The sequence below is a fragment of the Methylobacterium sp. BTF04 genome (assembly GCF_010692745.1).
In the GTDB taxonomy this organism is placed as follows: Bacteria; Pseudomonadota; Alphaproteobacteria; order Rhizobiales; family Beijerinckiaceae; genus Methylobacterium.
In genome coordinates this window covers 1-52089 of record NZ_JAAHTB010000031.1, presented here as the reverse complement: position 1 = coordinate 52089, position 52089 = coordinate 1, and the positions used below count along the sequence as shown (strand labels likewise).

The window sequence follows — 52089 nt, the reverse complement described above, 5'->3', positions numbered from 1 at the left end:
AGTGCCGGCCTGTCACGCCGGAGGTCGCGGGTTCGAGTCCCGTCGCCCGCGCCACGTCCAGAATACCTGACTACCCAAAAATGCGGGCGTAGCTCAGTTGGTTAGAGTGCCGGCCTGTCACGCCGGAGGTCGCGGGTTCGAGTCCCGTCGCCCGCGCCACTTTTTCGCAGTTTCATAATCTGTAGCCGTCGCAAGGACTTCGCGGCGTCGTTGGCTTGTGTGACCTTGCTCTGATCGACCAGCACCTCGATTTCCGCGGACGGGTCGCTACTCTCCGTCGCGTGCCCGGTTTCGATGACGATGGTGTTCCATCCCCGGTCGCCGGAGGGGCTTGGATGGCGGGGTTCTTCTTCCTCTATTTCACGGCTTGTATGACGAACGCGCCGGATACGTGCGAATCGCGGCGGCTTCCGCTCGATGTCGCCGATTCCCGCGCCTGCCTTCACGTCGCCCAGCCGCAATTGGCGCAATGGGTCGGGACTCATCCGGATTTCCGCATCACCGGCTGGCGCTGTGGCGCGCCTTTGCGTGATCCCGGTACCCGCATCTAGAATCTCCACTGCCAGCGACGGCGATCTGCAAACGTTGTCTCAAGGCAGTCCGGAGACACGAGGTCCGACCGCAACGTGGCAGCGTGATCTTTCCGACACGCTCAGCGGCCGGCTCACCCCACTGAAGGAAACGCCGCGTTTTCGCCGCATCGGCCCCGGACAGCGAGGCAGTTCCCTACCTCGCCACGAGAAGCCAGTTTCGCCGATGTCGACGCTTTCCCCTACCGCGCCCGCACTGGCCGTGCGCCTCGGCGCCATCGTGCTTCTCCTCGCGATCGCCGGCTGCGGCGGAACATCGAGCCTCCTCAGTGGTCCCGACCAACCCACCAGCGTGGTGATCCTCGACGAGCAGGCGGCCGCCTCAGCGATCTCGCGGTACCGGGCGCAGCATGGTCTCGGCCCGGTGGTGATCGATTCCACCCTGATCCGCGCCGCGTCCTACCAGGCCGGCGCCAACGCCAAGGCCGGACGCCTCAGCCACGAAATCGGGGGCAGCTTCGATTCCCGCATGGCGGAGGCAGGTTTCGGGCGGTCCTATGCCGCGGAGAACCTGAGCGCCGGCTCGGCCACGTTCGACGAGGTGCTCGCGCGCTGGAAAGCCTCGCCGGAGCACAACAAGAACATGCTGCTCCCGCAACTCAAGCGCGTCGGCATCGCCCGCGTCGATGCTCCAACCACGCGGTACAAGCGCTTCTGGGCGTTGGTCATGGCCGGCGGCTGAGGCGACGACCAGATGTCGGATAGAAATACGCCCGGATATTCGCACCAGACCTGACTGCAGCGACCGCGCCGAAGACCAAGCATAGCCGTTCGCCAGACTGCGCGCCCACGGGGCGATCGTGTTCGGCGGCGAAGCCGAGATCGCATCCGAAAAGTGCTACGGGCCGAACAGCATAGGTGGTCTGCCAGGAGGGCATCCATGGCCGTATCTCCCAAGCCCCACCCGAAGCATTGCCTAGAGACGCAATACCGCCGTGTATAAACCCTCAGTTTTTTGACTTACGGTCCTGCTCTTTCGAACTCTCTAAGTCGTCCTTGGTCTGCGCCGAACTCAACGTCGTCGGCTTCGGACAGTCGAGTTGTTCGCGCTCCAGCTGACTGGATGCCTGCTTGCAAGCCAGGCCGGGAAAGTCAGCTAGATCGTCGGCGCGCAGCTGACTATTTGCAATGATCAGAAGAGCGGATACCAGAACGAGGCGCATCAGACGGCTCCATTTGATGAGCCTCTGACTTAAGGAGGGTCAGCGCAAGACGCGTCCTCTAAATGGGTGACGCCCAAGCAATATTTTCAACACGCCCCGTTCTAAATACGACGGCGAGGCCGAGCGAGCCTCGCCCGATCCACGACGGGACAGAAGGTCTTTGGAGAGTAATCGGGGCTCAGCGAAGGAAAGCCGGCTGCCAAGGTGCAAAGCCCCTCGGTAAAACTGGTGGGCGGTGACGGGCTCGAACCGCCGACCCTCTCCGTGTAAAGGAGACGCTCTACCAACTGAGCTAACCGCCCGGACGCGCCGTCTCGTAGCGGAAGGCGGCACGGGCACGCAACCCCTTCCCGCGTCTCCAGCCTCCACCACGACACGAAAAAGGCCCCGGGTTTTACCCCGAGGCCTCCTTTCGTATCAGTCCTATGTGCGTCAGTGAGCGATGACGGTGGCCGTCTCATCCTCGCCGATGACTGGACGGGCGGGGGGAGCGGGCTCCTCCCACTCGATCGGCACGGGCACACGCACCAGGGCGTGCTTGAGCACCTGATCCATCCGCGAGACCGGAATGATCTCCATTCCGTTCTTCACGCTGTCCGGCACCTCTGCGATGTCCTTGGCATTGTCCTCCGGGATGAGGACCGTCTTGATGCCACCGCGCAGGGCGGCGAGCAGCTTCTCCTTGAGGCCGCCGATCGGAAGAACGCGACCACGCAGGGTCACCTCACCCGTCATCGCCACGTCTTTCTTCACCGGAATGCCGGTGAGCGTCGAGACGATCGCCGTCGCCATGCCAATACCGGCCGACGGACCGTCCTTGGGGGTCGCACCCTCGGGAACGTGGACGTGGATGTCCCGGCGCTCGAACAGAGGCGGCTCGATGCCGAAATCCACCGCTCGCGAACGAACGTAGGACGCGGCAGCCGAGATCGACTCCTTCATCACGTCGCGCAGGTTGCCGGTGACCGTCATCTTGCCCTTGCCGGGCATCATGACGCCTTCGATCGTCAGCAGTTCGCCGCCGACCTCGGTCCAGGCCAGACCGGTGACGACACCGACCTGATCCTCTTCGTCGATCTCGCCATACCGGAACTTCGGCGGCCCGAGGAACACCGGCATGTTCTCCTCGGTGACGGCCACCGACTTCACCTTGGTGATGAGGATTTCCTTCACCGCCTTGCGGATCAGGTTGGAGAGTTCACGCTCCAGGTTTCGAACGCCAGCCTCGCGCGTGTAGCGCCGGATGAGCATCAGAATCCCGCCGTCGTCGATCTGCCATTCCTTGGCATCGAGGCCGTGCTTCTTGACCGCGCCCGGGATCAGGTGCTTGCGCGCGATCTCGAGCTTCTCCTCCTCGGTGTAGCCGGCGATACGGATCACCTCCATACGGTCCATCAGAGGCGCAGGGATATTCAGCGTATTCGCCGTGGTGACGAACATGACGTGCGACAGGTCGTAATCGACCTCCAGGTAATGGTCGTTGAAGGTGCTGTTCTGCTCCGGATCGAGCACCTCCAGCAGAGCGGCCGACGGATCGCCGCGGAAATCCATGCCCATCTTGTCGATCTCGTCGAGCAGGATGAGCGGATTGGAGGTCTTCGCCTTGCGCATCGACTGCACGATCTTGCCGGGCATCGAACCGATATAGGTCCGCCGGTGACCACGGATCTCGGCTTCGTCCCGCACGCCGCCGAGCGACATGCGCACGAACTCGCGCCCGGTCGCCTTGGCGATGGACTTGCCGAGCGAGGTCTTGCCGACACCCGGAGGTCCGACGAGGCACAGGATCGGACCGGTGAGCTTGTTCGCGCGCTGCTGCACGGCAAGATACTCGACGATCCGCTCCTTGACCTTGTCGAGGCCGAAATGATCCTCGTCGAGCATCACCTGGGCGCCGAGAAGATCCTTCTTCATCTTCGAGCGCTTGTTCCACGGGATGCCGAGCATCCAATCGAGGTAGTTGCGCACGACGGTGGCTTCCGCCGACATCGGCGACATCTGGCGCAGCTTCTTCAGCTCGGCCACGGCCTTGTCGCGGGCTTCCTTGGTGAACTTGGTCTTCTCGATCTTGTCTTCGAGCTCGGCAAGCTCGTCACGGCCATCCTCGGAGTCACCAAGCTCCTTCTGGATCGCCTTCATCTGCTCGTTGAGGTAGTACTCGCGCTGGGTCTTCTCCATCTGCCGCTTGACGCGGGTCCGGATGCGCTTCTCCACCTGAAGCACGGAAATCTCGCTCTCCATCAGCGACAGCACCCGCTCCAGGCGCGCCGCAACGGTGGGGATTTCGAGGATCGCCTGCTTGTCGGCGATCTTCACCGCGAGATGCGAGCCGACGGTATCGGCGAGCTTCGAGGGCTCGTCGATCTGCGTCACCGCGGAGACGACCTCGGGCGAGATCTTCTTGTTGAGCTTCACATAATTCTCGAACTCGGCGATGACCGAGCGCGCGAGGGCTTCCGCCTCGACGCTGTCACCGAGTTCGTCGGCGAGGGTCTCGGCTTCCGCCTCGTAGTAGGAATCCGACTTGTTGAACGACGTGATCCGGGCGCGGCCCGCGCCCTCGACCAGCACCTTCACGGTGCCGTCGGGCAGCTTCAGAAGCTGCAGCACACTGGCGAGCGTACCGATCTTGTAGATCGCATCGGTGGCCGGATCGTCGTCGCTGGCATTGATCTGTGTCGCGAGCAGGATGTGGCGATCGGTGCGCACGGCCTCTTCGAGGGCGCGGATCGACTTCTCACGGCCGACGAAGAGCGGCACGATCATGTGCGGGAACACGACGATGTCGCGCAACGGAAGGACGGCATAGGAGCCCGTCGAGCCCGGAACGACAGGCTGGCGCGATTTCGGTTGAGTCATATCGGACTTCCTCATGATGGACGCCGGGCAGTCGCTCCTCACACGGAGCAAGCATCCTGCCAGGGGCCGACCTGGCCGCGACTGGGTCGGAAGTATCGTGAAAGTGTGCGGATGGTGGCGGAACACCGCACCTCAGAAGGTGAGCATGCGGCCGTCGCGCTTAGACTTTCAAATGGAAGCAGGGACGGATGTTTTCAAGCATCCGTCCCCTGTGGGGCCGATGACGATCGAGCCCGAAACGCCGCAGTCAGTCGCAGCTCAGGCGCTGACGCTCGCCGGGGCTTCCTTGTTGCGGTCGCCGTGGATGTAGAGCGGCCGCGACTTGCCCTCCACGACCTCGGGGCCAATGACCACCTGCTCGACGGAATCCAGGCCGGGCAGATCGTACATCGTCTCGAGCAGGATCGTCTCGAGGATCGAGCGCAATCCACGGGCGCCGGTCTTCCGCTCGATCGCCTTGCGGGCGACCATGGAGAGGGCCTCGTCCTGGAAGGTCAGGTCGACGTTCTCCATCTCGAACAGGCGCTGGTACTGCTTCACGAGCGCGTTCTTGGGCTCCTGAAGGATGCGCTTGAGGGCGACTTCGTCGAGGTCCTCAAGCGTCGCCAGCACCGGCAAGCGGCCGACGAACTCCGGGATCAGACCGAACTTGAGCAGATCCTCCGGCTCGACATTGCGGAAGATCTCACCGGTGCGACGGTCGTCAGGAGCCTGGACGGTGGCGCCGAAGCCGATCGAGGTCCCCTTGCCGCGCGCCGAAATGATCCGCTCCAGACCGGCGAACGCACCGCCGCAGATGAACAGGATGTTCGTCGTATCGACCTGCAGGAATTCCTGCTGCGGGTGCTTGCGGCCGCCCTGCGGAGGCACGGAGGCGACGGTGCCCTCCATGATCTTCAGGAGCGCCTGCTGCACGCCCTCGCCCGACACGTCGCGGGTGATCGACGGATTGTCGGACTTGCGCGAAATCTTGTCGATCTCGTCGATGTAGACGATGCCGCGCTGAGCCCGCTCGACGTTGTAGTCGGACGCCTGGAGCAGCTTGAGGATGATGTTCTCGACATCCTCGCCGACATAACCGGCTTCGGTCAGGGTCGTGGCATCCGCCATGGTGAATGGCACATCGAGGATGCGGGCGAGCGTCTGCGCGAGCAGCGTCTTGCCCGAGCCCGTCGGCCCGATCAGCATGATGTTGGACTTGGCCAGCTCGACGTCGTTGTGCTTCGAGGCGTGGGCGAGGCGCTTGTAGTGGTTGTGGACCGCGACGGAGAGCACCTTCTTCGCGAAATCCTGACCGATGACGTAGTCATCGAGAACGCGACGGATTTCCTTCGGCGTGGGCACGCCGTCGCGCGATTTCACCAGGGAGGACTTCGATTCCTCGCGGATGATGTCCATGCACAGTTCGACACACTCGTCGCAGATGAACACCGTCGGGCCCGCGATCAGCTTGCGGACCTCGTGCTGGCTCTTGCCGCAAAACGAGCAGTACAGCGTGCTCTTCGAGTCGTTGCCGCCAGTCTTGCTCATATCGGTCTCCGTTCGCGGGCATGGCACCGGTCCGGGGCGCACATGCATCCTTCGAATTTAATGGCGTCAGCCTAAAGAAACAGTCACCTGCGCGCATCTGCCGGTTTCGATCAGACTGGCGATGCAAGCACGCTGCCGCGGCCGGATCAAGGCGGGGACTGCCCCCCGCCTCGAAACGCCGCGCCGGCTTCAGGCCGCGGCCGGCTCAGGACGCTTCTGGATCACCTCGTCGATCAGCCCGAACTCCCTGGCGGCATCGGCCGTCATGAAATTGTCGCGCTCGAGCGCCTGAACGATGGTGTCGTAGTCGCGGCCGGTGTGCTTCACGTAGATCTCGTTGAGACGCTTCTTCAGCGCCTCGATCTCGCGGGCATGGATCAGGATGTCGGTGGCCTGGCCCTGGAATCCGCCGGACGGCTGATGGACCATGATCCGGGCGTTCGGCAGGGCGAAGCGATGGCCGGGCTCTCCGGCGGTGAGGAGCAGCGATCCCATCGAGGCGGCCTGGCCGACGCAGAGCGTCGTCACCGGGCAGCGGATGAACTGCATCGTGTCGTAGATCGACAGGCCCGAGGTCACCACACCGCCGGGCGAGTTGATGTAGAAGGAAATTTCCTTCTTGGGGTTCTCGGCTTCCAGGAACAGAAGCTGCGCCACGATGAGCGACGCGCCGTAATCTTCCACCGGTCCGGTGAGGAAGATGATGCGCTCGCGCAACAGGCGCGAATAGATGTCGAAGGCACGCTCGCCGCGGCTCGACTGCTCGACCACCATCGGCACGAGCGCGCTGTTATAATAGTCGACCGGATCTCTCATCATCTCGTGCCCCAGGCTTCAAGGGGTCCGGCCACGCGATTTCCCGCGTGGGCCGGACGTTTCAGCGAACAACAGCAGCGGTAAACGCCGCCTTATCTCGAGGCCCGCCGCCCATAAGAAGGAGGCTACGGGCTCAATCGGCCTTGGCGACGGCCGGCAAGGCCTCATCGTTTCCGGTCGAAGCAGTCTCGTCCTGCGCGGGCGCGGACGTCTCGGCGGGAGCCGACGCATCCTCCTCGTCTGCGAACAACGCCTCCTTCGAGACGGGCTCCTCGACGAGTTTCACCTGAGCGAGAACATGGTCGACGACCTTCTCCTCGAACAGCGGCGCGCGAAGCTCTGCGAGCGCCTGCGCGTTCTTCCGGTAGAAGTCCCAGACCTGCTGCTCCTGGCCGGGGTATTGCCGGACACGGGCGATCAGGGCCTGGTTCACCTCGTCGTCGCTCACCTTGATATCGGCGGTCTCACCGACCTGCGCAAGCACCAAGCCGAGGCGCACGCGACGCTCTGCGATTTTCCGGTACTCGGCGGTGGCCTTCTCCTCGGTGGTGCCCTCGTCCTCGAAGGTCTTTTCGCGGGTCTTGAGGTCCTGCTCGACCTGGGCCCACACCGCGGCGAATTCCTGGTGGACGAGGCTGGGGGGCAGCTCGAAGGCGTACTTGCCGTCGAGCGCGTCGAGGAGTTCCTTCTTCAGCCTGCGGCGGGACTGGGCCTCGAAATCGCTGCCGATGGCCGACGAGACGGCCTCCTTCAGCTTCTCCAGAGAATCCATGCCGAAGCCCTTGGCGAGCTCGTCGTCGATCTTGGTCTCGCCCGGCGCCTGGATGGCGGTGACGGTGACGTCGAATTCGGCATCCTTACCGGCGAGGTTCTCGGCGCCGTAAGATTCCGGGAAGGTCGCCTTGACGACGCGCTGGTCACCGACCTTGGCGCCGACGAGCTGATCCTCGAAACCCGGAATGAACGAGCCGGAGCCGAGTTCGAGGTCGATGCCTTCGCCCGTGCCGCCATCGAAGGCGACGCCGTCGATGCGGCCGAGGAAGTCGATGGTGACGCGGTCGCCGGTCTCGGCCGCCGCACCCTCTTCGCGCGGCGCGAAGGCGCGATTGGACGACGCCATGCGGGTGATGGCCTCGTCGATCTCGGCGTCGGAGGGCTTGGCCACGAGCTTGGTCAGGCTGACGTCGGACAGATCGGCGAGTTCGAAGGTCGGCAGGACTTCGAGGGCGACGTTGAACGACAGGTCGGCCTTGGCGTCGAGCGCGCGCTCGACCACCGACTGCTCGCCGGGGAACTCCACCTTCGGCTCGAGGGCGAGCTTGAGGTTGTGCTCCTTGACGATCTGCTGGTTGGCCTCGTTGACGGCGTTCTGCAGCACGTCGGCCATCACCGAACGGCCGTAGAGCTTGCGCAGATGCGCCACCGGCACCTTGCCGGGGCGGAAGCCCTTGATCTGCGCCTTGTCCTTGAGGGTCGACAGTTCGCTGTTCAGGCGCTCCTCGAGCTCATGCGCGGCAAGGGATACCTGAAACTCGCGCTTCAGCCCCTGGGAGAGTGTCTCGGTCACCTGCATGGTCGTCTTTCCGCTGTCGTCCGTGTGATGGCGCAAAATTCGTAACGGTCCCGCCGCCCGAAACAGGGGCATGGCGAGGGCGACGCCAGGACATCGCGCCGAACCGGAGACCGACTCCCTACGGCAGGGCCGGCCGGCCATCGCTGTGAGCCAATCCGTTCCCGACGGCGAAGGACTGGTGCGGGCGGAGGGGCTCGAACCCCCACGACTCTCATCACTGGAACCTAAATCCAGCGCGTCTACCAGTTCCGCCACGCCCGCAAGCGCCAACCTCCGGCGCGCGTCCCGCCGCCAGAGCGCGGTCCTATAGCACGGGTGCAACGGGCCGCAGCAAAAAAAGTCGCGGGCGGTTCATCCATCCGTCACAGGGCACCGACACACCCCTGTGCTGCCCGGTTGGCTCTCCGGAATCCCGCGTCTACAAGCGCTGGCCCGCTGTTATCTCCCCATCGGCCGGCGCTGCCGAGGTGTCATGCCGCAACCCCGAATGCCTCTGACCGACGCCGCACTGGCGGTCTCGCGCCGCCTCCTGCTCGGGGGTGTCGCGGCTTTGGTGCTGCGGCCCCGGAAGGCAGACGCGCAGACGGCGGGGAAACCCTCTCCGGTCCCCGACGCGATTCCGGCCGCGCCCGCCCTGAGGGCGGCGCCCGCGTCGCTCCGGCTCAAGCCGGAACCGGCCTTGGAAACCCCAGTCTGGTGCTTCGACGGCAAGACCGCGCCGCCGGTGGTGCGGGTGAAGCTCGGCGAGACGGTGCGGCTGAAGGTGGAGAACAGGACCGACAAGCCGCTCTCCCTGCATTGGCACGGGGTCCGCAATCAGAATCCGATGGACGGTGTCGGCGGGGTGACGCAGCCGCCGATCGCGCCCGGCGCCGACTTTACCTATGCGTTCATGCCGCCCGATGCCGGCACCTTCCTGATTCGCCCCCTCGTCGTCGGGGGCGCGAGCGAGCCCTCGGGCCGGGGTTTGGCCGGCGCCTTGGTGGTCGAGGAGAAGACGCCCCCGGCGGTCGACCAGGACCTGACGCTGCTGCTGCAGGATTGGCGCCTCGCCGACGATGCGACCCTGCTCCCTTTCGGTCAGACCGCGTTCGCGGCGAGTTCGGGCCGGCTCGGCAACCTCGTCACCATCAACGGAAAGCCGGTGCCGGACACCATCGAGGCGCGGCCGGGCAGCCGCCTGCGCCTGCGAATCGGCAATGTCTGCAACGCGCGCGGCACGCGCATCCGCTTCGACGGGCTCAAGGTCTACGTGGCGGCGGTGGACGGCCAACCCACTGAGACCTTCGAGCCGCTGCGTGCCACCCTGCCCTTCCCGCCCGGCACCCGCTACGACTTGATCGTCGACCTGCCCGTCGAGGCCGGTGCCACCGGCACCGTCAACGCGCTCATCGGCAATGGGCTGGCGCTCGCCACCATCGTCACGAAGGGCGAGCCGGTGACGCAGAAGCGTAGCCCGATCGCGCCGATCGGCGAGAACAAGTTGCTTCCCGCCGAAGTGAAGCTGCAGAACGCGATGCGTCGCGACGTCACGATCACCGGCGGTGCCCGGATCGATGCGACGAAACCGACCGCCGAGCCGATCTACACCGGCGACCCGGTCAAGGTCTGGGCGGTGAACGGCGCGTCCGGCAGCGCCGGGATGGCACCGCTGTTCACGGTGAAGCGCGGGCAGGTGGTGGTCCTGGCGCTCAAGAACGAGACCGCCTTCCCCCAGGCGCTGCACCTGCACGGCCACGTCTTTCGCCTGCTCCACCCCCTCGATGACGGCTGGGAGCCGTATTGGCTCGACACCTTCCAGCTTCTGGAGAGCCGCACCGCGCGCATCGCCTTCAAGGCCGACAATCCCGGCCGCTGGCTGATCAGCGCGACCGTGCTGGAGCGGTTCGACACGGGACTGTGGACCTCGTTCGAGGTGACTTAAATCGCGGCGATCGCACGCAGAACCGCCGGCATCATCTCCGCGATATCCTCGGCGATCAGGCCCGGCCCGTGGCGCAATCCGGCATCGCCGTGCAGCCAAACGGCGGCACATGCGGCTTCGAACGGCTCCATGCCCTGCGCCATCAGCCCGGCGACGAGGCCGCCGAGCACATCACCGGAGCCGGCGGTGCCGAGATAGGGCGTGCCGTGGTCGTTGATCGCGACGCGTCCATCGGGGGCCGCGATCACCGTGTCGGCGCCCTTCAGCACCATGACGGCCCCGGTGAGGGCAGCAGCCCGTCGCGCCCGATCGGGCTTCGAAAGGCCGTCCTCGACGGCGTCGCTGCCTTCGAACAGCCGGGCGAACTCGCCGTCATGCGGGGTCAACACCGCGCGCGATCCGCCATCGGCGATATGGGCGGCGAGCAGGCGGGCCTGTCCCTTGAAGCTGGTGAGCGCGTCGGCGTCGAGGACCAGGCCACGTCCCACGGCGGCCGCCACCGCCACGAGGTCGCGCGTGGCCGATCCCATTCCGAGACCCGGACCGGCGAGCACGACGTTGAGGCGCTCGTCGACGAGAAGATCGTCGAGGTCGTCGGCGGTCTCGCACGGGCGCAGCATGATGGCGGTCAGGTGCGCGGCATTCTCAGGCAGCGCCAAGGCCGGCGACGCCAGGGTTACCAGGCCGGCACCGACCCGCAGGGCGGCACGCGCGGCGAGCCGGGCGGCGCCGGTGCGATAGGCCGGTCCCGACAGCACCAGGGCGTGGCCGCGCGTATACTTGTGGCTCGTCGCATCGAGACGGGGAAATGCGCCGAGCCAGAGACCCGGGCCGTTGTGGAATACGGCCGGATCATCACCCAGCCCCTCGATGAGGGCTTCGGGACCGGTGCCGATATCGGCCACATGCACGGCTCCGCGCAGCGCGCGGCCGGGCTGGAGCAGGTGGCCGGGCTTGAGGGCGACGAAGGTCACCGTCTCGATCGCCTGCAGGGCAAGTCCGCGCACCAATCCGGTATCGCCATCGACCCCGCTGGGCACGTCGACGGCGAGCACCAGACGGTGCGACGCAGCGACCCGTTCGATCAGCGCCGCGGCCTCGCCTGTGATGGCGCGCGACAGGCCGGCCCCGAACACGGCATCGACCACGAGGTCGTATCCCTCCAGGGCGCCGAGATCGTTTGCCGCCATGACCGGTCCGGTCCAGCCGGAGGCGGCGCCCGCCGCATCCCCGGTGAGATCCGCCACTGGCACGAGGCAGGCGAGGTCGACGGACACTCCAGCTTCGGCGAGGAGCCGCGCGGCGACGAAGCCGTCGCCGCCATTGTTGCCGGGTCCGCACAGGACGACGACACGCCCTCGGTCGGACAGATGCTTCCGCGCGCGCTCCGCCACGGCGGCACCCGCGCGCTCCATCAGGACGCGGCCGGATGTGCCGGCGCGGATCGCCGCCGCATCGACCCGGCGCATCGCCTCGACGCTCAGCAGGCGGATGGGGGCCATGGTCATCACCTTATCTATGTGCTCGCCAGCCGCTCAGCTTTGCTCGCAAACTGGCCCGACCGGAGAGGATTGCCCGCAGGATTTGCAGGATTTGCACAATTGTCGTGCATATTCCGACGATCTCCGAGCAAAACGACGTGGCGGAGGCCGAACGGCGATGGTACCAACGGCAGATAGAGCAGCATCGAGGTCAGGCCCGCCCGGCATGAAGAAGATCGAAGCGATCATCAAGCCTTTCAAACTGGATGAGGTGAAGGAAGCCCTCCAGGAGGTCGGCCTGCAGGGTATCACTGTGATCGAAGCCAAGGGCTTCGGGCGCCAGAAAGGGCATACCGAGCTCTATCGCGGCGCCGAGTACGTGGTCGACTTCCTGCCCAAGGTGAAGCTCGAGATCGTGCTGTCCGACGCGCTGGTGGAAGGCGCCGTCGAGGCGATCCGCAAGTCGGCCCAGACCGGCCGCATCGGCGACGGCAAGATCTTCGTCTCGACCATCGAGGAAGCGATCCGCATCCGCACCGGCGAGACCGGCACCGACGCGATCTGATCGGCGCGCGATAAATTTCGCGATCCGACGCACGCGATCCGACACGACAGCGTCATCGCCGTCGCATTCCCTGTTCCAGCGCGCTAAACGTGACCCACCCGCGGGCCGCCCCTTCCTGGAGCGACCTGCGGAAAAACCACGGCTAAATGCCGCGATTCGAAGGAGACATCCGAGGATGGCCAAGACTGCAGCCGAAGTCCTGAAAGAGATCAAGGACAACGACGTCAAGTACGTGGACTTCCGGTTCACGGATCCGCGCGGCAAGTGGCAGCACGTGACGTTCGACGTCTCCCTCGTCGACGACGAGATTTTCGCCGAAGGCACCATGTTCGACGGATCGTCGATCGCCGGATGGAAGGCGATCAACGAGTCCGACATGCTGCTGATGCCCGATCCGGCCACCGCCTGCATGGATCCGTTCTTCTCCGCCTCCACCATGTCGATCGTGTGCGACGTGCTCGAGCCCTCGACCGGCGCCCCCTATAGCCGCGACCCGCGCAGCACCGCCAAGCTGGCCGAAGCTTTCCTGAAATCCACCGGGATCGGCGACACGATCTTCGTCGGCCCGGAAGCCGAGTTCTTCGTGTTCGACGACGTGAAGTTCGCCTCCGACCCCTACCAGACCGGCTTCAAGCTCGATTCGGCCGAACTGCCGAGCAACGGCTTCACCGATTACGAGGGCGGCAATCTCGGCCACCGCATCGCCACCAAGGGCGGCTACTTCCCGGTGCCGCCGCAGGATTCGGCGCAGGACATGCGCGGCGAAATGCTGGCCGCCATGCAGTCGATGGGCGTCAAGGTCGAGAAGCACCACCATGAGGTGGCGAGCGCCCAGCACGAACTCGGCATGAAGTTCGATACGCTGACCCTGCTCGCCGACCACATGCAGATCTACAAGTACTGCATCCATCAGGTGGCGCAGAGCTACGGCAAGACCGCGACGTTCATGCCCAAGCCCGTCTTCGGCGACAACGGCTCGGGCATGCACGTGCACCAGTCGATCTGGAAGAACGGCAAGCCGATCTTCGCCGGCGACAAGTATGCCGACCTGTCCCAGGAATGCCTGTGGTACATCGGCGGCATCATCAAGCACGCCAAGGCGCTCAACGCCTTCACCAACCCGTCCACCAACTCCTACAAGCGTCTCGTGCCCGGCTACGAGGCCCCGGTGCTGCTCGCCTATTCGGCGCGCAACCGCTCGGCCTCCTGCCGTATCCCGTGGACGACGAACCCGAAGGCCAAGCGCGTCGAGGTCCGCTTCCCCGATCCGATGGCGAACCCCTACCTCGCGTTCTCGGCCCTGCTGATGGCCGGACTCGACGGCATCATCAACAAGATCGATCCGGGCGCGGCCATGGACAAGGATCTCTACGACCTGCCCCCGCGCGAGTTGAAGAAGATCCCCACCGTCTGCGGCAGCTTGCGTGAAGCCCTGCAGAACCTCGACCGCGACCGCGCCTTCCTCAAGGCCGGCAACGTCTTCACCGACGATCAGATCGACTCGTTCATCGAACTGAAGATGACGGAAGTGATGCGCTACGAGATGACGCCGCACCCGGTCGAGTTCACGATGTACTACTCGCTCTGACTGGAGCCGGCCGGGCGCATCTGCAGCTCGCCGTTTAAGATCTTTGCGATGCCGGGGCCTCGAAGGAGGCTCCGGCATTTTGCGTTTCGGGGCGAAAAGCTAGGCGTAGATATTCGCCATGACCCAACCTCGTTGCGTGGATACGGGGTTCACACCTCATATCCACGCAACGCTGGAGAATGAGATGCATGCTTCGAAAGAATTCAAGAAGTTCGGACTTCAGTTCATACACGATATCCATCTGATGGGTGAAACGATGGATAATCTCATCAACAACGTCTCTATCCCATCCAATGAAAGCGAACGGACTCGCCTAAAGCATTTCCTCAACGAGATTATCGATGGGCGCGTAACGGATGCGGATGTGAGGCACTTCTGAGCTTCGACGCCCGCCGATGTCTACTTCCACGAAGTGGCTGATCTGCGTGTCCTGCTGAGCCAGGATCGGGATAGACTCTAAGATATAGGTATCGGTGGGCTCACGGCGGCGCGCGATTGCGAAGGCCTGACGGACGCCTAAACCGTCAGCAGTGAGTCGACGGGAACATGGAGCCCCAGATGCCTCCGGCATCGACGAGAGGGCCCTTGTCGTCGGTCAGGTCATGCACCCCGGCCCGGAAAGCCCGGACGACTTCGTCCGATCCTTCGACCAAGAGATCGCGCAGCGATCTGCCTTCCGCAAGATAATTTCATACCTTTTCTATACTCGTTCTAATATATGGATTTTAACTACTCCAAATTAGGAATATTTACCTTCACTATCGCGCGCGATCGATTGACAAGATCTGTCGTAATTGGATAATCGGAAGGCAACAGCAGCCGTGAAAGCGTGTGTACGCACGACCACGCTGGGTTCGCCTCAGAGAACAATCCCCGATGTCCAAGATTGCGGCGGCTGCCGGACTTCCGGCGCTGGTCGGCATCGTGATCATGCCCGACGCCTCGCAGGTGCCGGATCATGTGCTCGGCACACCCCTCGCCACCGCCCGGATGTCTCGGTAGGACGCTTCGACGATGATGCGCATGATCCTCTTCCGCCTGCACTGGCTCCTCGGCCTCACTGCCGGCCTCGTCCTCGCCCTGGTCGGGGTGACCGGGGCGCTGATGAGCTACGAGGAGGCGATCATCGAATGGACCGATACCGACCGCGCCTTCGTCGCCGTGCACGATACGGTACGCCTCGGACCCGAGGCCCTGTTGGCACGCCTCAATACCCAGCGGCCTGGATTGAAGGTGAATGCCCTGACCGTCTCGGGCGATCCGGAGCGGAGTCCGCGCGCGCGGTTCGCCGCAGACCCGAGATCCGGCACACGCCCGCCCTCGGTCTATCTCGACCCCTATGACGGCCGCGACCTCGGCGAGGCGCGGCTGGAGCCCGCCTTCGCCACGATCCGCGACCTGCATCGCTGGCTTCTGGTACCGGGCGAAGGCAAGGGCTGGGGCCGCAGCATCACGGGGGCCTGCGCCATCGCGCTCCTGGTCTTCCTCGCCACCGGCCTCTACCTGCGTTGGCCCAAAATCCACTCCTGGCGGATCTGGCTGAAACCCGCCCTGAAGCGTCCGGGACGCCCGCGCTGGTGGTCGCTGCACAGTATCGCCGGAACGTGGCTTCTTCCGGTCTACGCGGTCATCGCGTTGTCGGGGCTGTGGTGGTCCTACGACTGGTACAAGACGGCGGCGACCTATGTGCTGACGGGTGAAGCCCCGCGCGCCAGACCGCCCCGCGACCGTGACCGCGCGGCGTCGAAGGCGCCCCTGGCGCTTGACAAGGCCTGGGCCGCCTTCAACGCGAGCGAGGGCGCCGGCGCCCATCTCGCTATCGTCTCGCTTCCCGGTCCGGACGCCACCGTGATCCGCATCCGCTACCTCGCCAGCGCCTCCGACCAGCCGAAGGCGCGCGACGAGATGACGTTCGACGCCGCCACCGGCGAACGGCTCTCGATGTCCCGCTATGCCGACAAGCCGCTCGGCCGGCTCATGGCCGACAACATGCTGGAGGTCCATCGCGGGCGCTTCTTCGGCGGATTCTTCGCATTCCTGTTCTTCGCCGCATCGCTGTCGATGCCGCTCCTGGCGGTGACCGGGCTCGTGCTCTACGTCCTGCGTCGCCGGGCGCTGCGGAGGCGAGCGATCGCCCCGGCGCCCCGTCTCGCCGATGTCGTGCAGGGGCTCGAAGCCTAGAAACGCCCGACGAACCGGACTTGCGGCTCGGCGTCTCCCGCCCAGTTGAGGGGTTGCAAGACCGCGAGACATCGTCCTCCCAAGAGCTCTGCTTCAAGGAACCGTGCTCCATGCCCCTCGTGATGCCCGTCATTCTCGGCTCCGTCCGCTCGGAGCGGCAGGGCCTGCGCGCCGCGCGATTCCTGGTGGCGCAGCTCGAAGCGCGCGGCATCGAGGCGCCGCTGGTCGACCCGGCGGAGCTGAAGCTCCCGCTCCTCGACAAGATGTACAAGGAACATCCGAAGGGCACGGCGCCGGCGGTTCTGGAGGATCTGGCGACGCTTTACCGTCGCTCGGATGCCTTCGTGGTGGTGTCGGCGGAATACAACCACTCGATCCCGCCGGCCCTGTCGAACACCCTCGATTATTTCCTCGAAGAGTATTCCTGGCGGCCCTCCGCGATCTGCTGTTACTCGGCCGGGCAATATGGCGGCGTGCGCGCCGCGATGCAGTTGCGGGCGATGATGAGCGAACTCGGCGCATCGAGCATCCCTTCGCTGCTGCCGATTCCGCGCATCGGCAAGGCTCTGGATGCGGAGGGCAAAGCGCAGGAGGAGTGGCTGACCAAGGCGGCCGGCCGCTTCCTCGATGAGCTGGTCTGGTATGCCGAAGCGCTGAAAGCGCAGCGGGCGGGCGGCACGCCGTATTGAGGTCTGGCGCGAGCCTTGCGCTCGCTCCGGAACGTTGGCGTTGCAGCGAGCAGACCCCATTCATGAACGACCTCAGACACCTCCTCTCCAGCCTCGTGAAGGCGGCTCTGATGGGCGATGACCACGCCAGTGTCCGGTGGCGCGAGGAGGCGCGGCGGGATCATGCCCGGATCATGGCCGACCCCGCCGCGGTTCAGTCCCTGAAGATCGACGGAATGTGGACCCTCGCGGTCGCCGATGCCGAAGCGCCGGAGTTCCGCGAGGCTGAGGGACAGGTTGGGTTCGGGTTCCCCGCGCTCTGCCCGTTCACGCTGCCCGAGATCACCGACCCGGATTTCGACATCGATGCGGGCGTGGAGCGGATCCGCAAATCGGCCTCCACCGGCTGAACGGTGTTGAGAGCCCTGGCCGCACCGTTGCCCCTGGAGAGCGCCGAGCCCATGTTGAGGCGACAGGCCGGACTGCTCTCGACGAATTCGGCCCCTCACCTTTCGCGCGGGTCGTCTCGGCCAGCGCCAGCGAGCCCGATCATTTGGCCAAGCGCATCAATCCGACTCCCGGTCCTGCCGCCCTCCCCACCCGCGAGCAGATTCTCGCCTTCATCGCCGCCTCCACCGAAAAGGTCGGAAAACGCGAGATCGCCGCGGCCTTTTCGATCAAGGGGGCGGACCGCATCGGCCTCAAGCGCATCCTGAAGGAGATCGAGATCGACGGCGAGATCGAGCGCGGGCGCGGCGGCCTGTCGGAAGCCGGGCGCCTGCCGGCGGTGGTGCTCGCCGACATCAAGTCGCGCGACCGCGACGGCGATTTCTTCGCGACCCCCGTCGACTGGGATCAGGAGAAGGGGCCGCCGCCCAAGATCAGCGTCCTGGCTCCACGCCCCGGCCGCAAGCCGGGAATCGCCGCTCCGGGGATCAACGATCGCGTGTTGCTGCGCGTCGAGCCGACACCGGGCGAGACCGGGCGCTACACCGGCCGCGTCATCAAGGTGGTGGGCCGGAACAAGGCCGAGATCATCGGCGTCTATCGCGCCGGCAAGGATGGCGGACGCATCATCCCGGTAGAAAAGCGCGCCCAGGGGCGCGAGATCGCGATTCCGGCGGGCGAGGAAGGCGAGGCCCGCGACGGCGATCTCGTTAGCGTCACCCTGCAGCGCGAGACCCAATTCGGCCTGCCGCAGGGTCGGGTCAAGGAGCGCCTCGGGTCGCTCGGCTCCGAGAAAACGGTGAGCCTGATCGCGCTCCATCTCCACCATATCCCCCACGTCTTCGCGCCCGCGACCCTGGCCGAGGCCGATGCCGTCGAACCGGCCGGTCTGGCGGGGCGTGAGGATTGGCGGAACGAGACGCTCCTCACCATCGATCCGCCCGACGCCAAGGACCACGACGACGCCGTGATGGCGATCGCCGATCCCGATCCGGCCAATGCCGGCGGCTTCGTCGTCACCGTCGCCATCGCCGACGTCGCGGCCTATGTCCGGCCCGGCTCGGCCCTCGACCGCGAGGCGCTGATGCGCGGCAACTCGGTCTACTTCCCCGACCGGGTCGTGCCGATGCTGCCCGAGCGCATCTCCAACGACCTCTGTTCCTTGCGCGAGAAGGAGGATCGCCCGGCACTCGCCGTCAGGATGACCATCGGCGCCGATGGGGTGAAGCGGCGCCACAGCTTCCACCGGGTGATGATGCGCTCGCGCGCGAAGCTGTCCTACGCCCAGGCGCAGGCCGCCATCGATGGGTTTGCCGACGAGACCACGGCACCGCTGCTGGAGCCGATCCTGCGCCCGCTCTGGGCCGCCTACGCGGCGCTCAAGACGGCTCGCGACGAGCGCGGCCCGCTCGCCCTCGATCTGCCGGAGCGCAAGGTCCTGCTCACCGCGGACGGCGCCGTCGATCGCGTGGTGGTGCCGGCGCGGCTCGATGCCCACCGGCTCATCGAAGAGTTCATGATCCAGGCCAACGTCGCGGCGGCCGAGACCCTGGAACAGGCCAAGCAGCCGCTGATCTATCGGGTCCACGACGAGCCCGCCCTGGAGAAGATGCGCGCGCTCGGCGAGGTGCTGGCCTCCATCGGCATCAAGATCCCGAAGGAAGGGCTCCTGCGCCCGGCCCTGTTCAACCGCATCCTCGGGTCAGTGGCCGAGACGGAACACGCGGTCTTCATCAACGAGGTGGTCCTGCGCTCGCAGGCGCAGGCGGTCTACGCCGCGCAGAATCTCGGCCACTTTGGCCTCAACCTGCGCCGTTACGCACATTTCACCTCGCCGATCCGGCGCTACGCCGATCTCATCGTCCATCGGGCGCTGATCGCGGCCTGCCGCATGGGCAAGGACGGTTTGTCGTCCGACGTGACCATCGGCGCGCTCGATCAGATCGGCGAGCAGATCTCGGCAGCCGAGCGGCGGGCGATGGCGGCCGAACGCGAGACCATCGACCGGCTCATCGCGCACCACCTTGCCGACCGGGTCGGCGCCAACTTCACCGGGCAGATCTCTGGGGTGACGCGCTCCGGGCTGTTCATCAAGCTCGACGAGACCGGCGCGGACGGCTTCGTGCCGATCTCCACCATCGGCGCGGATTACTATCGCCACGACGAGGCCAAGCATGCCCTCGTCGGCGAACGGTCGGGCGAGACCCATCGCCTCGGCGACCGGGTCGAGGTGCGGCTGGTGGAGGCGGCGGCGGTGGCCGGTGCCCTGCGCTTCGAGTTGCTGTCCGATGGGCAATCCCGCCCCGAGGGGCCGAACACCGGCGCCAGCCCGCGTGTCACGCGAAAAGCCGGGGCGCCGGGGCGCCCCCCCGGTATCCGCAACTCCGGGTCGCGCCACCGCGGGTCGCGCCGCTAGGCGCCGTGAGGTAGACCAGGGTGTCACGGGAACGGAGCGGACACGCGATGACGACCAGCGTCGAGATCTCGCCTGCGGAGCGCACCGGTTTGGTCAACTCCCTGGCGCGCGGGTTCCTCGGCCGCTGCCCGCATTGTGGCACGGGAAAGATCTTCGGGCGCTTCCTCAAGGTCCGGCCGGATTGCGAGGCCTGCGGGCTCGCATTGCACAACCACCGGGCCGACGACCTGCCGCCCTACGTGGTCATCTTCATCGTCGGCCACCTCGTCGGCTACGTCATCCTCGAGATGGAGATGAATTACGACGTGCCGTTGTGGTTCCAGCTCAGCTTCTGGCCGCTCTTTACCCTCGGTTTCGCCCTGATCCTGCTGCAGCCGGTGAAGGGTGCCGTGGTCGGACTGCAATACGCCCTTGGCATGGGGGGCTTTGCCACGCTACCGCTGGGGCCGAGCCCGGCCTCGGCGCGGCCGGAGGACGTTCAGATTGGATCAACCGATACCCGCACCCACGGACTCGGACCGGCCTGAGCCCGTCCTGCGCAAGGCCACGCTGCGGCCGCGCAACGCCGCCACCCTGATCATTCTCGACCGCTCGAAGAAGACGCCCAAGCTCCTGATGGGGCGGCGCCATTCCGGCCTCGCCTTCATGCCGAGCAAGTTCGTATTTCCGGGCGGCCGCATCGAGCCCGGCGACCGGCACATGCCGGTGGCCGGCGCCCTCTCGGCCCGCGCCACCGACGCGCTCGCCGCGCAGGTCCCGCGCGCCTCGCACCATCTCGGCCGGGGATTGGCGCTCGCCGCCATCCGGGAGACCTTCGAGGAGACCGGGCTGATGCTCGGCACCCGCGATTATGGACCGCCCGAATCCGCACCCGAAGGCAGTTGGAGCGCGTTTCGCGCAGCCGGAGTGATGCCGGATCTCGAAGCCTTGCACCTCGTCGCCCGCGCGATCACGCCGCCGGGCCGGCCGCGCCGCTTCGACACGCGCTTCTTCGCCGTCGACCGCAGCGCGGTGGCGGCCGAGACACCCGGAATCGTCACAGCGGATTCCGAACTGGTGGAGCTCGCCTGGGTCACTTTTGCGGAGGCGCGTGCGCTCGATCTGCCGCGGATCACCGGTGTGATCCTCGGCGATCTCGAAGTGCAGGTCGCCGGCCGCCTCGCCCCCTATCTGCCGATTCCGTTCTATTACGAACGCAACGGCAAGGGGCAGCGCATCGACCTTTAATCCCTGAACCAGGAACTGTACCCGGTCGATCCGGTGGAACCCGACCGTATTGATGCAGTGGCCTGTCGACAGGTCCCCCGACCGAAAAAAGGCCCTGTCTCACCGACAGGGCCTTTTTCTATTCGGCAGCGTCGAGGCGCGGGCGCTCGATCGCGGTGCGCTCCCGCTTGACCAGTTCCGCGGTCAGGAACGCCACTTCCAGCGCCTGCTCGGCGTTGAGGCGCGGGTCGCAATAGGTGTGGTAGCGGTCCTGCAGGTCGTCGGCCGTGAGGGCACGGGCGCCGCCAGTGCACTCGGTGACATCCTTGCCGGTCATCTCCAGATGGATGCCGCCGGCGATCGTGCCTTCCGCGCGGTGGACGCCGAAGAAGCCCTCGATCTCCTGCATCACCCGCTCGAACGGACGCGTCTTGTAGCGACCGGCCGAAATGGTGTTGCCGTGCATCGGATCGCACACCCACACCACCTTGCGGCCCTCGCGCTCCACAGCGCGGATCAGCCCAGGCAGGTGATCGCCGACCTTTTCGGCACCGAAGCGGCAGATCAGCGTCAGGCGCCCGGCCTCGTTGTCGGGGCTGAGCTGGTCGATGAGCCGGATCAGGCCGTCCGACGTCATCGACGGACCGCATTTCAGGCCGATCGGGTTCTTGATGCCGCGCGCGTACTCGATATGCGCGTGGTCGGGTTGCCGGGTGCGGTCTCCGATCCAGAGCATGTGACCTGAGGTGGCGTACCAATCGCCGCTGGTGGAATCGACGCGGGTCAGCGCCTCCTCGTAGCCGAGCAGGAGCGCCTCGTGGCTGGTGTAGAAATCCGTGGTGCGGACCTCCTGATGCGTCTCGGGATTGATGCCGATGGCGCGCATGAAGTCGAGCGCTTCGGTCATCCGCTCGGCGCAATCGGCATAGCGCGAGGATTGCGGCGAATCCTTCACGAAGCCGAGCATCCAGCGATGCGAGTTCTCGAGGTTGGCGTAGCCACCCGTCGCGAAGGCGCGCAGCAGGTTGAGCGTCGCGGCCGACTGGCGGTAGGCCTCCACCTGCCGACGCGGGTCGGGCACGCGGGCCTCCTCGGTGAAGGTCAGGCCGTTGACGATGTCGCCGCGGTAGCTCGGCAGGGTCACCCCATCCATCGTCTCGGTGGGCGAGGAGCGCGGCTTGGCGAACTGCCCGGCGATGCGCCCGACCTTCACCACCGGCGAACCGCCGGCAAAGGTGAGCACAAGCGCCATCTGCAGGAACACGCGGAAGAAATCGCGGATGTTGTCGGCCGAATGCTCGTCGAAGCTCTCAGCGCAATCGCCACCCTGAAGCAGGAACGCGTCCCCGTTGGAGACCCGGGCGAGCGCCGACTTCAGCTTGCGCGCCTCACCGGCAAACACCAGGGGTGGAAAGCTCGCGAGCTGCGTCTCGACCGCCTGAAGAGCGGCGGCATCCGGATAGGCCGGCACCTGCTGGATCGGCAGGTTCCGCCAAGTCTTCGGTGTCCAACCAGTCTTCGCCGTCCAACGCTCGCCCATGATCAACTCCCGTCCACCTTTCGGACAGCCCCGCGCAGCCAAATGCCTCGCGGAGAGCGCGGCTTATAGAGCGGTTTGCCCGCCGATGCGAGTGATCGAATCCGCCGGGCAGGGCTGCGGGTGGCGGTGGCGCGTACCGTCCCGGTGACGTCGCGCCAGATCGGCGTGCGCAGGCGCACTCGTCTTGTCGCGCGGCCGTAACGCTCGGGCGATCCTCTTCGAAATAAAGATCAGATCCGACGAACATTGTGTGCGTCGGTAGTTATCAACGGGAGAATGACCATGATCAAGTCGATGCTCGTCGCCCTGACCCTCGCTGCCGCCGGCACCGGCAGCGCTTTCGCGGAAACCCGGACGATCAACGTCTGGGGTGCCCGTCTCGAGGTTCCGGCGGCTCAGGCCGAACCGACGCCGCTCGCGGCGATGGCGGCGCGGCCCGATGCCCGCTTCATGGCGATGCCGGCCGGACACACCCGCACGCCGCGACACGCGCGCTGAGCGTCGCGGATGCCGATCTCACGCGGCGTCGCCGTCCTCGATGGCGATGCCGTGCTCCGACAAGATCCAGAAGATCGCCTCAAGATCTTCGGAGGTGACATCACGCGGCGGCAACGCCTCTTCCAGGTCCTCGTAGGTCAGGCGCCGCATCCGCTGCGCCTCGGCCTTGGCGAGAAGCTGGTCCACCGCCTTGCGCATGTCCTCGGGAAGCGCGTCGTGGCTCGGCAGACGATAATCGTCCACCGGATGCAGCGCCTCCGCGAGCATCCGGTCGATGATCACCTGCCGTCGATCATACGCGTCGTCGTGCTGTTCCATGAGGCAGTTATGGGTCGCCGGGGCTACACGTCGAGGGTTCGGGGATCAGGTTAGCGCCGGTCCGGCCAAGGCTCAATCGGCGATCGTCGCGGCGCGAACGATCCGGACCGGGATCGCCTTGGCCGCCGGGGTCTTGGCCTGCTCGTCGTGATGCCAGAGCGGGATCAGCGGATTCAGCTCGGGGTAGTAGCCGCCGCAATTTCCCGCCGGGATGCCATACTTGACCACGCGCAACCCCTTCACGGCGCGAACGAATCCGTCATCCGCATCGGTGACGAGGTCGACGGTCTCGCCATCGGCGACGGAGAGCCGAGCCATGTCGGTCTCGTTCATGAACAGCACCATGCGGGTGCCCTTCACGCCGCGGAAGCGGTCGTCGTAGCCATAGACCGTGGTGTTGAACTGGTCGTTGGACCGCAAGGTGATGAGGTCTAGGACATCCGCGCCGCGGCCGGGCATGTCGGGGTCTTCGTCGAGCCCTTCCGGCACCGTGAAGTTCGCCTTGCCGCTTGTCGTGTCCCAGTGCCTGTCGCGGGCGGGAATCGGTTTATGCAAACCGCCCGGATCGAACATCCGGCCATTGAGATCGTGGAACACGCTCGGATACGTCGCCTCGATGGCATCGCGCACCGTGGCGTAATCTCCGACCCATGCGTTCCAGTCCACCTTGGGGTTCGCGGCGAGGGTCGCCTTGGCAATCTCGGCGACGATCCAGGGTTCGGAACGCACATGCGCGCTCACCGGCTTGGTCACGCCGCGCGAGCCGTGGAAGCACGATGTCGAATCCTCCATCGATACCGCCTGTGGCCCAGTCGCCTGGACGTCGATCTCGATGCGGCCGAGACAGGGCAGGATATAGGCGACGGCCCCATTGACGAGGTGCGACCGGTTGAGCTTCGTCGAGATCTGGACCGTGAGGCGCATGCGGCGCCACGCCTCCTCCATCCGCACCGTGTCGGGGATGGCACGCACGAAGTTACCGCCGAGGCTGACGAACCCCTTCACCGACCCGTCGATGATGCCCTCGCAGGCCTCCACGGTGTTCAGGCCTTTTCCACGCGGCGGCTCGAAGCCGTATTGCGCAGCGAGGACGTCGAGGGGCGCGAGCTCGGGCTTTTCGGTGATGCCGACGGTGCGCTGGCCCTGCACGTTGGAGTGTCCGCGGACCGGACAGAGACCGGCGCCTTTGCGGCCGACATTGCCTCGCAGGAGCATGAGGTTGACCAGCATCTGCACCGCCTCGGTGCCCTTGCGGTGCTGAGTCAATCCCATGCCGTAGACGCCGATCACCGCGCGAGCTCGGGCGTAGACGGTAGCGGCGGCTTCCAGGGCCGCGCGGGTCAGGCCGGATTTCGCTTCGAGGGCCGGCCAATCCTGAGCATCGCAATAGGCGATGAAGGCGTCCAGTCCGTGCGTATGCTCCTCGATGAATGCCACATCGAGGATGCGCGGACGGCCGACCGCCTGGGCCTCCCGGTCGGCGGCGATGAGCATCTTGCAGATTCCGGTGATCGCCGCGATATCGCCGCCCGCCTTGACTTGGTGGTACTGCGTCGAAATCTCGGTGGAGGAGCGCGTCGCCATCTCGATCGGCGATTGCGGGTTGGTGAACCGCTCCAATCCGCGCTCCCGCAGCGGGTTGAAGGTGATGATCGGAACCCGGCGCTTGCGCGCCTCCTGCAGCGGATGGAGCATCCGCGGCGCATTCGAGCCGACATTCTGGCCGAAGAACAAAATCAGGTCGGAGGCTTCGAAATCCTCCAATATCGTGGTGCCCACCGCCGAACCGATGGAGGCCTTCAGGCCCACCGATGTCGGCTCGTGGCACATGTTGGAGGAATCGGGCAGGTTGTTGTTGCCGTACATCCGCGCGAACAGCGCATACATGTACGAGGTCTCGAGCGACGCTCGGCCGGAGGCGTAGCAGACCACCGATGTCGGGGTGAGGCTGCGCAATTCACGCCCGATCTCGGCGAATGCCTCCTCCCAGGCGACGGGGACGTAGCGGTCGCTGCTGGGATCGTAGCGCATCGGATGCGTGAGGCGGCCCTGCTCCTCCAGGGAATAGTCGCTCCAGCCGAGCAGCTCCGTCACGGTGTGACTGGCGAAGAAATCCGGGCCGCAGCGCTTGGCGGTCTGCTCCCAGGCGGTGGCCTTGGCGCCGTTCTCGCAATACTCGAAGGTCAGCGCCTTGGCCGGCTTCGCCCAGGCGCAGGACGTACACATGAATCCGTCGTGCTTGTTCTGCTTCATCAGCAGTGCCGCACCCGAGACCGGGATTTCCTCGCGCAGCAGGATTTCCGCGAGCGAGGCCGCCGAACCCCAGCCGCCGGCCGGACCGTCATAGGGTTCGATCTTCGGCACGGCCATTTTGTCGGTCATCTGCGGCACTTCCGGGCGATTGCGAGCTCTCACCGCAACCGCCCCTGAACCCGCATGTTCCAGCCTGCGACGGTGCGGGCTAGCCGGCGCCCACCGGCGACCGCATGGTGACGAGCTCTTCGCCTACGGTGGGATGGACCGCGATGGTGCGGTCGAAATCGGCCTTGGTGGCGCCCATGGTGACGGCGATGCCCACCGCCTGGATGATCTCGCCTGCATCGTGCCCGAGCACGTGGACGCCCACCACCCGGTCGCTGGCGCCATCGACGATGAGCTTCATCAGGACCTTCTCGTCGCGACCCGACAGTGTCGCCTTCATCGGGCGGAAGCTCGACCGATAGACGTCGATGGCGCCGTAACGCGCCCGCGCCGTGTCCTCGTTGTGGCCGACGACACCGATCTCCGGTGTCGAGAACACGGCGGTGGGGATCAGGCCATGGTCCACCGCCCAAGGCTTGTTGCCGAACACCGTGTCGGCGAAGGCATGGCCCTCGCGGATCGCGATGGGGGTGAGCGCCGCCCGGTTGGTGACGTCGCCCACCGCGTAGATCGACGGGACGCGGGTCTGCGAAAACGCATCGACCGGGATGGCGCCGGCCGCGTCGATCTCGATCCCGACGGCGTCGAGCCCGAGCCCCTCGACGTTGGGGCGGCGGCCGGTGGCGGTGAGCAGTTGATCCACCTCCATATGGCTGCCGTCGCCGAGCGTCACCTTGAGGCCGCCGGCGACCCGCTCCAGGCATTCCACGGTCTGGTTGAGGCGCAGATCCATGCGCTTGGCGTAGGCCTCACCGAGCGCCTCGCGAATCTCCTCGTCGAAGCCACGCAGCAGCTTGTCGCCCCGATGCAGCAGCGTGGTCCGCGAACCGAGGCTGGCGAAGACCCCGGCGAACTCCACCGCGATATAGCCGCCGCCGACCACGAGGATGCGCTCGGGCAGCGTCTCGAGGTCGAACACCTCGTTCGACGTGATGGCGAATTCCGCGCCGGGAATCAGCGGTTCCTTCACCGGGCGGGCGCCCACCGCGATCAGGATGATGCGGGCGGTCACCCGCTCGCCCGAATCGACCAGCCGCACCGTGTGGGCATCCTCGATCACCGCGCGCTGCGGCACGATCTCGACGCCGGCCTTGCCGAGGTTGGTACCGTAGATACCCTCCAGCCGCGTCACCTCGGCGTCGCGGCGGGCCTTCATCACGCTCCAGTCGAAGCGCGGCGCGGGGACGCTCCAGCCGAAGCCGGCCGCATCCTCGAACTCGTCCTGAAACCGCCCGGCATAGACCATGAGCTTCTTCGGCACGCAGCCGCGGATCACGCAGGTGCCGCCGACGCGGTATTCCTCCGCGAGCTTCACCCGGGCGCCGTATCCGGCGGCGATGCGCGCGGCCCGCACGCCGCCCGAGCCGCCACCGATCACGAACAGGTCGACGTCGTAGGTGTGGCTGTCCGAATCCTGAATCATGCGCGGGTGGTCCTGAGCGGTGGCTGGCGGCGAGCCCTCTCCATCGCGCGAAGCCCGCGCCGCATCAACCGGCGCGCGGCGTACGGCGATCAACAAAAAGGCCGCTCCCTCAGAGAGGAAGCGGCCCGGTCACCGACGATATGCCGCTGGTCCAGCGGCGAATCGGATCACTTGATCTTGGTTTCCTTGAAGTCGACGTGCTTGCGCACGACGGGGTCGTACTTCTTCATCGAGAGCTTCTCGGTCTGGGTCCGGGAATTCTTCTTGGTGACGTAGAAGTAGCCGGTGTCGGCGGTCGAGATCAGCTTGACTTTAACGGTTACGGCCTTGGCCATGGCGCGGCGCTCCTGTGATGGCGGCATTCCGCATCAGCGAAACGCAAAAGGGCCGGCACGGGCCGGCTGAATACCGGCGGGTCATTGCCCCATCGACCGGGTTTCGTCAAGGCCGCGGATGCCCGGCGAGGCGCCAGACCACGATTCCCGCATAGGCGAGGAACAGGCCGCACATCGCGTAGGCGAAGCCCTGCGGCGGCACGAGATCCATGCCACCGCCGATGATCGGCGGGCCGACCATGAGGCCGATATTGTAGAGCACCACGAAGGCCGCGTTCGCTCCGGCGAGTTCCGGCCCGCGCACGCTGGCGCCGAGTTGGGCAAGGCCGACGGTGTAGAGCGTCCCGGCCAATCCCCCCCAGACGAAGAGCAGCACGATCAGGGCGGGAAACCAGCTCGAGGCGAGGGGAATCAGGCTAGACCCGAGCGCGCCGCACAGCGCCGAGATCAGCAGGACGATGCGCCGGTCCATCCGGTCGGCAAGCCAGCCGAACGGGATCTGAAACATCACGTTGCCGAGCGCCAACACGCTCACCAAGCCGGCGGCGGTCTCCGCATCGTAGCCGAGGCGCAGGCCGTAGAGCGGCAGGATGGCGAATCCCCCGGTCTCCACAGCGCCGTAGACGAGGGCGGCACCGGTGGCCGCCGGCGCGAGCAGGACGTAGCCGAGGAGCGAGCGGCTGCCGCCATGGGCGATTTCCGGCGACAGGCCCCGCGCCAGCACCAGCGGCACCATGGCGACCACGAACAGCACCGCCCCTGCGAGATAAGGCGCGTAGCCCTGCGTCCCGAGCAGAGCGAGCAGCGTCGGGCCGACGGCGAAGCCCAGAGCCAGCACCGTGGCGTAGACGCCCATTACCAGCCCGCGTCGCTCCGGCGGGGCCGCCTCGTTGATCCAGAACTCGGACAGGACGAACAGCACGCCGAGCGTGGCGGAGAAGACGAAGCGCAGGGGAAACCACCAGGCGATGCCCTGGAACACCTTGAAGCCGACCAGGGTGACCGCGCCGAGGGCCAGCGCTGAAACGAGCAGGCGCACCACGCCGATCCGCGCGGCGAGCCGCGGCACGAACGGCACGGTGAAGATGCTGGCGGCGCCGGCTACCGCCGTGTTGACGCCGATCAGGGTGCTCGACGCACCCATCCGCGCCATCTCGATGGAGAGCAGCGGGATCGTCAGGCTGAGGCCGATACCGACGACGGCGACGCAGACGATGGCGGCGGTGATCGAGGCAAAGCGAGCCCGGTCGGCAAGCTCCGACGAGGAATGTGCGGGCATGAACTGAAAACGCGGTCCGAACGAGCCACGCGGTGGCTCCGGACCGGCTTTCTCGCTCCCGACGCCCGCGAACGCAACCTGCGGCGGGTTTTACCGCGCCGCCGACTTCAGCGGCTTGTCCTCAGCCTTGGGTGTCTGCCGATCGATCTTCTGCCCATCGCGCAGGTCGGCGGGCGGGCTCAACACGAGCTGCTCCCGGCCGTCGAGGCCGTGGTTCACCTCGATGGTGGTGCCGAGATCGCGCTGGATGTGGACGTTGCGCCACTGCACGGTGCCGTCATCGTTGGCGACCGCGACCTGGGTTCCGCGCTGGTTGAACACCAGGGATTCGGCCGGGATCACGATGTTCGGCTCGGTCCGCGGCACTTTCAGCGTGACATAGACGTAGAGGCCTGCACGAAGGGTGCCATCCTTGTTCTCGACGTCGACCTCTGTGGTCAGCGTGCGGGACGACCGGAGCAGGGCCACGGAGCTGCGCGCGACCTTGCCGGAGAAGGTGCGACTCGGCAGCTGCGGCACCTTGATGGTCGCCTCCAACCCATCCCGCACGCCCACCGCCGCATTCTGAGGCACGTTCACCGAGACGCGGAGGATATCGTCCCGGTCCATCGACAGGAGGGCCGTGCCGGTCCCGTCGGCATGGACGAGATCGCCGACATCGACACCGCGCGCGGTGATCACCCCGTCGAAGGGGGCGATGATGTCCTTGAAGCCGGTGAGCGCCTTGAGGCGGTCGACGGTGGCGGTCTGCGCCTTGATGTTGGCCTCGGCCACTTTCACGCCGGCCTGGGCCGAGGCGAGGGTGGCGCCCTGGCTGAGCACGCTCGCCTGGGAATTGTCGGCGTTCTGCTTCGAGGCCCAGCCCTGACCGGCCAGGGTCGAGGTCCGGCTGTTGGTGACGTTCGCGAGGTTCACGTTGGCCTTGGCCTGATCGACCATGGATCTGGCCTGGAGCAGTTGCGCCTCCAATTGCCCGACCTGGGCCTCGGCCTGGGCCAGTTGCTGGTCGAGGTCGGGGGCGGCGATACGCAGGAGGATGTCGCCCTGGCGTACGCGGCTGCCGATATCGACCCGGCGCTCGGCGATGTAGCCGGTGGCGCGGGCATAGAGCGCCGCTCTGGCGAACGCGTCGGTCTGGCCCGGCAGGGTGATCTCCACCGGCTTGTCCGCCCGCTCGACGGCGACGGTGCGCAGCTTCGGCACGAGGGTCTTCACCTTGCGCTGCGTCTCGTCGGCGGCCGCACGCTGCTGCCAATGGCCGTAGCCGCCCCAGGCCAGCAGGCCGACGGCGACCAGTCCGACCACGACGAACGGCCCGGAGCGGGGCGGGCGTGGGATATCGTTGGGGTCACGGGGTGAAGCGTGCATTACCGGCGTCCCGCCATCCAGCCTGTGTCCAGCATAGCGCGTGTCCGCGGCCTCATGCGTAATCCTCCAACGGTCGTACCTCGCCCCGCCGCAGGAAGGCGTAGAGGAACGGCACGAACAGCAGCGTCGAGGGCGTACCCACGGCGATTCCCCCCATCACGGCGCGTGCCAGGGCCGCATTCTGCTCGCCGCCCTCCCCCGTGCCCAAGGCCATGGGGATCAGACCGAGGAACATCGCGCCCGCGGTCATCAGCACCGGCCGCAGGCGGGTGTCGCCAGCGAGCAGGGCCGCCTCGGCGGCACCGCAGCCGGTGGCTTCCCGGTGTTCCTTGGCGAAGGTGACGAGCAGGATCGAATTGGCACTGGCGATGCCCACCGACATGATCGCCCCGAACAGAGACGGAATCGAGAAGGTCGTCCCGGTGATGAACAGGCTCGCGACGATGCCGCAGAAGGCGAGCGGCAGGGCCGCCAGCACCACGAACGGGTCACCCCAGCTCTGGAAGTTCACGGCCATCAGCAGGTAGACCGCCACGAGTGCGATCGAGAGGCCGACTCCCATCCGGAAGAAGGCCGATTGCATGTTCTCGATCTGGCCGCGCACGACGATCTTGTCGGGAGCCGCCAAACCCTTCTGCTCTTCGTCGACGATGGTGCGGATTTCCTTGGCCACCGATCCGAGATCGCTGTCCTGCACTGCCGCATAGATGTTGAAGGTCGGCTGCGTGTTGACGTGGTTGATCACCGTCTGCGAGCCCTCGCGCCGCATGCTCGATACGCTGGAGAGCAGCGTCAGCACACCGGGTGCATCCGAGCCGCCATTGACGAGGAGCGGCGTATTCTGGAGCGCGGTGAGGGAATCGTTGCGGTATTCCGGCGTCTGCACCCAGAGCTGGTAGGGGATGCCGGTCTTCGGGTCGGTCCAGAAGTTCGGGGTCACCTGGAAGGATCCCGACAGGGAGACGTTGAGCCCCTGCGCGATCTGCTGCTGGGTCAGCCCGAGTTCGGAGGCGAGCTTGCGGTCGACGTCCACGAAGAATTGCGGGGTGCCGACGATCTGATGGAGGTGGACGTCCACCGCCCCGCGGGTCTCCTTGAGACGCCGCACGATGGTCTGGGCCACTTCGAGATCCTTGGCGGTGTTGCGCCCCGAGACCTGGATGTCGATCTGCGCCAGGGTGCCGAAATTCAGGATCTGGGTGATGATGTCGGAGGGCTGGAAGTAGGTGACGAGGTCGGGAAAGCGCTCGGCCAGCACCTCGCGCAGGCGCTTGGTGTAATCGGCCACCGAGCCGTGGCCCTCCTTCAGGTTGATGAGCATCTGGCCGTCGTTGTAGGCGACGAACGAGCCATCCGAGAAGGCGAAGTTGTAGTTGTTCGACGGCAGGCCGATATTGTCGAGGATCTGGTCGATCTCGCCCTCGGGGATGACTTCGCGCACCACGCTCTCGACATCGGCGAAGACCTGCTCGGCGGTCTCGATACGCATACCAGGCCGGGTGCGCAGATGCAGGGTCATCTGGCTCGAGGCCACTTGCGGGAAGTAATCCTGCCCGACGAACAGGAAGAGCACCGCCGTGCCGGCAAAGACCAGGCCGACGATGCCGAGGGTGGCGACGCGGCGCCGCAGGACCACGTGCAGCAGCCCGAGGTAGCCGCTGTGGAAACGCGCGAACCGGGCCTCGAAGCCGGTGCGGAACCAGCCGGCGAGCCGCATCACCGGACTGAACAACCAAGCCAGCGCCCGGCCGACGCGGCCCCGGCGCGGCACGCTGCCCCCGTCTCCATGCTTCTGCGCATATTCGCGCGCCACCAGCACGTCGATCAGCACCGGCACCAGGGTGCGCGACAGGACGTAGGAGGTCAGCATCGCGAACACGACCGCGAGCGCCTGCGGCGTGAACAGGTATTTGGGGGTATCGGTGAGGGCGAAGACCGAGACGAAGGCGGCGCAGATCGACAGCGTCGAGATCAGGGCCGGCTTGGCGATGCCGGCGGCACCCTCCACCACGGATTTGCGGAACGGCTCGCCCTCCTCGAACAGCCGGTAGGTGTTCTCGATCGCCACCGTCGCATCGTCGACGAGGATGCCCACCGCCAGCGCGAGGCCGCCCAGCGTCATCACATTGATGGTCTCGCCGAGCGCCGTCAGGATGGCGAGCGAGGTCAGGATCGAGAGCGGGATCGAGACCAGCACGACGATGGTGGAGCGCCACGATCCGAGGAACAGCAGGATCGTCAGGCCGGTCAGTCCGGCGGCGATGATCGCCTCGTGGATCACGCCCTCGATGGCTGCCGAGACGAACACCGACTGATCGAACAGCGGCTTCAGGGTCATGCCCTCCGGCGCCGCCGCGCGGATGTCGGGCAGCGCCTTCTTGACGTTGTTGACCACGTCGAGCGTCGAGGCGGTGCCGTTCTTGAAGATCCGCATCAGCACCGAATGCAGACCGTCGGCCCGCACGATGTTGACCTGCGGCGGCCCGCCGTCGCGGACATGGGCGACGTCGCGCACCAGGATCGGCTGCCCGCCCACCACCTTGATCGGGATCTGGTTCAACGCGTCGATGGCATCCGGCGAGGCGTTGAGCTGAACCGGGTATTGCTGCTCGCCGATCTTGGCGAGGCCCGAGGGCACCGTGAGGTTCTGGGCCGTCACGGCGTTGGTGACGTCCAGCGCCGTGAGCCCGAGCGCCTGGAGGGCGTGCAGATCGAGATCGACCATGATCTGGCGCGGGGTACCGCCGAAGGGCGAGGGCAGCGTCGAGCCCGGCACCTGCGTCAGGCGCTGGCGAATGCGGTACTGGGCGTAATCGTAGACCTTGGTCAGGCTCTCGCGGTCGGAGGTGAGCGAGAGCTGGATCACCGGCACGGAGGAGGCCGAGAAGCGCAGGACGATGGGCGGCTGCACGCCGGGCGGCATGGTCGAGCGGATCGAGTTCATCGCCGAGACGGTTTGGGCGATGGCCAGATCGATGCTCACCGAGCCGTCGAAATAGATCTTCTGGATCGCCGTGCCCTGCAGGGTGGTCGATTCCATCCGGGCGATGTTGTTGACGTTATTGGAGAGCGAGAACTCCGCATAGGTGGTGATGCGGCGCTCCATCTCGGAGGTCGAGAGGCCGGTATAGGTCCACACCACCACAACCACCGGAATATCCACGGTGGGCAGCACGTCTTTCGGCGCGACGACCACCGCCGCCGCACCACCGAGCATCATCAGCACGGCGAGGACGTAGATCGTGATGCGAAACTTGAGCGCGTACTGAACGAGACCCATTCCGTCTCCAAATCCATGCACGCGAGTGGTCGCACACTCGGCGCACCCGTACAGCCGTGGCGCCGCGCCGCACGGACGGGGGTATCGCAGGGCTTTGTTTCTGAATGACGTATACGATCGCCCGTGCGTCGATCTCGCCGCCGGGCCGAGAGCGCGCCGGACCGGCCCTGAAGCCGCGCCCCGCGCCCATCGGGCTCATCGACCCGAGACGGCGTCAGTCCTCGCAGATGTCCTTGAGCGCGGCCCATTCGCGCGCGTTCAGAAGACCGGTCGTGGTCTGTTTCGGACCCGCGAGCGACCGGCTGATCCGCGCCCGTTCACGCGTGAACGGGTGACTCCGAAGAACGGCCGGGCTCGATCGATCCTCGTCGTGATCGATGCGCTCGAGGATTGCGGCCAAGGCCGACGCATCGCCCCCGGCATTCCGGACCATGTTCACCGCGAAGGCATCGGCGGCGCTTTCGGCATCCCGGCTGTACCCGGCGGACAGGGCGGCTTGGCCCAGAGCGATCAGAACCGTCGATCCGGTCAGATCGCCGATGACCATGCTGAGGAGCAGCGATGTGCCGGTCGCGGCGATCAGCCCGCGCATGGGATCATGGGCCACCATGTGCCCGAATTCATGGGCGAGGACGGCGGCGAGTTCGTCCGGCGTGTCCGTCTGATCGATCAGGCCGGACAGGACGATCATGCGGCCGCCCGGAAGCGTGAACGCATTGGGGGTGCGATGCGCATGCACGGAGATCTGAATACCATCCGGCAAGCCGCTATCTCGCAGGAGGCGAGCCGACAGGCGATCGAGGCTCGCGACACCATCGCGCTGGTCGCAGCGTGCCGGGCTGTCGAGCATGGAGAGCACCTGACGGTCCACGGCTTCGCCCAGCCGCGCCTCGATGACGGCAGGCACCAAAGGAGCCAGACGCGATGCGAGGGCCGGCACTCCGTAGAGGGCCATCAGGATCGCCGCGCCCGACGCGGCGACCGACCAGAGCACGAGGCGCAGGCGCCCGCTCCGCTCGGCGACGACGCGCCGGTGGAGGTCCGGACACCGCGCCGCCAGTGCCGCGCCGAAGACCTGGTCCAGGAATTCGACCTGGCCGCGACCGGACTTCGGACCGAGGCGTGACAGGGGCGCGGCCGTTTCACCGGCGACGAGGTCGGGCAGATCCCAGCAGACCGCGACATCCGGTCCGGAGAGTTCCAGGCGGTCGGAGAGGCGCAGGATGACCGGATGCGCCTTGGCGCTATTGCCGTCGAAATAGGTGCCGCGTGCGGTCGGAAGCAGCATCATGGACAGGCCCTCGCACCGCCTGTCCCTACCATCACAGCCCGATCTCCAGGGCGCCGCCGACGCCGAGGGCATCGCCCAGGCCTTCGTTGAGGCCGCTCGCCGCCGTATGCCGGGAGGACAGGATCCGTTCGAGCGCATCGATGTTTCGGACGGTGGTGGACTCGGCCACCGCCCGCCAAAGCCGAACCTGGATGATCCGCACGTAGAGCAGGTTCAGCAGGAAGGCGCCGAGGAGGTAGGCGCCGAACAGAAACGCGACGGTGGAGAGATGGAACGGGTCGGCTCCCGCCACGGCTTTCATCATTCGCATCGCGGCGAACGTGAGCGCGAAGACCAGGATCGTGAACGCCATCAGGGCCGCCGCATAGATGAGATACGGCTTGTAGAAATCGCGCTTCCTCAAGGACGATTCGAGCCTCGCAGCGCCGAGCGTCGTCGAGGCGATGAAGGCGCGAGTCTCGTTGGCCCAATAGACTGGAAATAAACAGAGAAACAGGATTGAGCAGATCGCCGTCGTCAGTAGGAAGATCAGGCCGACCTTCACGAAGGTCGCATCCGCATAGACCGGGTTGAATTCGCGTTTGCCCCCGCGACCGGCCAGGAAGAGATCGTGCGGGATGGAAAAATCCGCGGCGACCGCGAACGCGATGCCGGCTACGATCACCGGGGCGACGGCAAAAACATAGACCAGCAGCCAGGGCGTGAGGACGGAGCGGCCGCTTGCGCTGGACGCCATGCGGCTCTCGCCGACCAGCGTGTGATCGATCCGATAGCGCTCGAGGCTCGCCCGCATGAACGGATAGGCGAGGCCCAAACTGGCGATCGACGCGATCGCCCATCCGACGGACCTGCCCGTGTAGGCGAGGCCCGATCCGTCCTGTCTCAAGCGTATGCCGCGCCACAGCGAGCGGGAGGCCCGATAGCGGCGGGCGCGGTAGCTTGCGTACTGCCCCAGCGGGAAGAGCACCACGAACAGCAGCAGACCGCTATAGGGCGCGATGGCCGGGACCGAGAGCGCGGCGATCGATACCGCGATGTAGATCGGGACGACGACGGCGAGTGCGACAAGAAATCCGAGAAAGAGTTCCTTGCCGCGACCAGTATACTCCGCCGGACTCCCGACGATTACCGTTCGCGACCAGAAGAACCGACGCAGCTCAGTGAGATACCAGAACCGGTATACGCCGAAGGTGACCATCGACAGAAGGGCACCGCGAAACACAATCCGGTTCAATCCCACAAGTCGGCGATCGAACTCTATGTTCGACCTGTCCTGGCGACGTGCGACTTCAGTCGGCCCAATTGATTCCATGCCGCTACCCTCCATAGGAGTCGCGGTATGCTTAAGCTTCACCGAGAGGTATGGCTATAGCCCGACGTGTATAGTGGTCGATAAACGCGTCTGGATTGAAAATCCGCGGTGGATGGATCCCACAGCTCAGCAGCAGCGAAACCCGCTGCGGTTGCCGACACCGAATCGGGCATTCTCGCGATTGCGGAAGAACTCCAGTTCGGTCATTGGCTCCTGATCCGCATGGGTCCGGCGGATATGGGCGGCATAGGCTTCGTAGTCGCCCTGCCCGACCATCAACCGGGCGCCGTCGCAGACGCATTTCGAGAAGGTCCTGAGACGGTCCCGCAGCTCGCTCGACGACAGCGCCATGATCCCTACTCCGCTGCGACCGGCGTCGCGCCGCCGGTCTCGAGGGCGGTCCAGCGATTCGCCCGGTAGGCCTTGACGCACGCCATAATGCCGAAGGCGGCGATCGCCACCACCAGTCCGACGAACAGCACCGCCAGCGCCGCATCGATCCGATCGTTGAAGACGATCTTGTGCATGTCGGCCATGCTCTTGGCAGGAGCCAGGACCTTGCCCTCGGCGATGGCCGCCGAGAACCGGTCAGCATGCGAGAGGAAGCCGATCTTGGCGTCGGCGGAGAAGATCTTCTGCCAGCCGGCGGTTAGGGTGCAGATGCACAGCCACACCGTGGGGATGATCGTGACGAAGGCGTAGCGCTCGCGCTTCATCTTGAAGATCACCACCGTGGCGAGCGTCAGGGCGACGGCGGCCAGCATCTGGTTCGAGATGCCGAACAGCGGCCACAGCGTGTAGATCCCGCCCAGCGGATCGGTGACGCCCTGGTAGAGGAAGTAGCCCCAGGCGCCGACGCAGAGCGCGGTCGCCAGGATGCTGGGCACCCAGGCCGAGGTGTTCTTGAACTGCGGAGCGACGAGCCCGAGCAGATCCTGCAGCATGAAGCGGCCGGCGCGCGTGCCCGCATCCACCGCGGTCAGGATGAAGAGCGCTTCGAACAGAATGGCGAAGTGATACCAGAAGGCCATCATCGTCTTGCCGCCGATGGCCGAGGAGATGATGTGCGCCATGCCGACCGCGAGGGTCGGTGCGCCACCGGCGCGAGAGATGATGGAATGCTCGCCGACATCGACGGCGGTCTGCGCGATCTTTTCGGGGGTGATCGCGAAGGCGGGGTCGAGCTTCGTCACCGCGGCGGCGGCACTCTCGGGCGTGGTGCCGACGAGGGCGGCCGGCGCGTTCATCGTGAAGTAGATGCCCGGCTCGATCACGCTCGCGGAGACCAGGGCCATGACGGCCACGAAGCTCTCCATGAGCATGCCGCCGTAGCCGATGAAGCGGGCGTCGCCTTCGTTATCGATGAGCTTGGGCGTGGTGCCGGAGGCGATCAGGGCGTGGAAGCCCGAGACCGCGCCGCAGGCGATGGTGATAAACAGGAACGGGAACAGCGATCCGGCCCAGACCGGGCCCGTGCCATCGACGAACTTGGTCACCGCCGGCATCTGCATGTGCGGAGCGACGTAGACGATGCCGAGCGCCAGACCGACGATCGTGCCGATCTTGAGGAAGGTCGAGAGGTAATCGCGCGGGGCGAGCAGGAGCCAGACCGGCAGGATCGACGCGACGAAGCCGTAGCCGATCAGCATCCAGCACAGCTGCGGGCCGGTGAAGGTGAAGAACGGACCCCAATACGGGTCGGCCGCGACGTTGCCGCCATAGACGATCGCCAGCATCAGGAGGACGAAGCCCAGGATGGAGACCTCGCCGACCTTTCCGGGGCGGATGTAGCGGGCATAGAGCCCCATCAGCATCGCGATCGGGATGGTCGCGGCGACGGTGAAGGTGCCCCACGGGCTCTCGGCCAGCGCCTTCACGACGATCATCGCCAGCACGGCGAGCAGGATCACCATGATCATGAAGGTGCCGAACAGGGCGATCACGCCCGGAATGGTCCCGAGCTCGGCGCGGATGAGTTCGCCGAGCGAGCGGCCGTCGCGGCGCATGGAGATGAACAGGACCATGAAGTCCTGTACGGCGCCGGCCAGCACCACACCGGCGAGAATCCACAGCAGGCCCGGCAGGTAGCCCATCTGGGCTGCCAGAACGGGGCCGACGAGGGGACCCGCACCGGCGATGGCCGCGAAGTGGTGGCCGAACAGCACGTTGCGGTTGGTCGGAACGTAATCGAGCCCGTCATTGTGACGGTGCGCCGGGGTCGGGCGGCTCGGGTCGAGGTGCATCACCTTTTCGGAGATGAACAGCGAATAGTAGCGATAGGCGATCAGATAGGTGCAGACGGCCGCGACCACGACCCAGAGGGCGTTGACGGTCTCGCCGCGGGTGGTGGCTACGATAGCGAGGGCGGCAGCGCCGAGTGCCCCCACGAGGGCCCAGGGCCCATGCTTACTGATCGCGCTCATCGACGTCTCGCTCCTGCGACCTGTCCTTACTGGCAGATCGTCAAGGGTCCTTTTCGCGCAAAAACGCAGCGAGGGCCAGACACCCCGCATGGGAGGGACGCGTGAATCGCATAACGAATGTCAATTTTGTCAGGCGCGGGGGCGGCGGCTACCTGTGAATGCGCCTCCGCATCGCCGCTCAGTCGAGGACGATCACGCGGTTGGGCAATTCGTCCGAATCGCCCGGCGCAGCCGGCAAGGCATCCGCCAGAATGGTGCCGACCTGCCCGATCGCCGCCACGAGGCCGGACTCCATCTCGCCGCGGCGCAAGGCCTCCAGCAGCACCGTGATCGCGCCGGACCACGCCGCGCTCGGCAGCCGGGAGGCCACCGCCGTGTCGGCGACGATCTCGGCATGCCCTTCGGCGCAGGCGAGGTAGATCAGGATTCCGGTGCGCCCGCGCGTCCGGCTCACGCCGCGGGCCGCGAATTCCCGCAACGCCGCCTCGTGCGCCCGGGACCGCCGGATGCTGCGGGGCACCAGTGCGAGGCGCAGGCGTGAATCCGCACCGGCCAGCAGGATCACCAGGGCCAGGGCGGCCTGGGCCAGGGCGATGGAGGCCGCGCTCCACGGGGTGAGCAGAATCAGCGGCCCTGGCAGGGCGAGCGCCATCACGAGCGCGAGAACCAGGGGCGCCGAGCGATAGAGACCGGCCTGTCTTGCCACCAATACGACGATCTCGCCGGAGGTCGTCGCTTCCGCAGCCCGCACCGCCTCGGAGACCCGGTCGCGGCCTGAGCGCCCGAGCATCGCATCAGTCCTACCACTCACCGGACGCCCCTCCGCCGCCGGACGATCCGCCACCGCCGGAAAATCCGCCGCCGCCGAACCCACCCGAGACACCACCACTCCAGCCGCCGGAGGACGGCCCCGGCAGGATGATGAAGCCGCCACCGCGACGGCCGCGATTCATCCGGTAGACCACGAACAGAATGATGAAGAACACGACGATGAACAGGATCACCTGGGTGGGATCGGCCTCGTCGCTGCGAACCTGCGCCTTGCGGTGCCATTCCTGCGCGTCGCCCGCCAGAATGGTCAGGATCGCATCGACGCCGGCACCGATGCCGCCGACATAATCCCCGGTCTTGAAGTGCGGGGTGATCGCCGTCGTGATGATGACCTTCGACAGGGCGTCGGTAAGCGCGCCCTCGAGTCCGTAGCCGACCTCGATCCGAACTTTGCGATCGATGGGCGCCACCAGCAACAGCACGCCGTTGTTGGTCTTCTTCTGGCCGAGATCCCAGGCGCGAAACAGCCGGTTGGCATAATCCTCCACCGTCAGACCCTGAAGGTTCGGCACGGTGGCGACGACGACCTGATCGGAGGTCTTGTCCTCGTAGGCTTTCAGCTTGGCCTCGATCGCGGCCTCGTCCTCGGGCTTGAGGATATGAGCCGCATCGACCACGTGACTGGTCAGCGCCGGAAAGGTCGGCTCGGCGGCGTGCCCTGGTCCAGCGGCAAGCACCGGAACCAGGGCGAACAGCGTCAGGCCGAGCAGAACCCGGCCGACGCGATGGGCAAGTGGGGTCCGGCCGCGCGCGGCTGGCACGGGACGCCTAGAACTTCACGCTGGGAGGACGCTCGGAATTCGGCGTCGCCGTGAAAGTCTCCATCGGCTTGGCCTCGGGGTAGAACCACGCGGCGATCCAGCGGCCCGGGATGGTGCGGACCTCGGTGTTGTAGGCCTGGACAGCCCCGATGTAATCGCGCCGCGCCACCGCGATCCGGTTCTCGGTGCCCTCCAGCTGCGATTGCAGGGCGAGGAAGTTCTGGTTCGACTTGATGTCCGGGTAGCGCTCTACCGTGACCAGCAGGCGGCCGAGCGCGCCCGAGAGTTGGTTCTGCGCGTCCTGGAATTCCTTGAATTTCTGCGGGTCGGTCACCGTTGAGGCGTCGACCTTCACGCTGGATGCCTTGGCGCGCGCCTCGGTGACGCCGATGAGCACATCCTTCTCCTGCTGGGCATAGCCCTTCACGGTCTCGACGAGGTTCGGGATCAGGTCGGCGCGCCGCTGATACTGGTTCTGCACCTCGCTCCAGGAGGATTTGGCGCTCTCCTCCAGGGTCGGCACCCGGTTGATCGCACCGCAGCCGGTGAGCGACGTCGCGAGCGCGACGGCGAGGGCGGCCGCACGAAGCGGCTGGATACGAAGCCGACCGAAGAGCGACGGGAAGCCGGCAATGGTGGCAGCGCCTGGACGCATGGGCGGAGATTCCTCGACGGCGGAGAGCATGGGTATGGGGACGCAACCGACATGCCGCTGCGTCCTTCTGTCAGATAGGCGTCGCCGGCCGCGGAAAAAGGACAGGAACCGGCGGGATCGGACGAATCCCGGCCCGATCGGGCCGGCCCGGTCGAGGTTGACAAGATCGGAGGGATCGGTCGCTGTGCCGCCCATGGACGAAACGCCTCCACCGCCCGTGGCGAAGCCGCGGGTCGCCATCACGTATTGTACACAATGCCAGTGGCTCCTGCGGGCGGCCTGGATGGCACAGGAACTCCTTTCGACCTTCCGCGACGACCTCGGCGAGGTCGCCCTGGTGCCGGGTACGGGCGGCGTGTTCGTCATCGCCTGCGGGCCGGACATCATCTGGGACCGCACCGTGGATGGCGGCTTTCCCGATGTGAAGGCCCTGAAGCAGCGGGTGCGCGACCGGCTCGTCCCGACGCGCGACCTCGGTCATATCGATCGGCCATGATGGACGGCATGCGGCCTGAGGCAGGCAGCCCCGAGAACGGGCGACGCGGCTGGTGGCCGCGCACGCGGCTCGGCCGGGCGCTGGGCCGGGTACGGCAGCAGCGATTCTCGACGCAGGTCTACCTGGTCGCCCTGGTGATCGCCCTGATCGGGCCGGGGCTGCTGTTCACCGCGATCCTGCTCGCGCGCTACGCCGGAACCGAGCGGGCGCGCTTCGAGCAGGATGCCCGTGAGAACGTCCGCGGCATCGCCCTCTCGCTCGACCGCGACACCGCGGGCCTCGTCTCGGTGCTGCAGACCCTGGCGACGTCGCCACGGCTCAAGGATGCCGAGTTCGCGAACTTCGACACCCAGGCCCGCCTGGTGCGCAATGCGGTCGGCCTGGAGCTGTTGCTGCGCCGTCCCGACGGGCAGGAGCTCGTCAACACGGCGGTGCCCCCCGGCGCGCCGCTGCCGCGCATCACCATGCCGTTCGACAAGGAGATCGCCACCGGCAGCCAGCGGGCGATGGTCTCGGGGATCATCCGGGGCACCACCCCCGAGGCGGCGGTCTACGCCGTGGCCGTGCCGGTTCAGGGCGACGGCGAGGTCAGCTACATCTTGAGCTTCAGCGGGCCGGTCAGCCGGTTGGAGAACATCCTCGCCCGCGAATACGTCAAGGGCTGGTCCACCGGCATCTCCGATCGCGACGGTATCGTGCTCGCCCGACTTCCGGATACGGACGCCATCATCGGGCGCCCACGGCTCGCGACGCTGCGGCAGTACCAGACCGATACCCCCGGGGTCTGGGAAGGCAAGGACCGGACGATGCGGCCGGTCACCGTCGTGGAGGCGCGCTCGCGCCTGACCGGCTGGACCGTCGGCGCGGTGATTCCGCAGGCTTTGGTCGAGGCCCGCCTGCGCAACTGGATCTGGGCGTTCTGCGGCTTCGGCCTGCTGGTACTGGCGACCTCCTCGATCCTGGCCGTCTCATTGTGGTCGCGGGTCTCGCGCCCGTTGCGGCGGCTCGCGGCCACCGGCCCGGCCCTGGCGCGCGGCGAGGCGATCCCGCGCATCACCTCGCCGATCCATGAGATCAGCCGTCTCGGCGACGTCCTGGCGGATGCATCCTTGCGATTGCGCACCCGTGAGGCCGAGCGCGACCGGGCGCTGGCCGAGACCGAGCGGGGCCTGTCCGCCTTGCGCGAAAGCGAGGCACGCTTCCGTCACATGGCCGATTCGGCGCCCGCCCTGATCTGGATGACCGACGAGAACGCGCAGATCAGCTTCGCCAACATGCATTTCGAGCACATGTTCGGGGCATCGGCGGCCACGCTCACCGGCGATGGCTGGCACAAGATCATCTACCCGGAGGATCTGGCCGGGTTCTCGACCCTGTTCGCGCAGGCATTCATCGATCGGCTGTCGTTCCGCGCCGAGGTTCGGGTGGTCGACCGCGACGGCGTCGTGCGCTGGCTGCGGTGCGAAGGCGTCCCCCGCTCCGACGATACCGGGACATTCCTCGGCTATACCGGCTGCAACGTCGACGTCACCGATGCCAAGCGGGCCGAGGAGCATTTGCTGCTCCTGATCCACGAACTGAACCATCGGGTGAAGAACACCCTGGCCACGGTGCAATCCATCGCCGGCCAATCCCTGCGCCGCCTCGAGGGCGGCGAAGCCGCCGCCGCCCGGGCTGCCTTCGAGGCGAGGCTCCTGGCGCTCGCGCGCGTCCACGACGTGCTCACCCGCGAAAGCTGGGACGGGGCCGAACTCGGCACAGTCGTGGCCGATGCCATCGCGCCCCTCAATTCCACCGACGGCCATCCTTCGCGGTTCGTCGTATCCGGGCCGGCCCTGCGCCTGCCGCCGCGCCTCGCCCTCTCGATCGCGATGGCGTTGCACGAGCTCGGCACCAATGCGGTGAAGTACGGGGCGTTGTCGCAGGAGGGTGGCACCGTGACCATCGCCTGGGGCGTGGAGCGCGAGCCGGACATCACGCTGTCCCTGATCTGGACCGAGAGCGGCGGTCCTCGCGTCGAGCCGCCGACCCGCACGGGGTTCGGCTCGCGCTTGATCGAACGCAGCCTGGCGCGTGAACTCGATGGCGAGGTGCAACTCCTGTACGCGCCCACCGGCGTCGTCTGCACCATCGCGGCCCCGGTACCGCCGCCGACCCTGCTCGAACGCAAGGCCGGGCTGATTCCGCCGCGCGACATCGCCCGATACGACACGGCTTGATACGAGCACCGCTGGTCCGGTGCGGGCACGCCCTTCAGGCGGAGCCCTCGGGATGGTGGGGCCGCTGCGACCGACCGGGGACACGGACGCTGAGCCGCACCGTCCCTGCAATCACCGCGTGTGCCAGGAACCGTTACAACGTAATCGAAAGCACAAGCGCTCCATTGGTACAAGTCGAGCGTTTTGTTTCCGAACGCTGCGGCATCTATAAGGGTATTCTATCGTAGATCGGAAGAATATCGTTCTTTTCCATGACTTACGAGCAAATACCGCAATGCAACATGGAGGCGGTCATGCTTTCGAGGATTTAGTCGTCCTCCCGCAATGCTGGCGAAGCGCTAAGACGCTGTTAAGCGCCACGTTGTAATCCCTTTGGAATACCTCCATCGGGATACGTCACATATGTTCGGGCTCCCATCCTTACGGCCGCAGAAAAACAGCCCGGCCGTCATTTCGACTTCGACCGAGGCCAGCACCTCCGATGAGGCGCAACTCTTGAAGGCGGTCGAGGCCCTGTTGGCGTCCCAGGACATCCGCACCGCCGACCTGCCCGACGGCCCGCTCAAGGCCGCTCTCGTCAAGCTGCAGGCCAGCGGCGAGCGCGACAGCGTCCGCAATCTCGGCAACATCGCGTTCATCGCCCGCGACGCGTCGGAAGCCGCGATCAACATCGGCTGGATGACCTACGATATCGGTGAGGTCGCCCGCGCGACCCAGACCATCGCCGGCGCCACCGAGGAGATGGCGGCCTCGATCGCGGAGGTCGCCCAGACCTCGGACACCGTGGTGCAGGTGGCGCAGGGCGCCCTCGACGCCATGCAGGGCTGCATCGGCGACGGTCAGCAGGCGCGCACCGCCATGGAAGAGATCGACAGTCGCACGTCGCAGATCTCGGACCGGGTTCTGGTGCTCGAGCGTGCCGTCGCGCAGATCGAGGTGATGGCCAATGCGATCGCGGCGATCTCGAGCCAGACCAATCTCCTCGCCCTCAACGCCACCATCGAGGCCGCCCGTGCCGGAGAGGCCGGTCGCGGCTTCTCCGTGGTGGCGGCGGAGGTGAAATCGCTTTCCGCGCAGACGGCGAAGTCCACCGGAGAGATCCGCGCGCTGCTCGGCACCCTCACCCATGAAATGGGCTCCATCGCGCAGGCGGTCGGCGAGAGCCGCACCGCCGTCAGCACCGGACGCGCCATCGTCGAACAGCTCGAAAAGCGCGTCGGCGACACCAACGACCGCATCGCCCAGGCGAGCGACCTCAACCAGGCGATCTCCCAGATGCTCGGCCAGCAGCGCTCGGCCACCGGAGAGATTTCCACCAGTGTCCAGAGCATCGCGGCCAAGGCGGCCAAGACGCACGAGGAGATCGAGCAGATCACCACCCGTCTGGTGCGGGCGGAGACCTTCGGACAGACGTCATTGGAGCCCGGCGCCCATCCGCTTCCCGCCTACGCCCTGGTGCGCCTGCCGGCCGATATCGGCGTCTGGAAGCGCAAGCTCGCCCGGGTTCTCGTCGGCCAGGGAACCGCCGATCGCAGCCTGTCGACGATGACGGGCGTCAAGCACAGCATCGCCGCCGATCTGCGCACCGGTCCGCTGCGCGATCACCCCGCCCTCACCCGTTTCGCCGAGGCCGAGATCACCGCACAGGCGGAGGCCGAGCGCATGGTGACGGCGGTGGCCGCCAACGACTGGGACACCGGCACCCCGGCCTACCGCACCGCGACGCAGGCCATGAAGACGATGATCGAAGCCGCCAAGGAGATGACCGGCCGCACCTGATCCGGCCGGCAACCTCTTGGAATCGGCGCGAATGCGCGGCCGGCCCTCGTGCCGGTCGCGCATTCGCGTATCGAGGGGGCCAATCGACGAGAGGCCGTCGCGGCGTCCGATCGGATCCGACATCCGCTCCGGCGATGGCGCGGCATGAACCTCAGGTCGGTTTTCGACTCGGTGTCGAGTAAGATTTGGCGTCGAGTAAGATTTGGCATCGGACAGGACCACAGAGGAGCCCGAGCCCGTGTCCGCCACAATCCCCGCCGCTCTCAGCGACGAAACCGTGCCGGCGCGCTTCAACGCCGCCCGGTACTGCCTTGCCGACAATGCCCGGCTGCACCCCGACAAGCTCGCCCTCGTCATGGCCGGCGCGGGCGGTCGCACCAGCCGGATGACCTTCGGCGCGGTCGACCGCGCCGTGCGTGGCATCGCCGCCGGCCTGCTCGCCCTCGCACCGGCGCCGGGTGCGCGGGTGATGATCCGCATGGGTAACGACGTGGATTACGTCCTCGTCTACTTCGCAGCGCTGGCGGCCGGCCTCGTCGCGCTGCCATCCTCGCCGCAGCTGACGCCCGGCGAAGCCGCGTTTCTCCTGGAGAATTCCGGGGCGGCCATCGTCGTGGCGGGTGCCGACTGCGCCGTCGACCGCGACAGCCTCGGCGACCGCATCCTGCTCGGCGCCGACGCGATCGCGCAGATGAAGGCGGGCGTTCCCGTGGCCGACTACGCCGACACGGCGGCCGACGATGCCGCGACCCTGGTCTACACCTCCGGTACCACCAGCCGCCCCAAGGGGGTGCTCCACGCCCACCGTGCCGTCTACGGCCGCCGCCCGATGCATGCGCACTGGCTCGGCCTGACGCGCTCCGACGTGATGCTGCATGCCGGCACGATGAACTGGACCTACACCCTCGGCGTCGGCATCACCGATCCGTGGGCCTGCGGCGCCACCGCTGTGCTCTATGATGGACCGCGCGACCCGGCGATCTGGCCCGCCCTCATCGCGCAGCATCGCGCGACCCTCTTCGCCGCGGTGCCGAGCCTCTATCGTCAGATCCTGAAATACGCCGACCTCGCGGCCTACGACCTGTCCAGCCTCCGCCACGGCGTCACCGCCGGCGAAGCGCTGCCGCGCGAACTCCTCGAGGCGTGGCAACACGCAACAGGCAAGCCGCTCTACGAGGCGCTCGGCATGAGCGAGATCTCCACCTACGTGTCGAGCGGCCCGACGGTGCCGGTACGACCCGGCTCCCCGGGAAAGCCGCAGCCCGGCCGGCGGGTGGCGATCCTGCCACGCGACGGTGCGCCCGAACCTCTCGCCGTTGGCGAGACCGGCCTGCTCGCGGTCCATCGCTCCGAGCCCGGCCTGATGCTGGGCTACTGGAACCGGCCCGAGGAGGAAGCGGCTGTCCTGCGCGGCGACTGGTTCGCGGGCGGCGACTTGGCGAGCCTCGATTCCGACGGCTACCTCTGGTTCCACGGCCGCAACGACGACCTGATGAACGCGCTCGGCTACCGGGTCTCGCCCAATGAAGTGGAGGGCGTGGTGGGCGAGCATTCGGATGTGGCCGAGGTGGGCGTGACCGAACTCGCCGTGCGCGTCGACCTCACGGTGATCGCCGCCTTCGTCGTCCTGAAGCCCGGCGCGACCCAGGATGCCGGCGGCCTGATCGCCTGGTGCGGCGAACGGCTCGCCGCCTACAAGTGTCCGCGCGAGATCCGCTTCCTCGACGCCCTCCCCCGCACCGCCAACGGCAAGGTCCAGCGCAAGCGCCTCGGCAGAGCTGACGACAAGGCGTGATGGCACCGGGCAGGTTGTGGGGGGGCGTCCCGGCCGATAGAGCGGGGGCATCGCCCATCGGCCCCGGCTCCATGACCCCGCTCCCGCTCTCCGTCTTCATCATCGCCCACAACGAAGCCGACCGGATCGGCGCGACGATCCGGGCCGTGCGCGATCTGACGGACGATCTCGTCGTGGTCGATTCCGGCTCCACCGACGGCACGCCGGCTCTCGCCGCCTCGCTCGGCGCGCGGGTGATCCACAACGACTGGCCCGGCTACGGCCCGCAGAAGCGCTTCGCCGAAGACCTGTGCCGTCACGCCTGGCTGCTCAACGTCGATGCCGACGAGGTGGTGCCGGGCGACCTCGCGGCGGGGATCAGGGCGCTGTTCGCGGCAGGCGAGCCGGCCCACCCGGCCTACCGCATCGGCATCGCCGAGATTTTCCCGGGAGAGAACCGGCCACATCCCTGGGCCTATACGCTGACCCCGGTGCGCCTCTACCGCAAGGATCGCGGGCGCTATTCGCCGTCACCCGTCCACGACCGGGTCGACTTGAGCGAGGGTGCCAGCGTCGGCCGGCTCAAGGGCGTGATCCACCATTTCTCGGTGCGTTCGCTCGGCGACCAGCTCGACAAGCTCAACCGCTACTCCGACCAGCAGGCGGACGATCTGGCTGCGCGCGGTGTCGCGATCCCGACCTGGCGCCTGTTCGTGGAGCTGCCCGGCAACTTCCTCAAGGCCTATCTCGGCCGCCGCCACTTCGTGCGCGGGGTCTACGGCTTCCTCACGGCGATGAACTACGCGATCTCGCGCCACTTGCGGGTGGCCAAGCATTATGAGCGCCGCCATATCGATTCGCGGCTTGACCCGCGGAACGCGAAATCCTAGATCGACGGCCTGCGGAGACGTGGCCGAGCGGCTGAAGGCACTCGTTTGCTAAATGAGCATACCCCGAAAGGGGTATCGAGGGTTCGAATCCCTCCGTCTCCGCCATTCCTTCCTTTTGTCGTTGTTTTTCAAGAACGTCAGGTCTTTCAACGACCTGCGGGCCGCCGAGTGGTACACATGGGTGGTCCACCGATGATTCTCCCCATTGCCAGGCCGTGGCGACACCCCAAAACGGGTATGTACTGGTTTCGAAGGCGCGTGCCGAAGGACCTGCAACTCCTTCTAGGACGGTCGGAGGAGAAGGCCTCGCTCCACACCAAGGACCCGGCATCGGCGCGCCTGCGGCACCTTGAGAAGTGCCGCGAGGTGGAGGAGCGATGGGCTTGTCTGAGAGCCGGCGCGGCGGCGCTCGTCGAAAAAAAACTAGCGGTCGGGTTGCCGGGGTTGCCGAAGGAACGGGAATTTTCCGATCGTTCCTTCGAACCCGACGCTCCGACGCCTGGCAGGCGGCCCCTGGGAGACAAAGCGGAGCCCGCGCGTCGGGTCCGAGAAGGCCTTCACGCGCATCATCCTGTTCGGGTTGGACCGGTTGTCGCGACGCGTCTCAAATACGCTGGTCCTGTTCGACGAATTCACCGCGCTCGGCGTGGAGATTTGGGTCGCTTCGGGAAGTGCCATCGGCCGGATCGACAACATCAAGGCCGTCTTCCTCAGCCTCTGCGCCATGGAGGAGCGTGCCCGACTTCTTCGTACGACCGGCTACGCATCATGGAGGGCCGCAGCGAGCGGTGCCAACATGGGGGGCATTCCGTATGGTTTCCGCAGGGGGCCCAAGGCCGGAACGCTCGCGCCGGAGGCTACCGAGCAGGAAGTCGTCGTGCGGATCTTCACGCTTTTCGTGTCCGGCGTCCATCCGCGGAACATCGCCTTCATCCTCAACAAGGACGGCATCGAGTCGCCCGATGGCGGGCTGTGGACCTACCACGCGATCATCGGGCGACCTTCGCGCGGCGACGGCATCCTCCGCAATACGAAGTATATCGGTTGGTACATCCACGGCCGCAGCATGACCTTGCGCACGCCCGGCCGCGCCAAGACCAAGCGCACGCTACGGTCGCCGAGCCTCTGGGTGAAGCTGGAGAAGCCGGATTGGGGCTTCGTCGACCCCGTACTGTGGGGTCGGGCCGACGAGCTGCTTTGCCGCTGGGACGCGGCGAAGGAAGGGGACGGCGAGCAGACCGAACGGAGAAGCGGAAGCGTTCTACTTCTTCACGGACGCTACGAGTGCACCTGCGGCTCCAAGATGCGGGCTCCCATTCGCGACGGCGTACGCAGCCTGCATTGCGCGGCCGCACGCGAGTTCGGTACGTGCGACAGGCCCGGCTTCACCAGTTCGTTGTTCGTAGAAACGGAGATTCTTCGCGAGATCCGAGACAACATCCTTTCGGACGAGGCCGTCGCGTTGTTCGCGCGGACCTACGTCGAAGCGATGAAGCAGGCACGTACGACTACGCTCGCCGCCCGCGCTAGGCTTCTGCTCCAAATCGAACGGATCGACGAACAGATACTCGGCAGTGCCGTCCAATCAGCTCGAGCTGGCTTCAGCGACGAGACCATGATCCGCGTCCGCGAGGTGTGGGAGCAAGAACGCGCTCGGTTGATCTCACGGGTCGCGGAACTGAGGATGCCGGACCGGGTGGCCGACTTCGACCCGGAGGCTGCCAGATCATTGCGATTCGCCATCGACGACCTGATCATGCGCATGCCGATCAAGGCTGCGACCGAGGAGGAGATCCTTCTCGTCGCTGCCCTCCGTAGACTGATCGTGCGCGTCCTACACGACAGGCCCCCGGGTCAGGCGGGGTATCGCCTCGTGATCGAAGCCTCGTTGGTCGATCTGGTGTCCGGTACGCAGGGAGCGGACGTGCATCAACCAGTCGTCCGCTATGAACGGACCTGCCCGCCGCCTCATACCGGGACGGTCCGCATGCCGGAATTGATGGCGTTCTACGGACGTAAGGCCGAAGCGAACGAGTGGGGTACGACGGACGAAGACTGGGCCGTCGTTTCGGAAGTCTGGAGGGACTACAAAAGCAGGCACAAGAGAGAGATCCTCGATGCCACCTTGTTCTACCTGCGCTGCGGTATCCTCGGCTTTAGGCACCTTCCTCCGCCCTTCGATGTCCATGGTCGTTCCGGAGGCATGGGCTTCATGATCTCAAGCGGCCGTTGGCAGCTCGCATACAACGCCTTGGTCGCCATCGGCTCTCCGACTGTCGCCGACCTGAATACGGACTGCCTCGTCAACAGGATCGAAGGCAGAAATGCAGAACCCCCGTCGAATGCCGGCTGCAGAAATCCATGGGCGACGCGCAGGCTCCGTGCAAACGCAGCGGCACCGAGAAGGACCGGAAAACCGACCCGCTGATGCGTTGCCTGATTCCAGGGATAGTGCGGAAGGCGAACTCGCTATCGAACCTAAGCATTCCGTGCGAGTTCGAGGACAGCTCGACGGTGTGAAGCACCTGCCGGACGATCGGGTATCCCGGGCCAGCGTGCCGGCAAACGCTTCAGACGCGGATGGACGCGGGCGAGCCAACGCTCGACCATCTGCCGGGTATTGAGCAGGAGATGCCGTCGATCTGCGACCCTAACGACGTCGGGCCCACCCATGGTGGTCCCACACGGGCATATTCGGTCGAGCGATCCCGTACCACGACCTGGATCACCAGACGCAGATCCAGCGGGCGGCCGGACTTCGGTCTCCTTCCGGTAGCATGCCAGCCGTGCCCGTCCCCGCACCGCCTCTCTCGCAACCGAGCGAGAACCGCCGTACCTCATGCCTCGTCGCCCCCAGCCCCGCTCATGCTTATGGGATGGCCCGCCCCTTACCGAACCGTTGGTGGCATTCTGCTGCCTTGGAGGAATGGAGGGATCGGGAATGGCAAAGAGTTCAGTCGCCGTGCTGGGTATCGATCTCGGCAAAAACAGCTGTAGCCTCGTCGGCCTCGACCCCGCCGGAGCGGTGGTTCTGCGTCGTCGCGCACGGCGCGAGACGATTGTCGGCCTGACGGCCAAGCTTCCGGCTTGTGTCGTCGCGATGGAGGCCTGCTGCGGCGCCCCGCCGACGCTCCAGTGGATGGTTTTGTCACCGCCCTACACACCTGGGCGGGATTCGTCTTTGCGGCCTTCGTGATCGATGTCTTCGCTCGCCGGATCGTAGGCTGGCGCGTGTCGCGATCGGCCCGGGCGGACTTCGTGCTCGATGCCCTGGAGCAAGCTCTGTACGAGCGCCGCCCCTTCGCCGGCAGCGGCCTTGTCTGTCACTCTGACCGCGGGTCGCAATACGTGAGCATCCGCTACACCAAGCGCCTTGCTGAGGCAGGCATCGAACCCTCAGTTGGCAGCGTCGGTGACTCGTACGATAATGCTCTCGCCGATACGGTGATCGACTTGTTCAAGGCCGAGGTGATCCACCGGCGTGGGCCATGGCGATCGTTCGAGGCCGTCCAGTTCGTCACGCTCGAATGGGTCGACTGGTTCGACCACCGTCGGCTACTCGAACCGATCGGGAATATCTCTCCCGCCGAGGCCGAAGCGCGCTACCATTCACAGACCGAGGCGCAAGCCTGGGCCGCGTGACTCAAACCAAATAGCCTCCGGGAAACCCGGGGCGGTTCAGTACGCCGCCCGCCGAGAGCGTCAGCAGGCGGGGGGATGCGAAGCCCAATCGCATGAACACGTGGCAGAGACGTGCAAGGCCTCCTGCATCGAATTCCGATTGCCGCAGCACTTGAGCGGCCATCGTATCCTCGTCAGGCCCCAAAACCCCAGGGCGTAAATCGCGCCTTGGATCAGCAAATTATCGAGCCACAGGCCCACCCAAATTGGCTTGATATGTGTCTCATAAGATAATTTCTTAATTATTTTCGAGATACAGTAGGCTCAGTTCGACTGAAAATCCATGCTGCCCCCCCCACCCACCCGCGTTACCAGTCGCAGCTTTTATTACAACCCTTGTCGATGCCATAGTTGACCAAGCAGCCGGTGTGGTCGTTCGATTTTATCGTCCGAGAGGAAACGGGCAGATTATGGACATTTTGCTTGTGTCGGACGACCGGCGCCTGTCGGAATACATCATTCGCGACTTCGAAGCACTGGGACATTGGGTGCTCTTCGACCTGTGGGA

The 52089-nt window shown here is 66.2% G+C and carries 41 protein-coding genes, 4 tRNA genes and 3 pseudogenes; 24 read left to right on the top strand and 24 right to left on the bottom strand.

The genetic code is table 11. The features are described 5' to 3' along the window. The first annotated feature begins 82 nt into the window (after positions 1 to 82). The 3 genes from G3T14_RS17090 to G3T14_RS17080 all read left to right on the top strand — a co-directional run bounded on the left by G3T14_RS17090 (position 83) and on the right by G3T14_RS17080 (position 1272). Positions 83 to 159: transfer RNA gene (locus G3T14_RS17090), tRNA-Asp, on the top strand. Positions 160 to 335: 176 nt separating this feature from the next. Next, the gene (locus G3T14_RS17085) at positions 336 to 551 is read left to right on the top strand and encodes a hypothetical protein (RefSeq protein ID WP_163643734.1); all 216 of its coding nucleotides are present in this window, start codon (positions 336 to 338) and stop codon (positions 549 to 551) included. 205 nt (positions 552 to 756) lie between these two features. Then, positions 757 to 1272 carry a CAP domain-containing protein gene (locus G3T14_RS17080; RefSeq protein WP_163643733.1) on the top strand — a complete coding sequence of 172 codons (516 nt, stop codon included), beginning with the start codon at positions 757 to 759 and terminating at the stop codon, positions 1270 to 1272. A gap of 265 nt (positions 1273 to 1537) precedes the next feature. On the opposite strand, the gene G3T14_RS17075 is transcribed toward G3T14_RS17080, so the two are convergent. From G3T14_RS17075 to G3T14_RS17045, 7 genes are all read right to left on the bottom strand, one after another. Next, the gene (locus G3T14_RS17075) at positions 1538 to 1753 is read right to left on the bottom strand and encodes a hypothetical protein (RefSeq protein ID WP_163643732.1); all 216 of its coding nucleotides are present in this window, start codon (positions 1751 to 1753) and stop codon (positions 1538 to 1540) included. A gap of 226 nt (positions 1754 to 1979) precedes the next feature. Beyond that, positions 1980 to 2055: transfer RNA gene (locus G3T14_RS17070), tRNA-Val, on the bottom strand. Between the two features lie 130 nt (positions 2056 to 2185). Further along, positions 2186 to 4612 (bottom strand): endopeptidase La, encoded by a 2427-nt coding sequence (lon, locus tag G3T14_RS17065; RefSeq protein ID WP_163643731.1) that lies wholly within the window; start codon positions 4610 to 4612, stop codon positions 2186 to 2188. A gap of 258 nt (positions 4613 to 4870) precedes the next feature. After that, positions 4871 to 6142 carry an ATP-dependent Clp protease ATP-binding subunit ClpX gene (gene clpX, locus G3T14_RS17060; RefSeq protein ID WP_163643730.1) on the bottom strand — a complete coding sequence of 424 codons (1272 nt, stop codon included), beginning with the start codon at positions 6140 to 6142 and terminating at the stop codon, positions 4871 to 4873. Positions 6143 to 6331: 189 nt separating this feature from the next. After that, positions 6332 to 6958 carry an ATP-dependent Clp protease proteolytic subunit gene (locus G3T14_RS17055; protein ID WP_056097293.1) on the bottom strand — a complete coding sequence of 209 codons (627 nt, stop codon included), beginning with the start codon at positions 6956 to 6958 and terminating at the stop codon, positions 6332 to 6334. A gap of 133 nt (positions 6959 to 7091) precedes the next feature. Next, positions 7092 to 8531, bottom strand: coding sequence for a trigger factor (tig, locus tag G3T14_RS17050; protein ID WP_163643729.1), 1440 nt, complete (start codon positions 8529 to 8531; stop codon positions 7092 to 7094). A gap of 176 nt (positions 8532 to 8707) precedes the next feature. Beyond that, a tRNA-Leu gene (locus G3T14_RS17045) sits at positions 8708 to 8792 on the bottom strand. A gap of 211 nt (positions 8793 to 9003) precedes the next feature. On the opposite strand from G3T14_RS17045, the gene G3T14_RS17040 reads away from it, so the two are divergent. Next, a complete protein-coding gene (locus G3T14_RS17040) occupies positions 9004 to 10455 on the top strand; it encodes a multicopper oxidase family protein (RefSeq protein ID WP_163643728.1) in 1452 nt (483 codons plus the stop codon). Here G3T14_RS17040 and G3T14_RS17035 read toward each other — a convergent pair. Next, complete coding sequence (locus G3T14_RS17035) at positions 10452 to 11957, bottom strand: NAD(P)H-hydrate dehydratase (protein WP_163643741.1); 1506 nt, start codon at positions 11955 to 11957, stop codon at positions 10452 to 10454. The two genes, G3T14_RS17040 and G3T14_RS17035, sit on opposite strands and share 4 nt — an antisense overlap. A gap of 205 nt (positions 11958 to 12162) precedes the next feature. On the opposite strand from G3T14_RS17035, the gene G3T14_RS17030 reads away from it, so the two are divergent. The 10 genes from G3T14_RS17030 (at position 12163) to G3T14_RS16990 (ending at position 21028) form a co-directional block, all read left to right on the top strand. Next, positions 12163 to 12501, top strand: coding sequence for a P-II family nitrogen regulator (locus tag G3T14_RS17030; RefSeq protein WP_003600526.1), 339 nt, complete (start codon positions 12163 to 12165; stop codon positions 12499 to 12501). Between the two features lie 175 nt (positions 12502 to 12676). Further along, the gene (glnA, locus tag G3T14_RS17025; protein ID WP_163643727.1) at positions 12677 to 14089 is read left to right on the top strand and encodes a type I glutamate--ammonia ligase; all 1413 of its coding nucleotides are present in this window, start codon (positions 12677 to 12679) and stop codon (positions 14087 to 14089) included. 118 nt (positions 14090 to 14207) lie between these two features. After that, the gene (locus G3T14_RS17020; RefSeq protein WP_163643726.1) at positions 14208 to 14468 is read left to right on the top strand and encodes a hypothetical protein; all 261 of its coding nucleotides are present in this window, start codon (positions 14208 to 14210) and stop codon (positions 14466 to 14468) included. A gap of 497 nt (positions 14469 to 14965) precedes the next feature. After that, positions 14966 to 15091: a hypothetical protein gene (locus G3T14_RS25435; RefSeq protein WP_281409822.1), complete on the top strand. Its 126-nt coding sequence runs from the start codon at positions 14966 to 14968 to the stop codon at positions 15089 to 15091. Positions 15092 to 15103: 12 nt separating this feature from the next. Next, complete coding sequence (locus G3T14_RS17015; protein ID WP_163643725.1) at positions 15104 to 16270, top strand: PepSY-associated TM helix domain-containing protein; 1167 nt, start codon at positions 15104 to 15106, stop codon at positions 16268 to 16270. A gap of 110 nt (positions 16271 to 16380) precedes the next feature. Next, on the top strand, positions 16381 to 16959 hold the full coding sequence (locus G3T14_RS17010; protein ID WP_163643724.1) for an NAD(P)H-dependent oxidoreductase: 579 nt from the start codon (positions 16381 to 16383) through the stop codon (positions 16957 to 16959). 62 nt (positions 16960 to 17021) lie between these two features. After that, positions 17022 to 17348 carry a hypothetical protein gene (locus G3T14_RS17005; RefSeq protein WP_163643723.1) on the top strand — a complete coding sequence of 109 codons (327 nt, stop codon included), beginning with the start codon at positions 17022 to 17024 and terminating at the stop codon, positions 17346 to 17348. A gap of 143 nt (positions 17349 to 17491) precedes the next feature. Further along, positions 17492 to 19801, top strand: a complete 2310-nt coding sequence (gene rnr / locus G3T14_RS17000; RefSeq protein WP_163643722.1) for a ribonuclease R — start codon at positions 17492 to 17494, stop codon at positions 19799 to 19801. Between the two features lie 47 nt (positions 19802 to 19848). Next, positions 19849 to 20328 carry a DUF983 domain-containing protein gene (locus G3T14_RS16995; RefSeq protein ID WP_163643721.1) on the top strand — a complete coding sequence of 160 codons (480 nt, stop codon included), beginning with the start codon at positions 19849 to 19851 and terminating at the stop codon, positions 20326 to 20328. After that, a complete protein-coding gene (locus tag G3T14_RS16990; protein WP_163643720.1) occupies positions 20285 to 21028 on the top strand; it encodes an NUDIX domain-containing protein in 744 nt (247 codons plus the stop codon). The genes G3T14_RS16995 and G3T14_RS16990 overlap by 44 nt, the downstream gene beginning before the upstream one ends. A gap of 118 nt (positions 21029 to 21146) precedes the next feature. Here G3T14_RS16990 and G3T14_RS16985 read toward each other — a convergent pair whose 3' ends face one another. After that, positions 21147 to 22547 carry a 3-deoxy-7-phosphoheptulonate synthase class II gene (locus G3T14_RS16985; protein WP_163643719.1) on the bottom strand — a complete coding sequence of 467 codons (1401 nt, stop codon included), beginning with the start codon at positions 22545 to 22547 and terminating at the stop codon, positions 21147 to 21149. Positions 22548 to 22829: 282 nt separating this feature from the next. Between G3T14_RS16985 and G3T14_RS16980 the strand changes: the two genes are divergently transcribed. Then, complete coding sequence (locus G3T14_RS16980) at positions 22830 to 23045, top strand: hypothetical protein (protein ID WP_163643718.1); 216 nt, start codon at positions 22830 to 22832, stop codon at positions 23043 to 23045. Positions 23046 to 23063: 18 nt separating this feature from the next. Here the strand turns inward: G3T14_RS16980 and G3T14_RS16975 are convergent, their stop codons facing one another. The 14 genes from G3T14_RS16975 to G3T14_RS16910 all read right to left on the bottom strand — a co-directional run bounded on the left by G3T14_RS16975 (position 23064) and on the right by G3T14_RS16910 (position 40742). Further along, positions 23064 to 23363, bottom strand: a complete 300-nt coding sequence (locus G3T14_RS16975) for an RNA polymerase sigma factor region1.1 domain-containing protein (protein WP_163643717.1) — start codon at positions 23361 to 23363, stop codon at positions 23064 to 23066. Between the two features lie 72 nt (positions 23364 to 23435). Then, positions 23436 to 25733 (bottom strand): FdhF/YdeP family oxidoreductase, encoded by a 2298-nt coding sequence (locus G3T14_RS16970; protein WP_163643740.1) that lies wholly within the window; start codon positions 25731 to 25733, stop codon positions 23436 to 23438. Positions 25734 to 25824: 91 nt separating this feature from the next. Beyond that, a complete protein-coding gene (gene gor / locus G3T14_RS16965) occupies positions 25825 to 27207 on the bottom strand; it encodes a glutathione-disulfide reductase (RefSeq protein ID WP_163643716.1) in 1383 nt (460 codons plus the stop codon). A gap of 167 nt (positions 27208 to 27374) precedes the next feature. Then, complete coding sequence (gene rpmG, locus G3T14_RS16960; RefSeq protein WP_018044575.1) at positions 27375 to 27542, bottom strand: 50S ribosomal protein L33; 168 nt, start codon at positions 27540 to 27542, stop codon at positions 27375 to 27377. Between the two features lie 106 nt (positions 27543 to 27648). Continuing rightward, on the bottom strand, positions 27649 to 28821 hold the full coding sequence (locus tag G3T14_RS16955) for an MFS transporter (RefSeq protein ID WP_163643715.1): 1173 nt from the start codon (positions 28819 to 28821) through the stop codon (positions 27649 to 27651). Between the two features lie 90 nt (positions 28822 to 28911). Next, positions 28912 to 30189, bottom strand: a complete 1278-nt coding sequence (locus G3T14_RS16950; protein WP_163643714.1) for an efflux RND transporter periplasmic adaptor subunit — start codon at positions 30187 to 30189, stop codon at positions 28912 to 28914. 52 nt (positions 30190 to 30241) lie between these two features. Further along, positions 30242 to 33469, bottom strand: a complete 3228-nt coding sequence (locus tag G3T14_RS16945) for an efflux RND transporter permease subunit (protein WP_163643713.1) — start codon at positions 33467 to 33469, stop codon at positions 30242 to 30244. Positions 33470 to 33683: 214 nt separating this feature from the next. Beyond that, positions 33684 to 34760 carry a M48 family metallopeptidase gene (locus tag G3T14_RS16940; protein WP_348645294.1) on the bottom strand — a complete coding sequence of 359 codons (1077 nt, stop codon included), beginning with the start codon at positions 34758 to 34760 and terminating at the stop codon, positions 33684 to 33686. A 31-nt stretch (positions 34761 to 34791) separates the two neighbouring features. Continuing rightward, positions 34792 to 36072: a DUF898 family protein gene (locus G3T14_RS16935; protein WP_163643712.1), complete on the bottom strand. Its 1281-nt coding sequence runs from the start codon at positions 36070 to 36072 to the stop codon at positions 34792 to 34794. A 126-nt stretch (positions 36073 to 36198) separates the two neighbouring features. Beyond that, a complete protein-coding gene (locus G3T14_RS16930) occupies positions 36199 to 36423 on the bottom strand; it encodes a YbdD/YjiX family protein (RefSeq protein ID WP_163643711.1) in 225 nt (74 codons plus the stop codon). A gap of 5 nt (positions 36424 to 36428) precedes the next feature. Further along, positions 36429 to 38495: a carbon starvation CstA family protein gene (locus G3T14_RS16925; protein ID WP_163643710.1), complete on the bottom strand. Its 2067-nt coding sequence runs from the start codon at positions 38493 to 38495 to the stop codon at positions 36429 to 36431. A 178-nt stretch (positions 38496 to 38673) separates the two neighbouring features. Then, positions 38674 to 39306 (bottom strand): hypothetical protein, encoded by a 633-nt coding sequence (locus G3T14_RS16920; protein ID WP_348645293.1) that lies wholly within the window; start codon positions 39304 to 39306, stop codon positions 38674 to 38676. Then, positions 39296 to 40036, bottom strand: a complete 741-nt coding sequence (locus tag G3T14_RS16915) for a TPM domain-containing protein (RefSeq protein ID WP_163643737.1) — start codon at positions 40034 to 40036, stop codon at positions 39296 to 39298. Before G3T14_RS16915 ends, G3T14_RS16920 begins: the two co-directional genes overlap by 11 nt. Before the next feature lie 58 nt (positions 40037 to 40094). Then, positions 40095 to 40742, bottom strand: a complete 648-nt coding sequence (locus tag G3T14_RS16910) for a LemA family protein (RefSeq protein WP_204262910.1) — start codon at positions 40740 to 40742, stop codon at positions 40095 to 40097. Positions 40743 to 40935: 193 nt separating this feature from the next. On the opposite strand from G3T14_RS16910, the gene G3T14_RS16905 reads away from it, so the two are divergent. The 7 genes from G3T14_RS16905 (at position 40936) to G3T14_RS16875 (ending at position 50328) form a co-directional block, all read left to right on the top strand. Next, positions 40936 to 41238 carry a SelT/SelW/SelH family protein gene (locus tag G3T14_RS16905; RefSeq protein ID WP_163643709.1) on the top strand — a complete coding sequence of 101 codons (303 nt, stop codon included), beginning with the start codon at positions 40936 to 40938 and terminating at the stop codon, positions 41236 to 41238. Positions 41239 to 41246: 8 nt separating this feature from the next. Then, on the top strand, positions 41247 to 43457 hold the full coding sequence (locus G3T14_RS16900) for an HWE histidine kinase domain-containing protein (protein WP_163643708.1): 2211 nt from the start codon (positions 41247 to 41249) through the stop codon (positions 43455 to 43457). Between the two features lie 495 nt (positions 43458 to 43952). Beyond that, positions 43953 to 45236, top strand: coding sequence for a methyl-accepting chemotaxis protein (locus G3T14_RS16895; RefSeq protein WP_246733399.1), 1284 nt, complete (start codon positions 43953 to 43955; stop codon positions 45234 to 45236). A gap of 238 nt (positions 45237 to 45474) precedes the next feature. Continuing rightward, complete coding sequence (locus G3T14_RS16890) at positions 45475 to 47031, top strand: AMP-binding protein (RefSeq protein WP_348645292.1); 1557 nt, start codon at positions 45475 to 45477, stop codon at positions 47029 to 47031. A gap of 71 nt (positions 47032 to 47102) precedes the next feature. After that, entirely contained in the window at positions 47103 to 47900 is a 798-nt protein-coding gene (locus G3T14_RS16885; protein WP_163643706.1) for a glycosyltransferase family 2 protein, read from the top strand. 13 nt (positions 47901 to 47913) lie between these two features. Beyond that, a tRNA-Ser gene (locus G3T14_RS16880) sits at positions 47914 to 48005 on the top strand. Between the two features lie 484 nt (positions 48006 to 48489). Beyond that, the gene (locus G3T14_RS16875; protein ID WP_163643705.1) at positions 48490 to 50328 is read left to right on the top strand and encodes a recombinase family protein; all 1839 of its coding nucleotides are present in this window, start codon (positions 48490 to 48492) and stop codon (positions 50326 to 50328) included. A 53-nt stretch (positions 50329 to 50381) separates the two neighbouring features. Here the strand turns inward: G3T14_RS16875 and G3T14_RS25115 are convergent. After that, positions 50382 to 50626: pseudogene (locus tag G3T14_RS25115) on the bottom strand (ISL3 family transposase); the annotation flags it as partial. A gap of 236 nt (positions 50627 to 50862) precedes the next feature. On the opposite strand from G3T14_RS25115, the pseudogene G3T14_RS16870 reads away from it, so the two are divergent. Together G3T14_RS16870 and G3T14_RS16865 are read left to right on the top strand one after the other, a co-directional pair. Then, a pseudogene (locus tag G3T14_RS16870) lies at positions 50863 to 51021 on the top strand (IS110 family transposase); the annotation flags it as partial. Positions 51022 to 51050: 29 nt separating this feature from the next. Beyond that, a pseudogene (locus tag G3T14_RS16865) lies at positions 51051 to 51542 on the top strand (DDE-type integrase/transposase/recombinase); the annotation flags it as partial. Between the last annotated feature and the right edge of the window lie 547 nt (positions 51543 to 52089).

Coding starts and splice junctions, on each gene's coding strand:
- G3T14_RS16885 (WP_163643706.1), top strand. CDS start 47,103: ATGACCCCGCTCCCGCTCTCCGTCTTCATCATCGCCCACAACGAAGCC.
- G3T14_RS17005 (WP_163643723.1), top strand. CDS start 17,022: ATGAACGACCTCAGACACCTCCTCTCCAGCCTCGTGAAGGCGGCTCTG.
- gor (WP_163643716.1), bottom strand. CDS start 27,207: ATGATTCAGGATTCGGACAGCCACACCTACGACGTCGACCTGTTCGTG.
- G3T14_RS17055 (WP_056097293.1), bottom strand. CDS start 6,958: ATGAGAGATCCGGTCGACTATTATAACAGCGCGCTCGTGCCGATGGTG.
- G3T14_RS17075 (WP_163643732.1), bottom strand. CDS start 1,753: ATGCGCCTCGTTCTGGTATCCGCTCTTCTGATCATTGCAAATAGTCAG.
- clpX (WP_163643730.1), bottom strand. CDS start 6,142: ATGAGCAAGACTGGCGGCAACGACTCGAAGAGCACGCTGTACTGCTCG.
- G3T14_RS17010 (WP_163643724.1), top strand. CDS start 16,381: ATGCCCCTCGTGATGCCCGTCATTCTCGGCTCCGTCCGCTCGGAGCGG.
- glnA (WP_163643727.1), top strand. CDS start 12,677: ATGGCCAAGACTGCAGCCGAAGTCCTGAAAGAGATCAAGGACAACGAC.
- G3T14_RS16955 (WP_163643715.1), bottom strand. CDS start 28,821: ATGCCCGCACATTCCTCGTCGGAGCTTGCCGACCGGGCTCGCTTTGCC.
- G3T14_RS17080 (WP_163643733.1), top strand. CDS start 757: ATGTCGACGCTTTCCCCTACCGCGCCCGCACTGGCCGTGCGCCTCGGC.
- G3T14_RS16900 (WP_163643708.1), top strand. CDS start 41,247: ATGCGGCCTGAGGCAGGCAGCCCCGAGAACGGGCGACGCGGCTGGTGG.
- G3T14_RS25435 (WP_281409822.1), top strand. CDS start 14,966: ATGTCCAAGATTGCGGCGGCTGCCGGACTTCCGGCGCTGGTCGGCATC.
- G3T14_RS16945 (WP_163643713.1), bottom strand. CDS start 33,469: ATGGGTCTCGTTCAGTACGCGCTCAAGTTTCGCATCACGATCTACGTC.
- G3T14_RS16930 (WP_163643711.1), bottom strand. CDS start 36,423: ATGGCGCTGTCGTCGAGCGAGCTGCGGGACCGTCTCAGGACCTTCTCG.
- G3T14_RS16910 (WP_204262910.1), bottom strand. CDS start 40,742: ATGCGTCCAGGCGCTGCCACCATTGCCGGCTTCCCGTCGCTCTTCGGT.
- G3T14_RS17020 (WP_163643726.1), top strand. CDS start 14,208: ATGACCCAACCTCGTTGCGTGGATACGGGGTTCACACCTCATATCCAC.
- G3T14_RS17035 (WP_163643741.1), bottom strand. CDS start 11,957: ATGGCCCCCATCCGCCTGCTGAGCGTCGAGGCGATGCGCCGGGTCGAT.
- G3T14_RS16925 (WP_163643710.1), bottom strand. CDS start 38,495: ATGAGCGCGATCAGTAAGCATGGGCCCTGGGCCCTCGTGGGGGCACTC.
- G3T14_RS16975 (WP_163643717.1), bottom strand. CDS start 23,363: ATGGAACAGCACGACGACGCGTATGATCGACGGCAGGTGATCATCGAC.
- G3T14_RS16970 (WP_163643740.1), bottom strand. CDS start 25,733: ATGGCCGTGCCGAAGATCGAACCCTATGACGGTCCGGCCGGCGGCTGG.
- G3T14_RS16905 (WP_163643709.1), top strand. CDS start 40,936: ATGGACGAAACGCCTCCACCGCCCGTGGCGAAGCCGCGGGTCGCCATC.
- G3T14_RS17030 (WP_003600526.1), top strand. CDS start 12,163: ATGAAGAAGATCGAAGCGATCATCAAGCCTTTCAAACTGGATGAGGTG.
- G3T14_RS16985 (WP_163643719.1), bottom strand. CDS start 22,547: ATGGGCGAGCGTTGGACGGCGAAGACTGGTTGGACACCGAAGACTTGG.
- G3T14_RS16940 (WP_348645294.1), bottom strand. CDS start 34,760: ATGATGCTGCTTCCGACCGCACGCGGCACCTATTTCGACGGCAATAGC.
- G3T14_RS16950 (WP_163643714.1), bottom strand. CDS start 30,189: ATGCACGCTTCACCCCGTGACCCCAACGATATCCCACGCCCGCCCCGC.
- G3T14_RS17015 (WP_163643725.1), top strand. CDS start 15,104: ATGATGCGCATGATCCTCTTCCGCCTGCACTGGCTCCTCGGCCTCACT.
- lon (WP_163643731.1), bottom strand. CDS start 4,612: ATGACTCAACCGAAATCGCGCCAGCCTGTCGTTCCGGGCTCGACGGGC.
- tig (WP_163643729.1), bottom strand. CDS start 8,531: ATGCAGGTGACCGAGACACTCTCCCAGGGGCTGAAGCGCGAGTTTCAG.
- G3T14_RS16995 (WP_163643721.1), top strand. CDS start 19,849: ATGACGACCAGCGTCGAGATCTCGCCTGCGGAGCGCACCGGTTTGGTC.
- G3T14_RS16935 (WP_163643712.1), bottom strand. CDS start 36,072: ATGGAATCAATTGGGCCGACTGAAGTCGCACGTCGCCAGGACAGGTCG.
- G3T14_RS16980 (WP_163643718.1), top strand. CDS start 22,830: ATGATCAAGTCGATGCTCGTCGCCCTGACCCTCGCTGCCGCCGGCACC.
- G3T14_RS17040 (WP_163643728.1), top strand. CDS start 9,004: ATGCCGCAACCCCGAATGCCTCTGACCGACGCCGCACTGGCGGTCTCG.
- rpmG (WP_018044575.1), bottom strand. CDS start 27,542: ATGGCCAAGGCCGTAACCGTTAAAGTCAAGCTGATCTCGACCGCCGAC.
- G3T14_RS17085 (WP_163643734.1), top strand. CDS start 336: ATGGCGGGGTTCTTCTTCCTCTATTTCACGGCTTGTATGACGAACGCG.